The 57,671-nt window shown below is 52.3% G+C and carries 46 protein-coding genes and 8 tRNA genes (2 of these 54 running past the window's edge); 45 read left to right on the top strand and 9 right to left on the bottom strand.

Annotation, left to right across the window (positions count from 1 at the left end; translation table 11 throughout):
* From HMPREF1527_RS02585 to HMPREF1527_RS02560, 6 genes are all read left to right on the top strand, one after another.
* Positions 1-165, top strand: the end of a protein-coding gene (locus HMPREF1527_RS02585; protein WP_016477142.1) for an MBL fold metallo-hydrolase. The gene continues 621 nt to the left of window position 1, outside the view; 165 of the gene's 786 nt are visible here — the last part of the coding sequence; its start codon lies off the left edge, out of view; it ends in the stop codon at positions 163-165.
* Positions 166-249: 84 nt separating this feature from the next.
* Positions 250-336, top strand: a tRNA-Leu gene (locus HMPREF1527_RS02580).
* 299 nt (positions 337-635) lie between these two features.
* Positions 636-1,214 carry a translation initiation factor IF-3 gene (infC, locus tag HMPREF1527_RS02575; protein ID WP_035433643.1) on the top strand — a complete coding sequence of 193 codons (579 nt, stop codon included), beginning with the start codon at positions 636-638 and terminating at the stop codon, positions 1,212-1,214.
* Position 1,215: 1 nt separating this feature from the next.
* Entirely contained in the window at positions 1,216-1,416 is a 201-nt protein-coding gene (gene rpmI, locus HMPREF1527_RS02570; protein WP_016477140.1) for a 50S ribosomal protein L35, read from the top strand.
* 55 nt (positions 1,417-1,471) lie between these two features.
* Positions 1,472-1,831 carry a 50S ribosomal protein L20 gene (rplT, locus tag HMPREF1527_RS02565; RefSeq protein ID WP_016477139.1) on the top strand — a complete coding sequence of 120 codons (360 nt, stop codon included), beginning with the start codon at positions 1,472-1,474 and terminating at the stop codon, positions 1,829-1,831.
* Positions 1,832-2,106: 275 nt separating this feature from the next.
* Positions 2,107-2,355 carry a hypothetical protein gene (locus HMPREF1527_RS02560; protein ID WP_156825446.1) on the top strand — a complete coding sequence of 83 codons (249 nt, stop codon included), beginning with the start codon at positions 2,107-2,109 and terminating at the stop codon, positions 2,353-2,355.
* Between the two features lie 20 nt (positions 2,356-2,375).
* Here HMPREF1527_RS02560 and HMPREF1527_RS02555 read toward each other — a convergent pair whose 3' ends face one another.
* Entirely contained in the window at positions 2,376-3,632 is a 1,257-nt protein-coding gene (locus tag HMPREF1527_RS02555; RefSeq protein WP_016477137.1) for a glycosyltransferase family 4 protein, read from the bottom strand.
* 398 nt (positions 3,633-4,030) lie between these two features.
* Here HMPREF1527_RS02555 and HMPREF1527_RS02550 point away from each other — a divergent pair.
* The 13 genes from HMPREF1527_RS02550 (at position 4,031) to HMPREF1527_RS02490 (ending at position 18,950) form a co-directional block, all read left to right on the top strand.
* Positions 4,031-4,106, top strand: a tRNA-Ala gene (locus HMPREF1527_RS02550).
* A gap of 114 nt (positions 4,107-4,220) precedes the next feature.
* On the top strand, positions 4,221-5,264 hold the full coding sequence (locus HMPREF1527_RS02545) for a radical SAM protein (protein WP_016477136.1): 1,044 nt from the start codon (positions 4,221-4,223) through the stop codon (positions 5,262-5,264).
* 2 nt (positions 5,265-5,266) lie between these two features.
* On the top strand, positions 5,267-5,596 hold the full coding sequence (locus HMPREF1527_RS02540) for a hypothetical protein (protein WP_016477135.1): 330 nt from the start codon (positions 5,267-5,269) through the stop codon (positions 5,594-5,596).
* 52 nt (positions 5,597-5,648) lie between these two features.
* Positions 5,649-7,145: a nicotinate phosphoribosyltransferase gene (locus tag HMPREF1527_RS02535; protein ID WP_016477134.1), complete on the top strand. Its 1,497-nt coding sequence runs from the start codon at positions 5,649-5,651 to the stop codon at positions 7,143-7,145.
* Between the two features lie 108 nt (positions 7,146-7,253).
* Complete coding sequence (gene argS / locus HMPREF1527_RS02530) at positions 7,254-9,095, top strand: arginine--tRNA ligase (protein ID WP_016477133.1); 1,842 nt, start codon at positions 7,254-7,256, stop codon at positions 9,093-9,095.
* A gap of 258 nt (positions 9,096-9,353) precedes the next feature.
* Positions 9,354-10,034 (top strand): MarR family transcriptional regulator, encoded by a 681-nt coding sequence (locus tag HMPREF1527_RS02525; RefSeq protein ID WP_016477132.1) that lies wholly within the window; start codon positions 9,354-9,356, stop codon positions 10,032-10,034.
* A gap of 219 nt (positions 10,035-10,253) precedes the next feature.
* Positions 10,254-12,278 (top strand): transcription termination factor Rho, encoded by a 2,025-nt coding sequence (gene rho, locus HMPREF1527_RS02520; RefSeq protein ID WP_016477131.1) that lies wholly within the window; start codon positions 10,254-10,256, stop codon positions 12,276-12,278.
* A gap of 354 nt (positions 12,279-12,632) precedes the next feature.
* On the top strand, positions 12,633-13,943 hold the full coding sequence (locus HMPREF1527_RS02515; RefSeq protein ID WP_016477130.1) for a hypothetical protein: 1,311 nt from the start codon (positions 12,633-12,635) through the stop codon (positions 13,941-13,943).
* A 161-nt stretch (positions 13,944-14,104) separates the two neighbouring features.
* The gene (locus tag HMPREF1527_RS02510) at positions 14,105-15,286 is read left to right on the top strand and encodes an ABC transporter substrate-binding protein (RefSeq protein WP_016477129.1); all 1,182 of its coding nucleotides are present in this window, start codon (positions 14,105-14,107) and stop codon (positions 15,284-15,286) included.
* 12 nt (positions 15,287-15,298) lie between these two features.
* Positions 15,299-16,174: a branched-chain amino acid ABC transporter permease gene (locus HMPREF1527_RS02505; RefSeq protein ID WP_016477128.1), complete on the top strand. Its 876-nt coding sequence runs from the start codon at positions 15,299-15,301 to the stop codon at positions 16,172-16,174.
* A 9-nt stretch (positions 16,175-16,183) separates the two neighbouring features.
* The gene (locus HMPREF1527_RS02500; RefSeq protein ID WP_016477127.1) at positions 16,184-17,395 is read left to right on the top strand and encodes a branched-chain amino acid ABC transporter permease; all 1,212 of its coding nucleotides are present in this window, start codon (positions 16,184-16,186) and stop codon (positions 17,393-17,395) included.
* Position 17,396: 1 nt separating this feature from the next.
* Positions 17,397-18,227: an ABC transporter ATP-binding protein gene (locus HMPREF1527_RS02495; protein WP_016477126.1), complete on the top strand. Its 831-nt coding sequence runs from the start codon at positions 17,397-17,399 to the stop codon at positions 18,225-18,227.
* Positions 18,228-18,950: an ABC transporter ATP-binding protein gene (locus HMPREF1527_RS02490; RefSeq protein WP_016477125.1), complete on the top strand. Its 723-nt coding sequence runs from the start codon at positions 18,228-18,230 to the stop codon at positions 18,948-18,950.
* A gap of 21 nt (positions 18,951-18,971) precedes the next feature.
* Here the strand turns inward: HMPREF1527_RS02490 and thrB are convergent, their stop codons facing one another.
* Together thrB and thrC are read right to left on the bottom strand one after the other, a co-directional pair.
* A complete protein-coding gene (thrB, locus tag HMPREF1527_RS02485; RefSeq protein WP_016477124.1) occupies positions 18,972-19,901 on the bottom strand; it encodes a homoserine kinase in 930 nt (309 codons plus the stop codon).
* Between the two features lie 74 nt (positions 19,902-19,975).
* On the bottom strand, positions 19,976-21,472 hold the full coding sequence (gene thrC / locus HMPREF1527_RS02480; protein ID WP_016477123.1) for a threonine synthase: 1,497 nt from the start codon (positions 21,470-21,472) through the stop codon (positions 19,976-19,978).
* A gap of 191 nt (positions 21,473-21,663) precedes the next feature.
* Between thrC and HMPREF1527_RS02475 the strand changes: the two genes are divergently transcribed.
* From HMPREF1527_RS02475 to HMPREF1527_RS02465, 3 genes are read left to right on the top strand one after another with little or no spacing between them, the layout of a single operon-like run.
* Positions 21,664-22,842 carry a homoserine dehydrogenase gene (locus HMPREF1527_RS02475; protein WP_035433639.1) on the top strand — a complete coding sequence of 393 codons (1,179 nt, stop codon included), beginning with the start codon at positions 21,664-21,666 and terminating at the stop codon, positions 22,840-22,842.
* Positions 22,839-24,167, top strand: coding sequence for an aspartate kinase (locus HMPREF1527_RS02470; RefSeq protein WP_016477121.1), 1,329 nt, complete (start codon positions 22,839-22,841; stop codon positions 24,165-24,167). The genes HMPREF1527_RS02475 and HMPREF1527_RS02470 overlap by 4 nt, the downstream gene beginning before the upstream one ends.
* A gap of 14 nt (positions 24,168-24,181) precedes the next feature.
* Positions 24,182-25,303: an aspartate-semialdehyde dehydrogenase gene (locus HMPREF1527_RS02465; protein ID WP_016477120.1), complete on the top strand. Its 1,122-nt coding sequence runs from the start codon at positions 24,182-24,184 to the stop codon at positions 25,301-25,303.
* 66 nt (positions 25,304-25,369) lie between these two features.
* Here HMPREF1527_RS02465 and HMPREF1527_RS02460 read toward each other — a convergent pair.
* Positions 25,370-25,446: transfer RNA gene (locus tag HMPREF1527_RS02460), tRNA-Arg, on the bottom strand.
* A 260-nt stretch (positions 25,447-25,706) separates the two neighbouring features.
* Here HMPREF1527_RS02460 and HMPREF1527_RS02455 point away from each other — a divergent pair.
* The 5 genes from HMPREF1527_RS02455 to ptsP all read left to right on the top strand — a co-directional run bounded on the left by HMPREF1527_RS02455 (position 25,707) and on the right by ptsP (position 30,174).
* Positions 25,707-26,909 (top strand): MalY/PatB family protein, encoded by a 1,203-nt coding sequence (locus HMPREF1527_RS02455; protein ID WP_016477119.1) that lies wholly within the window; start codon positions 25,707-25,709, stop codon positions 26,907-26,909.
* Positions 26,910-27,028: 119 nt separating this feature from the next.
* A tRNA-His gene (locus HMPREF1527_RS02450) sits at positions 27,029-27,104 on the top strand.
* A gap of 13 nt (positions 27,105-27,117) precedes the next feature.
* Positions 27,118-27,193 (top strand) — tRNA-Lys (locus HMPREF1527_RS02445).
* A gap of 143 nt (positions 27,194-27,336) precedes the next feature.
* Positions 27,337-28,374, top strand: coding sequence for a 1-phosphofructokinase family hexose kinase (locus tag HMPREF1527_RS02440; RefSeq protein WP_016477118.1), 1,038 nt, complete (start codon positions 27,337-27,339; stop codon positions 28,372-28,374).
* Between the two features lie 96 nt (positions 28,375-28,470).
* Complete coding sequence (ptsP, locus tag HMPREF1527_RS02435) at positions 28,471-30,174, top strand: phosphoenolpyruvate--protein phosphotransferase (protein WP_016477117.1); 1,704 nt, start codon at positions 28,471-28,473, stop codon at positions 30,172-30,174.
* A gap of 123 nt (positions 30,175-30,297) precedes the next feature.
* Here ptsP and HMPREF1527_RS02430 read toward each other — a convergent pair whose 3' ends face one another.
* Positions 30,298-31,227: a diacylglycerol kinase family protein gene (locus HMPREF1527_RS02430; protein WP_016477116.1), complete on the bottom strand. Its 930-nt coding sequence runs from the start codon at positions 31,225-31,227 to the stop codon at positions 30,298-30,300.
* A gap of 106 nt (positions 31,228-31,333) precedes the next feature.
* On the opposite strand from HMPREF1527_RS02430, the gene HMPREF1527_RS02425 reads away from it, so the two are divergent.
* A complete protein-coding gene (locus HMPREF1527_RS02425) occupies positions 31,334-32,173 on the top strand; it encodes an ABC transporter permease (protein WP_016477115.1) in 840 nt (279 codons plus the stop codon).
* 122 nt (positions 32,174-32,295) lie between these two features.
* Here HMPREF1527_RS02425 and HMPREF1527_RS02420 read toward each other — a convergent pair.
* A tRNA-Gly gene (locus HMPREF1527_RS02420) sits at positions 32,296-32,371 on the bottom strand.
* Between the two features lie 22 nt (positions 32,372-32,393).
* Positions 32,394-32,470, bottom strand: a tRNA-Pro gene (locus HMPREF1527_RS02415).
* Between the two features lie 160 nt (positions 32,471-32,630).
* Here HMPREF1527_RS02415 and gdhA point away from each other — a divergent pair.
* Complete coding sequence (gene gdhA, locus HMPREF1527_RS02410) at positions 32,631-33,962, top strand: NADP-specific glutamate dehydrogenase (protein ID WP_035433866.1); 1,332 nt, start codon at positions 32,631-32,633, stop codon at positions 33,960-33,962.
* Between the two features lie 33 nt (positions 33,963-33,995).
* On the opposite strand, the gene HMPREF1527_RS02405 is transcribed toward gdhA, so the two are convergent.
* Positions 33,996-34,592 (bottom strand): DNA-3-methyladenine glycosylase, encoded by a 597-nt coding sequence (locus HMPREF1527_RS02405; RefSeq protein ID WP_016477113.1) that lies wholly within the window; start codon positions 34,590-34,592, stop codon positions 33,996-33,998.
* A 174-nt stretch (positions 34,593-34,766) separates the two neighbouring features.
* Between HMPREF1527_RS02405 and HMPREF1527_RS02400 the strand changes: the two genes are divergently transcribed.
* The 4 genes from HMPREF1527_RS02400 (at position 34,767) to clpX (ending at position 38,364) form a co-directional block, all read left to right on the top strand.
* Positions 34,767-34,852, top strand: a tRNA-Leu gene (locus HMPREF1527_RS02400).
* A gap of 62 nt (positions 34,853-34,914) precedes the next feature.
* Positions 34,915-36,333 (top strand): trigger factor, encoded by a 1,419-nt coding sequence (gene tig / locus HMPREF1527_RS02395; RefSeq protein WP_016477112.1) that lies wholly within the window; start codon positions 34,915-34,917, stop codon positions 36,331-36,333.
* Positions 36,334-36,426: 93 nt separating this feature from the next.
* Positions 36,427-37,047 carry an ATP-dependent Clp protease proteolytic subunit gene (locus HMPREF1527_RS02390; RefSeq protein ID WP_016477111.1) on the top strand — a complete coding sequence of 207 codons (621 nt, stop codon included), beginning with the start codon at positions 36,427-36,429 and terminating at the stop codon, positions 37,045-37,047.
* Between the two features lie 12 nt (positions 37,048-37,059).
* On the top strand, positions 37,060-38,364 hold the full coding sequence (gene clpX / locus HMPREF1527_RS02385) for an ATP-dependent Clp protease ATP-binding subunit ClpX (protein ID WP_016477110.1): 1,305 nt from the start codon (positions 37,060-37,062) through the stop codon (positions 38,362-38,364).
* A 220-nt stretch (positions 38,365-38,584) separates the two neighbouring features.
* Here clpX and ftsH read toward each other — a convergent pair whose 3' ends face one another.
* The gene (gene ftsH / locus HMPREF1527_RS02380) at positions 38,585-40,564 is read right to left on the bottom strand and encodes an ATP-dependent zinc metalloprotease FtsH (protein ID WP_016477109.1); all 1,980 of its coding nucleotides are present in this window, start codon (positions 40,562-40,564) and stop codon (positions 38,585-38,587) included.
* Positions 40,565-41,092: 528 nt separating this feature from the next.
* On the opposite strand from ftsH, the gene ileS reads away from it, so the two are divergent.
* From ileS to truB, 12 genes are all read left to right on the top strand, one after another.
* Positions 41,093-43,906: an isoleucine--tRNA ligase gene (ileS, locus tag HMPREF1527_RS02375; RefSeq protein WP_035433637.1), complete on the top strand. Its 2,814-nt coding sequence runs from the start codon at positions 41,093-41,095 to the stop codon at positions 43,904-43,906.
* Between the two features lie 8 nt (positions 43,907-43,914).
* The gene (gene lspA, locus HMPREF1527_RS02370; RefSeq protein ID WP_016477107.1) at positions 43,915-44,511 is read left to right on the top strand and encodes a signal peptidase II; all 597 of its coding nucleotides are present in this window, start codon (positions 43,915-43,917) and stop codon (positions 44,509-44,511) included.
* The gene (locus tag HMPREF1527_RS02365; RefSeq protein WP_016477106.1) at positions 44,504-45,520 is read left to right on the top strand and encodes an RluA family pseudouridine synthase; all 1,017 of its coding nucleotides are present in this window, start codon (positions 44,504-44,506) and stop codon (positions 45,518-45,520) included. Before lspA ends, HMPREF1527_RS02365 begins: the two co-directional genes overlap by 8 nt.
* Positions 45,521-45,808: 288 nt before the next feature.
* A complete protein-coding gene (locus HMPREF1527_RS02360; RefSeq protein ID WP_016477105.1) occupies positions 45,809-47,107 on the top strand; it encodes a glycosyltransferase family 2 protein in 1,299 nt (432 codons plus the stop codon).
* Positions 47,108-47,207: 100 nt separating this feature from the next.
* Entirely contained in the window at positions 47,208-48,731 is a 1,524-nt protein-coding gene (locus HMPREF1527_RS02355; protein WP_016477104.1) for an IMP dehydrogenase, read from the top strand.
* Positions 48,732-48,816: 85 nt separating this feature from the next.
* Complete coding sequence (gene leuS, locus HMPREF1527_RS02350) at positions 48,817-51,393, top strand: leucine--tRNA ligase (RefSeq protein ID WP_016477103.1); 2,577 nt, start codon at positions 48,817-48,819, stop codon at positions 51,391-51,393.
* Positions 51,394-51,515: 122 nt separating this feature from the next.
* Positions 51,516-52,010, top strand: a complete 495-nt coding sequence (gene rimP, locus HMPREF1527_RS02345) for a ribosome maturation factor RimP (protein WP_016477102.1) — start codon at positions 51,516-51,518, stop codon at positions 52,008-52,010.
* Between the two features lie 16 nt (positions 52,011-52,026).
* Positions 52,027-53,274: a transcription termination factor NusA gene (gene nusA, locus HMPREF1527_RS02340; protein WP_016477101.1), complete on the top strand. Its 1,248-nt coding sequence runs from the start codon at positions 52,027-52,029 to the stop codon at positions 53,272-53,274.
* Between the two features lie 41 nt (positions 53,275-53,315).
* Positions 53,316-55,961, top strand: a complete 2,646-nt coding sequence (gene infB, locus HMPREF1527_RS02335) for a translation initiation factor IF-2 (RefSeq protein WP_016477100.1) — start codon at positions 53,316-53,318, stop codon at positions 55,959-55,961.
* A gap of 11 nt (positions 55,962-55,972) precedes the next feature.
* Positions 55,973-56,374 (top strand): 30S ribosome-binding factor RbfA, encoded by a 402-nt coding sequence (rbfA, locus tag HMPREF1527_RS02330; RefSeq protein WP_016477099.1) that lies wholly within the window; start codon positions 55,973-55,975, stop codon positions 56,372-56,374.
* Between the two features lie 2 nt (positions 56,375-56,376).
* A complete protein-coding gene (locus HMPREF1527_RS02325; RefSeq protein WP_016477098.1) occupies positions 56,377-57,414 on the top strand; it encodes a bifunctional oligoribonuclease/PAP phosphatase NrnA in 1,038 nt (345 codons plus the stop codon).
* A protein-coding gene (gene truB / locus HMPREF1527_RS02320) for a tRNA pseudouridine(55) synthase TruB (protein ID WP_016477097.1) crosses the window boundary here: on the top strand, positions 57,415-57,671 show its 5' end (the start). Its footprint extends 724 nt past the window's final position; 257 of the gene's 981 nt are visible here — the first part of the coding sequence; it begins with the start codon at positions 57,415-57,417; its stop codon lies beyond the right edge, outside the window.

The raw sequence follows: 57,671 nt of genomic DNA, 5'->3' as shown, positions 1-57,671 counted from the left end.
GGTTCAGTTGGTCGGACAGATCTTGAAGGGGGAGACGCAACGATTCTGGCAGCATCTTTGTATCGCCTGACGCATGAGCTTGATCCTACGTCTCTTATTCTTCCGGGGCATGGTGCGCAGACCGAACTGGCTCAAGAGATTGAACAAAATCCGTTTCTCTCGTAAAAACGAGTGAAAACTCTTGCAAAAACGTTTCTTTCGCAAGACAAGCGCGCATGAGACTGGTATAGTACCCATGCGTAAGTTTTGGCCCGAGTGGCGGAATTGGCAGACGCGGGGGTCTCAAAAACCCCTAAGGGCAACCTTGTGTGGGTTCAAGTCCCACCTCGGGCACCATCTTACGAGAGGAAGAGCGCGCATTTGCATGCTCTTCTCAGCACCTTTTGTGAGATGTTTTCACAAGTCGTTTTATGGCTTGCATGGATGCCTGCGCAGAGGTATCCTGTTCAGGTGCTTTTTGAAGCGGGACTGAGCGTGAGTCCCCACCTACACGGCGCATGTTGCAGCTGTCTGGTCAGACAATTTAGATTTCAGCCGTCATTTGACTGTTGCCTTGTCTCCCAGATGCCTTTGTGCGCTGGGATTTTTTATTGCGGTAGCTTGAGCAGCTATCGCGCGAAGGGAAGGTGTAGAAGATAGCCAAGAACGATGGACCTCGCATTAATGAGGAAATTACCGGCCGCACGTGTCGTCTGATTGATGCTGACGGAAGCCAGCTCGGACTCTTTGGCGTACATGACGCGCTGAGGCGGGCACGTGAGCACGGAATGGATTTGGTAGAGATCGCTCCAAATGCCGAACCTCCCGTATGCAAGATTCTGGATTACAGCAAGTTCCGCTACGAGCAGGATCGAAAGGCCAAAGCCGCCCGTAAGAACCAGGTCAAAATTGAGGTCAAGGAAATGAAGTTCCGCCCCAAGATTGACGTCGGCGATTACGAGACCAAGAAGGGACACGTCCTTCGGTTCTTGAAGAAGGGCGCACGCGTTAAGATCACAATCATGTTCCGTGGTCGCGAGATGGCTCACCCCGAGCAGGGACGTCTGGTTCTTGATCGTCTTGCAGAAGATCTGAAGCCGTACGCTACTATCGAGCAAAAGCCGCTCATGGAAGGCCGTAATATGCACATGCTCGTCGCGCCGATTAAGGGCGCATTTGACGAGAAACCCAAAGGTGCCGCAGAGAGCACTGACGCCGCAACAAAGGAGAATTAGTATGCCTAAGATGAAAACACACAAAGGATCGGCCAAGCGTTTCCGCCGTACTGGTACGGGCAAGATTATGCGTGCCAAGGCCTTCAAGAGCCACATCCTTACCAAGAAGTCCCAGAAGCGCATTCGCGGTTTCCGCAAAGAAGCCGTCCTTTCCGCTGCCGATACGGCCGTGGTTTCTCAGCGCATTGGCGCCAAGAACTAACGCGTCGCACATACTGATAACATTACTGATACTGTCAACAAGGAGTTGATGAGATATGGCACGAGTTAAGCGCGCAATGGCCGGTCGCAAGAAGCGTCAGACGCTTGTCGAGCGTACTAAAGGTTACTATGGAGTTCGTTCCCGCACGTTCCGCGGCATGAAGGAGCAGGCGCAGCATTCCGGCCAGTATGCCTATCGTGATCGCCGTAATAAGAAACGTGATTTCCGTGCGCTGTGGATTCAGCGCATTAACGCCGCGGCGCGTCTGAATGATCTTTCATACAGCAAGTTTATGCATGGCCTGAAAGTGGCCGGCGTTGAGCTCGACCGTAAGGTCCTCGCTGAGATTGCCTACACTGATGATCAGGCGTTTACTGACCTTGCCGAAGTCGCGAAGAAGGCGCTTGCTGAGTAGTCAGCGATGCTGCACCGCGCTCGATAAGGCATGTTGCGACACACTACAACATACCAGAATATGCTAAGCATACATGTAAATCCCATCGGCCTTGCCGGTGGGATTTTCTTAGTGCATGCTATTATTCTGAAATCCTCATGCGCATCGGTGCGGGCCTAGGTGACACCAAGACACCTGTATTCGAGCAGGGGCGGGGGAAGTGTAGAGTAGGAAAGTATGACGGGTGGAGGAAGGCATGACGTACAGGAAAGCGAAAGCATGATGGGCAGGGAAGCATGACAAAGAGAAAAAGTCCCATGCGCTCACGCTTTGATGATATGCGCGACAGCGCTAAGCGCGCAATCCTGTATGGCATCGGCATCGTTTTAGCGATAGTCTTTGTGAGGCTGGCGTTTGCCTATGCGCTTATACTTCCTCGGCTTGTCATCGCCCGCTTTACGTCTGATTTGTTGGGAACAGGACTCATACTTGTCGTCATCGTACTTTTTGTCGTCCTAGCCTTGCTGCACAGACGTAAGAACTGAAGAAAGATTAGTCCTTTTTATCAGCTTTGCTTTTTTGGGGACTTATCACCATGATGAATGCCGGCGGCTTCTTCAAGCTCTTCAACACGCTCATGCTCGCGCTCATGGAGCTGTTCAATCTCAGTTTCGAAGTCGGGGTCAGCTGGAGTAATAAGTTCGTCTTTGCCGGTTCCGGGGTCGGTGTGATGAAGCAGCACCGGCTCAAAGAGGTGGAGATGCTTCGCGAATACGGCAGACATTGCAAGCAGCATTAAGAAAATAGCAATACGAGGCAGGGCATTTACCTGCGTCATTATGAGCGACCCAATGCAGAGAAGACCGGTCCAGCCGTATATGACACAGACAGCCTGGCGCTGGTTGTAGCCGGCGGCAATAAGCCTGTGGTGGATGTGGCCACGATCGGCGGTAGCAAAGCTTACATGAGCGCGGGTGCGTCTTACGATAGCGGAAAACGTATCAATGATGGGGATACCGGCGACCACAAGAGGCACGATGATGGTAGTAAGTCCCGCAATTCTCGTGACGGAAAGCAGCGATATGGTGCCAAGGGCAAAACCAAGCGTCAGCGCGCCTGAGTCTCCCATAAAGATAGTTGCCGGATAGAAATTATGTACCAGAAAGCCCAAGGTAGAGCCTGCAACGGCAAGGCTTAAGGCAGCGGCGTCAAAGCGCCCTGCCCACATGGAAAGTACAAACATAGTGCTTGAAGCGATGCAGGAAACACCGGCGGCCAGACCGTCGAGTCCATCGATGAGGTTGATGATGTTTGTCCATGCGACAAGATAAAGCACGGTGGCGGGATAGGTAAGCCAGCCCAATGAGATAAAGTTTCCGCTGCTCAGCGGATCAGCGACCTTACCGATAACAAGTCCGCCGGCGGCTGCGAGACAGGCCGCTAGTACCTGACCGGAAAGTTTTTGCAATGGTTTGAGAGAAATAATGTCGTCTACAAGACCGGTGGTAAAAATGATGACAAAAGCAAGGCCCAGAAGATATACATTGACATTTTTATCAAAGCGACCGTTTTTACCGAGCACTATGAGGTAGAGAGCTAGCGCCCCGATAAGACCAACGAACAAGGCGACGCCTCCCATGCGGGCTACAGGCTTTTTATTGACGCGGCGCCGATTTGGTTTGTCGATAATACCGAGATTCCAGGCAAGTTTTCGCACGAAAGGAGTAACAATGCAGGAGAGCAGCGTGGCAACGAGAAAGACCCCAAGCAGCAGCAACCAAAGGTCCACGCCAAGCCCCTTCCATTCCAACAAAAACAGCATTTAACTGCTAAAACTCACATCCTATTAATTTTCTCATGTAATAGAAACAAGTCAAGACTTTATTAAATCGTAGAATTTTATATAGTGAAGTTGTCCCTTCTCCGCAGCCAAAACTGGGTGAACCGACAAGTTTTACGAGGGAGCCTGATTCCCGTGCTAGTACAGGTATTCTCCGTTGTTGAGAAAGCTGGAAAAGACGGGTGCGGCACCCACCTTATGAAGGTGGGTTCATAATATGGCTGCGGGGAAGGTTTTTTGGGTTCTTTGAGCTTATTTTTAAGGTATGTCCGTATATGCGTTGACATGACTCCAAAGAATCGCCACAATACGATATGCACTTGCGTGCGGATTGCCGCGTGTTGGTTCTTGTGGCACGTATGCAATGTGCAGTATGAGTTGGGGATATAGCTCAGTTGGGAGAGCGCTGCCTTCGCAAGGCAGAGGCCGAGGGTTCGAATCCCTTTATCTCCACCAGGCAACGTTCACGCGCAGCGCTTCTCGCCTGCGCGTTTTTTGTACGACGAGAGCCCATCGGGTTCATGGGAGCTCATGGGTTTATTGGTGGTAAGGCAGGGTTTGTATTACACAATGGATGCAGCATCGCACAATGGACATATACGTCGGGCATTAGGGCAAGGTCTGCCTAGCGCTCACTACGCTGCCTATGATGCGTGTACGCTGTGTCCTCGTCGTTGTCGCGCCAAGCGCAATGAAGGTAAAGCGGGGTTTTGCGGCGCGTCGAGCACTATGCGCATTGCCCGCGCCGCCTTGCATTTCTGGGAGGAGCCCCCTCTGTCAGGAAACTCAGGGTCGGGGGCTGTGTTTTTTACGGGATGCCCGCTTCGGTGTGTGTTCTGTCAAAATCATCAAATCTCTCAAGAAGGATTTGGACTGGCGGTACCTGTGGAGCGGCTCGCGCAGATAATGCTCGAACTGCAAGACCAAGGGGCGCTTAATATCAACCTTGTTACGCCCTTGCATTTTGCGCCGCAGATTCGCGAAGCTGTTCTCGCTGCCAAACAAGCTGGACTCATGCTTCCTGTCGTATGTAATACTTCGGGATATGAACTTGCGCAGGTGGTGCGCGCTATGGCCGATGTCATTGATATCTGGCTTACCGATTTCAAATATGCTGACGCTGCTCTCGCGCAAGAGCTCTCATACGCTCGGGACTATCCTGAGGTGGCAGCCGCGGCGCTGGAAGAGATGTGTGCCCTTTTGCGCTCACGCGGAGGACGCAATGTGAATGCGGATGGCAGCATGCGACGGGGCATTATCGTGCGTCACCTCGTGCTTCCCGGGCATGCTGACGATTCGTGCAGGGTGCTTGACCGCGTATGGGATATCTGCGCTAATGAGGTTGATGTGTCTATCATGAATCAGTACACACCCAACGAGCGCTGTCGCAAAGCCAAGGGATCTCTTGCCCAAACGCTCTCTGATGAAGAGTATGAAATAGTTATCTGTCATGCTGATGACCTTGGCTTCGAGAAAATCTGGTGGCAGGAGGGAGGCACGGTGTCTGAAAGTTTTGTGCCAGCCTTTGACGCCACAGGCGTTGAGAGCCCGTCCCTTTTGGATTCTGGATGCCGTGCTGTCGATGCCGAGAAGCCCGATGTGAAAAAGGAGTAAGTATGTCCGGTGATATGAATCCTCTTTCCGAGGAGGAGCGCGCTGAGCTGGAGCGGCTCAGACAGGAGAAACGCGTCCGCGAAGAGGCCAGGCGTAACGCCGCTGAACGCGCGGAGCTGGAACAGCTTCGCGCCGAACGTACATATCGTGAGCATGAGGTTGGAAAAGCTCGCCAAAAAGATCAGCAGATTGCGCAGGCTCGCGCACGCGGAGCGCGCCTTATGCAGCCGGATGAGGATGATCTTAAGATGCCGCTTGGGCAGAAGATTGTCATACTCTCTGTAGTTCTTATCGCCATACTTTTCTTTATTGCGTCATACGTAGTACGATAACGGGCAACTTGCAGCGTTACTATGGAAGCCCACCTGAGGGGGACTGAGCGTTATGTCATTGACTGATCGCACCAAGCCGTCGGACGTGTGTCTGAACACGGATCTCTACGAAATTACCATGGCGCAAGGCTATTGGGAATCGGGTATGGTGGACAATGAAGCTTGCTTTACCGCGTTTTTCCGCGAGAACCCTTTCAACGGCGGGTACGCTATTGCCTGCGGCATCGGTCAAGTTGCAGAGCTTGTGGAAAACTTCGTGTTTGAAGATGACGATATCAACTATCTTTCCGAGGTTCCTTCTCCCGGAGGAGGCAAACTTTTTAAACCTGAGTTCCTTGAATTTCTGCGCAACCATCGCTTGAATCTCACCATTGATGCCGTTCCTGAGGGAGAAATTGTTTTTCCGCGCGAGCCCATGGTGCGTGTGATGGGTCCTATCATCGACTGTCAGCTCATTGAGACCGCCCTTTTGAATCTTGTGAATTTCCAAACGCTGGTTGCCACCAAGACCGCTCGCGTGATTCGAGCGGCTCAGGGCAATCCTGTTTCGGACTTTGGTCTTCGCCGAGCTCAAGGTCCTGACGGTGGCCTTGCCGTGGCGCGCGCATCCTACATCGCCGGCGCTTCAAGTACGTCAAACGTGCTTGCCGGAAAGATTTACGGTATTCCGGTGTTCGGCACACACGCTCACTCGTGGGTCATGTCGTTTCCTACCGAGCTCGACGCTTTTCGCGCCTTCGCCTGCTCATTTCCAAAGAACTGCGCGCTTCTTCTGGATACCTACGACGTTCATGAAGGCATCAAAAACGCTATTATTGTGGGCAAAGAAATGGAAGCGCGTGGCGAGAAGCTTGGCGCTATTCGTATCGATTCGGGAGACCTCGCAAAGCTGGCAAAGGAGACCCGCGCCGCCTTTGATGAGGCCGGCCTTCCTTATGTAAAAATTTCCGTATCCAACGATTTGGATGAATATACTATCCAATCGCTGTTCGCGCAGGGAGCTCCCATTGATTCGTTTGGCGTAGGTACCAAACTTGCTACCTGCGACCCGCAGCCCTCCTTAGGCGGCGTCTACAAACTGACTGCCGTCTGCGATGACAAAGAAGAGCACTGGAAGCCGGTCATCAAACTTTCCGAAATGGCGTACAAGCGCACTATCCCCGGTATCCAGCGCATCCGTCGCTATTACGACGCAAATGGCTGCCCTGCGGGCGATATGATTTATGACGAAGCGACGCTTACATCCCGCGACGCTCAGCCGTCCGTTGCTGTCGCCGATATTCTCGATCCCTACTCTACGCATAAGCTTGTCGGCACTTCTCGCGAACTTATGGCGCGCGTGGTGGAGGAGGGCGTGCGCTTTGGAGAGGCGGAAACCATTGAAGTGGCGCGCGACCGCTGCCATAACGCGCTCATGCACCTGGACGCCGCTTATACGCGTTTCTTAAATCCTCAGGTGTATCCTGTCGGTCTTGAGAGAGGTCTTGCAAACTTGCGTCATGAACTTGCGGTGGAGCATGTTCATGCCGCCACAGCTACCAGCGAATAAGTGGTACAATAACCGGCCGATTGCCAACAGAAAAACGCGTGGGCGATTGGATGCGATTCCATCTTCGGATCCGTATATGTTGAGGGCGTTTTGACACAAGGAGTTTTTATGCGCGAGAAGATCGAGCAACTGGTACGTGCAGCATTAGCAGATGCGCAGAAAGCAGGGGATTTACCTCAGTTTGAGGTGGAAGAACTCGGTCTTGAGCGACCGGCTGATGCCGCTCACGGCGATTGGACTTCTGCCGTTGCTATGCGTTCCGCTCGCCTTGCTCATAAATCTCCGCGTGATATCGCGGCGGCAATCGTGGCGCACATGCCAAAAGATTCTGAGATTGAGCGCGTAGAGATTGCCGGCCCGGGATTTGTGAACTTCTACCTTTCGACCGCCGCGGGCAATGAGATTTTCCGCACCATCCGCAATCAGGGTTCAGAGTTCGGCAAATCAGATTTTGGCAAGGGCACCAAGATTCAGGTGGAATACATTTCCGCTAATCCCGTCGGCCCGCTCCATGTTGGCCACGGCCGTTGGGCGGCTCTGGGCGATTCGCTATGCCGTGTGTTTGCGCACGCCGGTTATGACGTCGAGCGTGAGTACTACATCAACGACCACGGCTCTCAGATGGATGTCTTCGGCTCTTCCATCTCAAAGCGCTATCTTCAGTTGGATGAGATTGTCTCTCAGAAGGGCGTGGCGTTTCAGGAGGCCTATCAATTGCTCCTTGACGACCGCGAAGCGTTTATTGAGGACGAGGACGACTCTCGTCCTGAGACCCATCCGTATATGGACGCTTTCAACGAGTCGCTCGGCGGCAACGCCTATGGCGGCGACTACATTATTGACCTCGCAAAACATTTCTACGAAGAAGACGGAAACGCTTGGGCAGACGCTCCCGAAGAAGATCGCATGGCCGATTTCCGCGAGCGCGGCTACAAGCTGATGCTTGATTCTATTCGAGCAACGTGCCATAACGCCCGCTCCGACTTTGATGTATGGTTCTCTGAGCGCTCGCTGTATGCGCCCGATGAAAACGGCAAGTCCGCTGTTGACCGTGCCCTTGAGACCCTTGATACCATGGGATATCTCTATCACGAAGACAATGCTCTCTTTTTCCGCTCCACCAAGTTTGGTGACGATAAGGACCGCGTGCTCATAAAGTCTAACGGGGAGTATACGTATTTCGCCTCCGACGTGGCCTATCACTGGAATAAATTCCAGCGCGTCGATCATGTCATTGATATCTGGGGAGCCGATCACCATGGCTATATCCAGCGCGTTGACTCCGCCTGCACGGCGCTTGGCTATCCCGGACAGTTTGAGGTTCTTCTCGGCCAGTTTGTCAATTTGCTGCGCAATGGAACTCCCGTCAAGATGTCTAAGCGCAAGGGGACCGGTATTCCCTTTGACGAGCTGCTCAGTGAGGTAAGCGTAGACGCGACGCGCTATACGCTGATGTCAAAATCGTCCAACCAGATGATTGATTTCGATATCGAGCAGGTCAAGCGTCAAGACAGTTCAAATCCCGTGTATTACGTACAGTACGCCCATGCGCGCATTTGCTCCATTCTTCGTCGTGGCGCCGGTGTTTCTTTGGACGAGGCACGTGAGCTCGGTATGGATAAAGTTGCTGAACAAGCCATTGGTGACACGTACGACTTGAGTCTTCTTTCCGATCCCACTGAGCTGGCGCTTTCTCGCAAGCTCTCTGAATTCCCAACGCTTATTGAGAATTGCGCTCGGGATCGCGCGCCGTTCCGCATCACGCACTATATCGAGGAGCTTGCCTCTGATTTCCACGGATTCTATACGGTCTGTCAGGTGCTTCCTTCCGAAGGTCGTCCCATTGACGAGGAGCTTTCTCGCGCTCGTTTGGTGGCGTGCGACGCGACGCGTAGAGTGCTTGCGCTGGCGTTGAATCTCATCGGCGTGAGCGCCCCCGTGAGTATGTAGTGAGCGTGTAGTTACAATTTTCAACACGATAATTCGGCGAACGGTAAAAGAATAAAAAAGATAGTTACGTCATTTTTATTCACAATAGTTAAGAAACGGGCTTATGGCAAAAAACTTCATGCCATAAGCCCGTAATTATATGCATTGCAGAACTTGAAAACTATTGTTGTATTCCCATGTAATCTACTATGTTTTGGGAGTATACTAAGCATGTGAACATAAATAGCTAATCGTTCGGGCATAGAACGGAGGTCTAAGATGGAGCTTCGGGAGTACATGTCCATCCGCAGATCCTACAACCTGGTGAGAAGATCTGTTCCAGCAAACAGACGTTTAACATTTGAAGAATTTGCTATTTTATGTCGTTTGAATGTAAGAAATCTTTCAATCAAGACGTCCGAGATTGCTGAGTACCAAGGGGCGCTTCGCCCAACTATTACGCATCGCACCTCACACTTAGCGAAGCTTGGATATATTAACCGTAAAGAAGGCTCCGATGACAGGCGCAACGTGGTGTGCGAGCTTTCCGAAAGAGGCCGCACAGCCGTTTTTGACCTAGCTCGCCTTACCTGCGCCCGCATTGCTCCGGGGCAAGCTCTTTCGCGCACATCAGCAGAACGAATCTGCATGTATGTTGACGCTATGGGGTCTGTGTTTTGCCGTGCGGGAGATTTGGTTCTTTTGTGCCTGCAAGATGCTCCCAAAGGTACCCTTACGGTAAACGAACTCGTAGAAGAGCTTGGGTTGCTTCAGCCTACCGTGTCGATGTCAATTACATCTCTTGCCGGCGAAGGTCTTATTCAGAGATTGAGGAATCACGCTCTTTCGCGCCGCACTACTACTGTTACTCTTACCGAAGAGGGGAAGAAGGAGGCACGTGCACTTCGCCAGCAAATATCTCGGCTGGTAGTTAAAAGGAAGGCGCGCGTTAGCGTCTAGTGTACATTTCCCCCAGTGTATACAGAGCTAGCGTCTTACATGCCCGTTTTGTGTCCAAAATTTGTTTTTGGATGCAAGACGGGCACAATCGTGCTATAGTCACTCTGTTCGCAGAAATTTTTACGAACTTATCGCGCTTTATATGCGTTTTATTCTCTCGCATGTGAAAAAGAGATTAATGAGTATGTATTTTGGATTAAAAATAGAGAGGCATAGTGTATGACGGATGAAAATCCCGTTTCTGCCCCAGAGTCTGCTGATGAGCCGGTAGTTACTCCTAAGCGTCGTCGTGGCCGCCCTCGTAAATCGGAGGTTGCGGCACAAACCGAACCCACTTTGACAGAAGAAGTGAAGCCTCGTCGTGGCCGTCCGCGTAAGAGCAAAACTGAAGTTGCGGATTCTTCTGCCTCTACAGTTTCCGATACCCCTGCAGTACCTAAGCGTCGCCGCGGTCGTCCGCGTAAGAGCGAGACCGAAGCTGCCGCTCGTCTTAGCGAAGCAGACGCTTTGGAGCGTAGCGGCTCCGCTGAGACGGTATCTGCTGTAGAGACAGCTGATACGCCAACTGCTACAGAAGCACATGCATCCGCATCCGTAGCTTCGGAGCCTTCTGATAAGAGTGTCGTAAAGTCCGCTTTTGTGGCAGCAGCACCCAAGCGCCGCCGCGGCCGTCCACGCAAGAGCGAATCGGTTGAAGATGAAATGAACCGTCTTGTTTCTGAGGCAAGCGTTGCAAGTTCCGAGCCGACGGCTCAACCGGTGACAACGATTGCAGCAACAGAAACGGAAACCGGAGTAGACGAATCCGGCAGCCCTTCTGCAACGACTTCTATACGAGTGCATCGCCGTCACACCAGTGATAGCCGTGACAGTGGTGACAGTCAGCAACAGGGTAAGGATATTGCACGCGAGAATTACCGCGACCGTCGCCAAAATAACCAGCGGAATAACAAGCGCCGCCCTCAGACTCCTTCCGAACCGTCTCTTACCCGCGATATGCTCGAAGGAATGAAAGTTGCCGAGCTTCGCACAAAGGCTGCCGAGTATGGCCTTACATATCTAGGCGTTCGTAAACCCGATCTCATTGAAATGATATATAGCGCCGCTGCAGCTGCAGAGGGTTTCCGTACTGTCGAAGGAATTCTCCAGATTGGTCCTGAAGGATACGGCTGGGTGCGTACGGGCAATTACATGGAGGGAGACGATGATGCCTTCGTCCATCAGCAAATCATTCGCTATTTAGGGCTTCGTCAGGGAGATAAGATTACCGGTACGGTTGGCCCTGGCCGCTCCAATAGCAAATATCCGCCGCTGCACCGCGTTTTGTCGGTCAACGATGGACCGGTTGAGAACCTTAAGGCGCGTCCACGTTTTCGCGATTTGACGCCGATTTTCCCCGATGAACCACTGAAGCTTGAACATGGTAAGAATTCCATTACCGGACGAGCCATCGACCTCGTCGCTCCTATCGGCAAGGGTCAGCGTGGCCTTATTGTGTCGCCGCCAAAGGCAGGTAAAACAACTATCTTAAAGAAGATCTGCCAATCCATTTCGGAAAACAATCCTGAAGTTTATCTCTTCTGCCTTCTTGTGGACGAGCGTCCCGAAGAAGTAACCGATATGGAACGCTCTATCAAAGGAACGGTAGTTGCTTCAACCTTTGATATGCCTGCGGAGAATCACACGGCCGTTTCCGAGCTCGTGATTGAGCGGGCAAAGCGCCTTGTAGAACAGGGACAGGACGTCGTCGTTATTCTCGATTCCATTACGCGTCTTGCGCGTGCGTACAACCTTGCTATTCCTGCTTCCGGCCGCATTCTTTCAGGAGGTGTTGATTCTGCAGCGCTGTATCCGCCAAAGAAATTTTTGGGCGCGGCACGCAATATTGAAGGCGGAGGTTCGCTGACCATTATCGCATCGGCGCTCGTTGATACGGGATCAAAAATGGATGAGGTTATCTTTGAGGAGTTCAAGGGTACCGGCAACATGGAGCTTAAGCTTGATCGCGATCTTGCTGATCGCAGAATCTTCCCGGCAATCGATCCTGTCGCTTCCGGTACGCGCAATGAAGATTTGCTCATAAAGTCTGATTACCAGCCTCTTATTTGGGGCTTGCGCCGCTCGCTTGCCAACATGCCTACCACTGAGCGGGCTACCAGCGCGCTCATCAAGGGGCTTCAGCAGACCTCGGATAATGAGGACTTCCTTATCCGTTCGGCAAAAAGGGCCGCTGAGCTCGCGTAATTTCGTATTTTGGCGCATAGGTAGCGTATTTTCGGCAAAGAGAAGTTTATAGCGAGAAGTCTTTGGGCGTGTTTGCCTGAGGGCTTCTCGCATATACGTCTCATTTTTGCTCAGAAATGATGAGCCTTAGAGATTTTTGCTTTTCGTGATGATTTTTGTAAAAGATGGCGCACGACCGATAAAAGTACGCTATAGTGCAGATAGCATAAATGCTGCAACGGATACACGAAGATAAGACGAACCCCATGCCGTTGCATACATATGTGAGACCCAGGGATGCTTGGGTTGATTATTCTGTATGTATAAGGGTCATCGTCTTTCTTCCGCTTTATGTAGCGTGTAGGAGGAGCTTGTATGACAAAGCGTAGAAATCCAGCCGTTATAGCTGGCCTTTTAGGAGGATTGGCGCTGGCGGTAACGCCGGTCTCTGCGCATGCCGCCACGTTTGACTCCATTGATTCTCCGGCGCTTTTTATCGCTACCTGCGTGGTCGGCGGTCTTTCCTTTGTGGGGATGATTTCAGGGATTTCATGGCTTATTGCCAATCACAGGCAGCAAAAGCAGGAACAGAGAAGGCTTTCATGTGAGGGTGAGTCGGCTTCTCAGTACGAACGGCAGCATTCTCATACAATCAACGATAACAATAAGAGCAAGATAATCTTTGTTGATACCACTCATTCGTCGCTTGCGGAATACAAACCGCGCCACATGCGCGCTTTGGAGTGGAACGCGACGGGCGCTATTCGTGTTCAAAAGGTCGCAACTGCTCCGAAGCCGGCGCGTGCTCCCTTGCCGGTTCGTGCCAAGAGTCAGCCAACGGTCAAAGCTCATTGCAAAGCAGCGCATGCGGCAAAAGACTATGAGCAAGTTGCGGAAAATTACCTGAACCTCCTCTCGTTTCGAGAGCGTATGGCTTCTCGCGCACGCGGCGCCGCCGACGTGTTGCGGGAGCGTTTAAGCGGAGATCCGATGGAAGGGTTACCAGTTATTCCGCGCGCGGATGGTACGGTCGGTGATGTGGGGACAAGCTGGTGGACCGCGGGCGTGGGAGAACAAAACATTACCCATGACTTTGGCATCACAGCAATCGAAGCCGAAGCAATTCCTGACAGCTTTGCTGCAACAAAATTCGAGAATTCCATTTCAGCCGTGGGCACATCTTCGGATATCTCCGAGCGTATTGCCTTTGTTGACCAGGGAATATTCCCAGAAAAAAGGACGGTTTCGGAGCTGTCGCATAAAGATGATTGGGAACTTGCGCTCGAGGCGCTTGACAAGAAGCTTTCCGTCAATCCTGCAGGCGTTATCCGCGATCCCATTGAAGTGATTCCAAACAATCAGGTTTCGCATGTGAGCGCTCCCTCTCGAACAACAGGGTCTTTAAAAATTGAAGCAGCGACTCATGTTGATAAGCTTTTCGCTGATATCGAAGAAGAAATGCGTAAGGATGCCGCCAAGGAAGAGCAGCGTCCGACACGCGAGCTGTTCCGCCTGATTGATGGTGGCACTAACGCGCTGAAACGTATTCCTACGCCGGCGGAAAGCGCCGCTGAGGCCGCTGCAGCGAAAGCATCTGCGCAGGCAAGCGCATCCTTCTCGCAACAAGAAGGCTCGTATCGCCCAAGGCACTTCTCGCCGGCTCCGCTTCGCGCGATTGAAGCGTAGAGACAAGCTCTCAAAGGTTCGCAAGCAGAAAAGTTACAAAAAGAAAAACTTACCCGTGTTGTGTCCGGCTAGCGCGCGGCGCAGCCCTACACTTTCCCGATACAGTAAGTCGCCGTAGAGCGATGCGGCAGGTTACAGCAGATTGGGAAGGGGTTATAAGCATGGCGGACGCATATATGTCGCGACGGTATTTTTTGGGGACGGCGGCATCTCTTGCGGCCTCACTGGCGCTTGCCGGATGCGACGCGCAGCCGGTTGACGACAAGCATGTCCGCGTCGGTGTTATGGGCCCCTTCACGGGCGATGTTGCTCAATATGGAATTGCCGTTCGCAGCGGTATTTTGTTGTACTTCAAGCAGTTTAACGAGCAAGGAGGAGCCAACGGCAAATGCGTTGAGCCGATTGTCGAAGATGAGAAGGGCGACGCGACAGAAGCGATTCTTGTATACAACAAACTGCTTGACGAGGGTGTGAGTGCCATTATCGGCGACGTAACCTCAACGCCCACTATCGCGCTGGCTCAAAAGTCAGTTTTGGATACGATACCGTGTGTGAGTGCTTCAGCTACCGCGGGTGATGTAGTTGTTCATGGTAACAACATGTTTCGCGTCTGCATTACCGACCCTTTTCAGGGGCGTGTTATGGCGGAGTTTGCCCACAAGCAAGGCTATACGAATGTGGGAACTATCTTTAACTCCGGCGGTGATTATGAAACCGGCGTAAGTGAGGCATTTGTCAAGCATGCTGAAGAGCTTGGGATAGAAATTTCCTCGCAGCAGGGATATCCGCAGGGCGCGGTCGACTTTAATGCGCAGCTTACAACTATCATTTCCAAACATCCCGACGCTATTTTTTGTCCTAATTATTACCAAGATGACGGCAAAATCGTGACGCAGGCCCGGCAACTCGGGTATACCGGCGTTATGCTGGGGTCTGACGGCTGGCCCAATATCATCGGGGGAGAGCAGGACTATGCTTCTCCAGCGGATCTGAATAACTGTTTCTATAATTCGTCTTTTGTGGCGTCAAATAAAGACGAGAAGGTCACGAAGTTTGTTGACGCCTATCAAAAGGAATACGGCTCTGCTCCGACCAACTTCTGTGCGCTTGGCTATGATGCGGCCATGATTATGTGCCAGGCAATTTCTCGTGCTGAGCAATCGGGGCAAAAAACCGGATCAAAGCCATATCGAGAAGCGATTATCCACGCAATTGCCTCGGAGAAAGTTGACGGCGTTACAGGCACCATTTCGTATAACGGTACCGGCGACCCCGTAAAATCGACGCTCATTATTGCCTTTCAAGACGGCAATGAGGTTATTTACGACACCATCAATGGCTAGGGAGTGAGATTGGTGACATTCATAACGCAAGTTTTGAACGGCCTGCAGCTTGGCAGTATCTATGCCCTTGTGGCTTTGGGTTATACGATGGTCTATGGCATCATCTTGCTGTTGAACTTCGCCCACGGCGACATCATTATGGTGGGCGCGTACCTTTCATGGATTGCTATGGTACAGTTGCAGCTGCACCCCGCAATAGCGGCGCTTTTGGCAGTCGGCGGTTGTGTGGTGCTGGGTGTGGCCATTGACAAGATTGCCTACGCGCCGCTCAGGGAGGCGCCGCGCCTTTCTGTGCTGATTACCGCTATCGGCGTTTCATATTTTTTGGAGAGTGGCTCACAGCTGCTTTTTGGCGCTGACGCGAAGGTGGTTCCGAATTTTGTCAATCTTACGACAGTGACGGTTGGTGGAGTGACCCTGTCTTTGGGAGCTATCCTGACCGTTGGAGTAACGTGTCTCTCAACCGCAGTTCTTACGGCCCTTGTTCAAAAAACGCGTCTTGGCAAAGCGATGCGCGCCGTGTCTGAGGACATGGGAGCGGCGCGGCTTATGGGCGTCAATGTGAACAGCACTATTTCCTTTACTTTTGCTGTTGGCTCTGCGCTTGCCGGCATTGGCGCCATCCTCTACAGCATGGCCTATCATCAGGCGACTCCGACCATGGGAGTCATGTTGGGAACGAAGGCATTTGTCGCGGCGGTGCTTGGAGGCATCGGATCTATTCCGGGAGCCGTTATCGGCGGATTGGTGGTCGGCTTTGCTGAGGTCGCTGTTTCTGCTGTCGGCTTGTCCGTCTGGCAGGACGCCGTTGTTTTTTTGCTGCTTATTATCGTTCTTGTCGTCAAGCCAACCGGGCTTCTCGGCCATGCTGTGACCGAGAAAGTGTAGGAGGCTCCCATGACAAAAGAGTACTCTCAAAAGAGCAATCCGGTTATTACAGCCAGCTCAGGCGCTCACACAACGCGCCGCAGGCTTTCTATGGTGCAGCGCTACGTCATCAACACGTTGGTAGTCGCAGTCTTTATTTTTGGCGGCAATGCGCTGGTGGGAGGGGGCATAATCTCTCGCTATCAGACCGTCGTTCTTGAGCAGGTGGGCATTTATGTGCTTATGGCGGTGTCGCTCAACATTGTGACGGGATATCTGGGTCAGCTGCCGCTTGGTCATGCGGGCTTCATGTCCATTGGCGGCTACGCATGCGCCATCTTCATTATCCGCGTGATGCCGCTCTTTGGACTGACGGCTACTGATATGGCTTCGGGCTCTCTGCCTGCTGTCGGCCTCTTTAGTGCCGGCCTTTTGGTTGGCGGCGTCACAGCGGCGCTTGCGGGCGTTGTTATAGGCATCCCCGCTCTGCGCCTCAAAGGAGATTACCTTGCCATCATTACACTCGGCTTTGCTGAGATTATCCGCGTTGTTTTGGTCAACATTGATTCAACGCTGGGCTTCAAGCTTACGGGTGGCGCTTCCGGGCTGACGGGTATTCCCGCGTATACCGGATTTCTCAATACCGCTCTCGTTGTGACATGCTCAATCTTTGCAATCCACACCCTTATGAAGTCCCGTCACGGTCGTGCGATTCTCGCCATTCGGGATAACGAGATAGCCGCAGAGGCGTCAGGCGTCAACACTACCTACTATAAGACGCTCGCCTTCGTATTTTCTGCTTTTCTCGCGGGTATTGCGGGCGGTCTGTATGCCGGCTGCATCGGTGTTATGGCTCCGGCGAAGTTTGGCTTCATGAAGTCTGTCGAGATCCTGGTAATGGTTGTTTTGGGCGGTATGGGCTCAATGTTCGGCTCCGTTGTTTCTGCAGCCGTGCTGACCATTCTCCCCGAGGCGCTTCGCGCGTTTGCGGATTACCGCATGCTCGCCTACGCGGCTGTGCTTATCTTGGTGATGATGTTTCGTCCTAAGGGGCTGTTCGGCACTTATGATTTTTCACTCAGCCGGATTATTGAGCGCATACTGAACCGAGATTATCCGTGGAACAAGGACGCTGCCAGCGATTTTGACGCGGATGAAGACAGCGCCGCGACTGTTCAATCCTCTGGCGAGAAGCACGGGCGTACCTCAGGGATTCTTCCTTCCCATAAGGAGGTGAACTAGCATGTCAAAGTTGATTCGGCAGGAGTCGCCTAATCTTATTCCCGAGCGCGATCTCCATGCTATTCCGGTACTTCAGGCTGAACACCTTGGTATTGATTTCGGCGGTCTTAAGGCTGTTGAAGACTTTAACATCGCTCTTGGTCCTACGGAGATTTCAGGGATTATTGGGCCGAACGGAGCGGGAAAGACAACCGTTTTCAATCTGCTGACCAATGTGTATCGACCCACACGCGGCACGGTGCTGCTTGACGGCTATGACCTTGCCGGTAAAAGCGTTATTGAAACGAGCCATATGGGCATGGCGCGTACCTTTCAAAATATCCGTCTTTTTACCGAGATGACAGCACTCGACAACGTACTGGTTGGTCTGGGACAAACGCTCTCAAGCCATTTTTTGCAAGATTTGTTCCGCACTCCAAAACACTGGAGTGAAGAAAAAGAAGCGCGGGACCGTGCGATGGACCTTCTCGCGATTTTTGACATGCAGGCGCTGGCGCGCATGCAAGCGGGCAATCTTTCCTATGGAGATCAGCGCAAGCTTGAAATTCTGCGGGCGCTTGCAACCGATCCGAAAGTGCTGCTGCTTGACGAACCCGCGGCAGGTATGAACCCCAACGAAACGCATGAGCTCATGGAAAACGTGCTCAAGATTCGTGATGATTTTAGCATCGCCGTGTTGCTGATTGAGCATGATATGTCGTTTGTTATGGGTGTCTGCGAGGGCCTGGCGGTGCTCGACCACGGCTCAATCATCGCCAAAGGTACGCCCTCAGAGATTCAAAACAACCCGCGCGTTATCGAAGCATACCTGGGTACTCCGGAGGTACAGTAAATGGCAGCCGCGTTAAACATCCTGCTTTCCGTTACAGACCTGAACGTATCTTACGGTGCTATCCGCGCGGTCAGGGGCATCTCCTTTGAGATTTGCGAAGGGGAAATCGTGACCCTTATTGGTGCAAACGGTGCGGGCAAGTCCACGACGCTTAACACTCTTTCCAGTTTGATCAAGCCTGATGCGGGTTCCATTGAGTTTTCCGGCCATAGCATTGTGGGAATGAAGCCCCATAAAATTGTTGAAGCTGGTCTGGCGCTTTGTCCTGAAGGCCGCCGTGTCTTTTCGCGCATGAGCGTTGCTGAAAATCTTCAGATGGGCGGCTATACGCGTTCAGATGAGGAAAACGCGGAGGCGCTTGACCTTGTGTACGAACATTTCCCACGTCTTCGCGAACGCCGCCGTCAAATGGCTGGCACGCTTTCCGGTGGAGAGCAGCAGATGCTCGCTATGGGTCGCGCGTTGATGAGCCACCCCAAGCTGCTGATGCTTGATGAGCCTTCCATGGGCCTCGCGCCTATCCTGATTGAGGAAATATTTGCTATTATTCGGGCGCTCGGTTCTCATGGCACCACTATTTTGCTCGTTGAGCAAAACGCCAATATGGCGCTCAATGTTGCTGACCGTGCCTATGTGCTGGAGATTGGCAAGGTTGTTAAAACCGGCACGGGCGACGCGCTTCTGCACGATGACGACGTGCGCAAAGCATATCTTGGCGGTTGAGGGCGAGAAGTGCTTCTCGCCCTAAATCTCGTCAAAGGTATTGTGATGAATGGTGCCGTCGTCGCAGGTAATAGAGGTTCCCGCAAGTGACGGATTCAAGATTCGTATCCAGAGGTCGTTGCGGACCTTTTGAGCGTTTTCCACAACAGCTTGAGCAACAACGGGAGAGTCGCAGACGGCAATCATTGCGGCGCCCGATCCGGAAATAACAAAGGTGCTCGCGCGCGCCATCAGAGCCGCCTCACGAAGTGCCTCGTAGTCGGGAATTAGTTTCTTTCTGTAGGGTTCGTGTAACTTATCGACGCATGCGGTAGCGAGAAGACCCGCGTTGCCGGTTTCAAGAGCGGTGGTGACGGCCACTACGCGTCCCATTTGCCATACGGCGGTTTCCAGGGGAATCTCGGTAGGCATAATGTGGCGAGCGTCTTCGGTTTGAACTGAATAGGGAGGAGCGATTGCCACAAAAGAAAAGCCGCGCGCGATTTTAATGCGAGAGCAGACCGTGTGGCCGCCTTCGACAAAGGATGACGTCAGACCGCCGTAGATGGCGGGGGCAACGTTGTCAGGGTGTCCTTCGATGCGGCATGCCAAATCAAGCGCACGCTCCGGATCCCAACCGCCGTGAGACTCGCTGAGAGCGCAGGCGACACCTGCAATCACGCAGGCAGAACTCGAACCAAGCCCTCCTGAAAACGGGATGGGGGAGTCAATGGAGATATGCTTTGGCGTAGGATCGCTGCCGAGCTTATCGCATGCCTGCGTATACGCCTGCCATACGAGATTATCATCGTTTTGAAAGCGAAGCGGGCAGCCTGCAATCTCAAGGGTGTCGGCCTCTCTGAACTGAAACAGTGCTCGAAGATTGAAGGCAAGACCCAGGCAGTCAAACCCGACGCCTACGTTTGCCGAGGTAGCCGGTACCGAAACGGACAAAATGATATCTTTTTGCATAGTGCGCCTCAATTATTCTGACAGTTCTGCTTTCAGGTACCACAGACGGCGAAGCTCCAAGTAGCTTAAACGCGTCAACTGAATATCCTTGAGCAGGCTGTTGTCACAAACCTCTCCATTTGATTTTGATCACACACACCGGTATGAATAATAGCGTTATCACGAAGTCTCGAAAGCGTAATTGGGGGAACGGTGCCGGTGTATTCGGCGAGCGCGTCCATGCAGGCGAAGTCGTCAAGGTTCTCAGGCTTTCTCCCAAGCGCAGCTAAGACGTCAGACGAGAATTTATACGGGCTTGCGGTAGACAGGCATACCAGCGCTTTATTCCGCGTGGACAGGTGGGGGGCGACTCGCTCGAGCACGCACCTCGCCACCGCGGTATGCGGATCGATTAGCACATGCTCCTCTTCCCAGGTGGAACGAATGGTCGCAGCGGTTTCAGCATCGGTAGCAAAGCCACAGTCAAAAATCGCCCGAATGCGGTCGAGCAGCTGCGCCGAAACCGTATAGACGCCCTTCTCGCGAAGGTTTCGCATCAAAAAGGCGATAAGGTTGGTGTCTTTGTCCGAGGCGTAGTACAGAAGTCGTTCAAGGTTTGATGAAACGATAATGTCCATCGAGGGCGACATGGTCTTTTTAAAGGCGCGACGCCGATCATATGTGCCCGTTTGAATAAAATCCGTAAGAACCTTGTTCGCATTGGAGGCTACGATGAGTCTGTCTACGGGCAGTCCGAGTGTCTTGGCAAAGTATCCCGCAAGGACGTCGCCGAAGTTTCCTGTCGGCACGCAAAAGCTCACTCGGTCGCCCAGGGAAATGGCACCGCGGCGAACAAGCTGTGCGTAGGCGTCAAAGTAATAGGTGATTTGAGGAACAAGGCGACCTATATTGATAGAGTTTGCACTGGAGAGCGCCGTATTGGCGCTACGAAGGTGCTCAGCAAGCTCGCTATCGGCAAAAATGCGCTTCACCTCGGTCTGCGCATTGTCAAAGGTGCTCCGAACAGCGCATACGGCAACGTTTGACCCGGTTTGCGTGGTCATTTGAAGGCGCTGGATATCTGAGACCTTGCCTTCGGGATAAAAGACGCTCACTCCCAGTCCGGGAATATCCTTGAAACCCTCAAGCGCCGCCTTGCCGGTGTCTCCTGACGTTGCCGTGACAATCATGACATTGCGCTTCCTGCCGGCAAGCGCTTTTGTAAACAAACGGGGAAGCATTTGCAGCGCAATGTCCTTGAAGGCTGAAGTGGGTCCGTGAAAGAGCTCAAGCAGCCAGTGATTTCCTAGTGGTGTGACAGGCGTAATCGCAGGCGTATCCCATTGCGGCCCATAGGCGCCTTGGATACACTCATCAATCTCCTCCGAGGTGTAGTCTGCGAGAAGCGTCGAAAGAACGTCGTGGGCGGTGGCATGAAAATCCTGTCCTGAAATGCGGGTTAGATCCAGGGCTTTTGTGCCAAGCGCGTCGGAGACAAAGAGACCTCCATCGGGAGCGATGCCGCTTACAACGGCTTGTTTTGCGCTGACAGAAGAAAGGCTGCTGCGTGTGCTGTGGTACTGAACGTCCATGAATCCTCCGAAGATATGACTGCCATCATAGTTTCGTGTTTCAAGTATTTTAACGGTCTGTCAGACTCGGCGTCCCTCACGTATTATTGTTAACGGAATTTCAATGATAGGCGTTGACGCGGTCTGTGTACGCGGGCTGCACTGCTCAAACGGACGCACTGGTTTTCAAAGAAGGGAAGTGCCTCCTGGTAATGAAAACACATAGAACTACAAGGCCGCTTAAGGTTGCCCTTTTGGGGTACGGTACGGTCGGCAAATCCGTAGCGCGCATTCTCGATGAGCGCGTGGATGAGGTAACACTCGCCGCTATTTTGATGCGTCCCGGATACACTCCTTCTGATGTTCGCATGACCGATTCATACGAGACTATCGTCTGCGATCCTACCATTGATGTCGTAGTTGAATGCATGGGCGGTCTTGAGCCTGCTCATGAGTATCTGCTTCGTGCACTTTTAGCCGGAAAGCATGTTGTTACGTCAAACAAAGCGGTCGTCGCGGCATACTTTGCCGATTTCGTATCCGCGGGCGAGAAGAGCGGCGCCGCCCTTCGTATTGAAGCGTGCGTCGGCGGAGGCATTCCGTGGATTGCTGGCATTGAAAAGGCCAAGCGAATTGACGCTATTACCAGCTTTTACGGCATTATGAATGGCACCACAAACTATATTGTGTACTCAATGCAAAAAGACGGTACCGATTTTGCTGAGGCGCTTGGCAAAGCGCAGGAGTTAGGGTATGCCGAGCGCGAGCCCTCCGCGGATATCGACGGTTTTGACGTTTGCGCCAAGACGGTTATTTCCGCAACGGTTGCCTTTGATACGCTGTGTACGACTGCGGTTCCTACCTCGGGTATCCGCAATCTTACCCGTCGCGATCTTGCGTTTTTCAGCAACCATGGACGTACCGTGAAACTGTTTGGCCACGGCGTATGTGAGGATGGGCGGTATGCGGTAGCGGTTGAGCCCGTGGCTGTTCCAATCGAGTCCCTTGAATCGCATGTTGTTTCCAACTTCAATATGATTTCACTGACAGGCGCCACAATCGGTGAGCTGAAATTCTACGGACAAGGCGCCGGAGGTAATCCGACGGCGAACGCGGTTGTGCAGGACATTATCGATGTGGCGCGCGGAAATTATCCTGTATATCCATGTGCGCGCGCGGACGCACCGGCACTCAGGTACGATCCTGACCTTTTGCGCTCTTCGTATGTAATTCGCACCAACGCAGCCATTCCTGACAGTACGGTATATGAGCCGGGTGCCTATGTGGTACATGATATAACCGCCGTTCAAGCGCGAGAACTTCTCGAGGGCGCGCTCAAAACCGACTCTACATCGTTTATGGCGGCTCTGGGCGAGAGGGACCAATCATGATCAAAATTGTGAAATTCGGCGGGTCAAGCGTTGCGTCTTTCGAGCAATTCGAGAAGGTCAAGAATATTGTCGATGCCGATCCTGACCGCCGGTTTATCGTATCGTCAGCTGTCGGCAAGCGCTTTAGTGGCGATAATAAAATCACTGATCTTTTGCTGCTGGTGAACGCTCACATTGAATATCACGTTGACTGCACCTCTCTGCTTGCTGATATTCAGGCGCGCTTTCAAGAAATTGCTGACAGGTTGAGACTTTCGTGGCCTGTCGCTCAAAAATTTGATGAATTCGCCTCACATATCAAGAAGTATTCACCTGAGTTTGTCGTATCGCGTGGCGAATGGTTTACCTGCAACCTTTTGGCTGAGTATCTGGGGCTGCCGTTTGTCGACGCGGCTGATGTAATCGTATTTCACCACGATGGCACTGTGGATATGGAACGTACAGCCTCGCGTCTGCGGGATGTGGTTGCTCGCGAGGGTTCCTTTGTACTCCCCGGATTTTACGGCGCTACGGTTGACGGCGCCATCAAACTTTTTCAGCGCGGTGGTGGCGACATTACCGGTGCCGTTGTAGCGCGCTGCCTAGACGCGGGTCTCTATGAAAATTGGACAGACGTCTCAGGTTTTCTTTCCGCCGATCCGCATGTGGTTGAGCATCCGCGTGCTATCGGACGCATTACCTTTGACGAGATGCGCGAACTTTCCTACATGGGCGCTTCGGTCTTGCAGGAAGAAGCTATCTTTCCCGTTCGTGAAGCCAATATCCCCATTCAAATCAAAAATACCAACAGCCCTTTGGACAAGGGTACCGTCATCCGTGAAACTGCTGACGGCGATGTGAGCGAGCATCTGATTACCGGTATTGCTGGCCGTAAGGACTTTATGGCCATACATGTCAAAAAGGCTCATATGTCCAATGAGGTGGGTGTCATTTCCCGGGCGCTTCATATAGCCGAGAGGTACGGCGTTTCTGTAGAGCATGTTCCTACGGGTGTCGATTCATTTGGCATTGTGGTCAATGCCGCCGATGTGCGCGATACCGTCTATTCCATCATCGCCGACATCCGCCATGAGATAGAGCCTGACGACATTACGATGGTAGACCGCTTGGCGCTGGTTTCTGTAGTCGGTCGTAATATGTCAAAGCGCTCCGGTACCTCCGGCAAAATCTTCGGAGCTTTGGGCGAGGCCGACATCAACATTCGCATGATTACGCAAAGCTCCGAAGAAATCAGTATTATCGTGGGCGTTGACAATGCGGATTTTGATCGCACGATTCGCGTCATTTACGAGCGTTTTGTCCGCGATGAAATGGTTTCGAGATAGAGAGGCTCATACGTATGATTGAAAACTCCGCTGTCCGTGCGGATGAGGGTGCCACCATCCATAGATGTGAAGGTCCCGCTAGCTCTCTAAAAAAGAATTCTGACGTCGCCGCAAACGGAAAAGTCGTAGCGATTGTAGGCGCTACCGGCGTGGTAGGTACGCAAATGATGCGCTGTCTGGAGGAACGCGCGTTTCCCGTTTCCCGACTGGTTCTGTTGGCCTCCGCTCGCTCCGCCGGAAGTTTCGTTGATTTTTGTGGCGAGAAGATCCAAGTGCTGGAAGCTGAGCCCGATGCTTTTGAAAACGTTGACATTGTGCTTGGAGCGGCAGGAGATGCTCAGGCAAAAGAACTTCTGCCCGAGGCGGTCAGGCGCGGCTGCGTGTGCGTGGATAATTCCCACGCGTTTCGTTTAGATCAGAATGTTCCTTTGGTCATTCCTGAGATTAATGCGGAAGATATCAAGGGACACCACGGTATTATCGCCAACCCTAACTGCGCAACCATTATCGGCCTGGTGCCTCTCTGGCCGCTTCATCAGGCTGCGGGTGTAAAACGGCTGATTGTGTCTACCTATCAAGCCGCGTCGGGCGCCGGTCTGCCGGGACTCAAAGAGCTCGAACGTGAGATGGCATGTCTTGTCGCGAGCGAGCCAATAGAAAAGACTGCACCTTTCGCCTACCAACTGGCCGCCAATCTGATTCCGCAAATTGGCGGCTTTGACGAGGCAGGGTATACCTCTGAAGAAATGAAGATGCAAAACGAAGGTCGAAAGATTATGCACTTGCCTGACCTGCGTGTAAGCTGCACCTGTGTGCGTGTGCCGGTCATGCGCTCTCACTCTGAAGCCATTACCGTTGAGTTTGAACGCCCGATTACCGCTGACGAAGCTCGTTTCGTACTTGAGGGCGCCCCTGGCGTCAAGGTTGTTGATGATCCGGCAGCGCTTGCTTACCCTATGCCGCTTGAAACGTCTGATCAAGATCTTGTGTATGTAGGACGTATTCGCGAGGATCTTTCCGCACCGGAAGGCACGCACGCACTGACCTTCTTCTGCTGTGGCGATCAAATCCGAAAAGGCGCCGCTACCAACGCCGTTCAGATTGCCGAGTATTTGAGAGAGACTCTTTATGTTTAACTCTTGGAGCGAAGTGTTGCATTTACAATAAAAAGCCGCTCGACTTAGCCGAGCGGCTGAAATTTCTGGTGTCCCCTAGGCGATTCGAACGCCTGACCTGCGGTTTAGAAGACCGATGCTCTATCCAACTGAGCTAAGGGGACGTATGTGCGCATTTAATTATAGCAACGGCACTACAAAAATCGATTGATAAAAGTGCGCAGAATTATTTCATCATGCGTAATTGTCGAAACGTGCACAGACGCGTGCTGCGATTGTCTCTGTAAGCGCCGGCTACCTTTTATGGAATGCGAAAGTCGCCGGCGGAGCATGCGCTGCAAACTGTGCTATTCTTGCGGCGCTCGTTGTGAGTCCCATATTCTTTTTGGCATATAAAACCGGTACTCTTTGCTTTGGAGGCTTCATGACCTACGATTTTGAATCTCGTGTTGACCGCAGTCGGGAGGGTTCCCGCAAGTGGAACGCCATGCGCAGCGCTCACCCTGAGTTGCCGCCGCATATTGTTCCATTTTCCGTTGCCGACATGGAGTTTCATACTGCTCCGGAGATTGTTGACGGTCTGAAGCGTTTCATTGATACGGCGGTGCTCGGGTATTCAGAGCCAACGGACGAGATGAAAGAAGCGGTGGCCAGCTGGATGGCGCGGCGACACAACTGGCATATTGAACCGGAATGGATTTTGAATTCCGCTGGCGTGGTTCCATCTATTTTTTCAGCGGTAGAAGAATTTACCAAGCCTGATGAGGGCGTTATCATTTTTACGCCGGTCTACCATCCGTTCTATCTGGCTGTGGAACACTCCCATCGTACGCTTGTCGAGTGCCCACTGATTCTGAATGATGACCTCACATACGACATCGATTTTGATCTCTTTGAGAAGCTCGCGTCAGATGCCAGCAATACCTTGTTGATTTTTTGTTCGCCGCACAATCCCGCAGGGCGCGTGTGGACGGAAGAAGAACTTCTCCGCATTGCCAAGATTGCCGAAAAATATGAACTGCTCGTAGTCTCTGACGAGATACACCATGACCTCATCATGCCGGGTTCGCGCCACACGGTTTTTGAAACGGTTACACCCTCTATCGTTGCGCGGACGATTACCTGCACTTCGCCCTCAAAGAGTTTCAACCTCGCCGGTACCCAGTTTTCAAACATCATCGTAAGTAATCCTGAGCTGCGAGAGCGTCTTAACACGCGCATGAACGAAAACCATACGACCTCCTGCAATCCCATCAGCTTCAAAGCCTGCGAGCTTGCCTACAACTATGCCGAAAAATGGCTTGACGCCTGCATCGTGGCTGTTGACGCCAATCAACACCACGTTATCAACTTTTTTGCCGAGAAGCACCCTGAAGTCCGTCTTATCCCCGTCAAGGGAACGTATCTTCAATGGCTTGATTTTCGTGCGTTGGGCCTTACGCATGAGGAGCTCGACGATTTTCTCGAGAACAAAGCGCAGCTTTTCTTTACTGACGGCGTGTTTTTTGGCAAGGCGGCCGATGGTTTTAAGAGATGGAACCTGGCGGCTCCGCGTGTGGAGATTGACGAGGCGCTTGAGCGTCTTGACAAAGCGTTGCTGGAGCTCGTGGGAAAAGAAAGTCTCTGAGATAGTGTCTGCAATTCAATGACAGTTGAGAGAAGTCGCATGGAAAACTTGAAAATAGGGGTTGCATAATCGGCGAGTTCTGTAATAATGATTTAGCTGCTTCAAGAGGTGGCTAAACGGTGGGAGTAGCTCAGTTGGCAGAGCGACGGACCGTGGCTCCGTAGGTCGAGGGTTCGAGCCCCTTTTCCCACCCCATTTTGAAGCTTTTGGATCGTTAGCTCAGCTGGCAGAGCAGGGGACTCTTAATCCCAAGGTCCAGGGTTCGAACCCCTGACGATCCACCATTGCATTGACGCACCCCGGCACCTGTCGGGGTGCTTTGTTATAGCGATTCGCTAGAAAACTCCCATTCTTGTGTGCCTAAAACAGAAAAATGCGTCATACTAGACAGTACATGTTTAATGCCTTTCGTCATGGAGGAATTGTCGTGATTTACACAATGACATTGAACCCTGCGCTTGACTACGTAATGCAACCAAACACACTTGACATGGGCTTTACCAACCGCTCGCAAGCTGAGGAGCTGCATTGCGGCGGCAATGGCATTAACGTTTCCACGTTGCTGAACGAACTTGACGTGGTAACGGTCGCTATGGGCATCGTCGCGGGATTTACGGGCGATTATCTTCTGAGTGACCTTCAAAAGCAGGGCATTCCCAGTAACTTTGTAAAACTTGATTCCGGCTTTACGCGCATCAATGTCAAGCTGGATGGCATCGTTATGACCATGGTTAATGGCATGGGGCCTCGCATCCCCGAGAAAAAAGTCGATGAGCTTTTGAGGCGCATGGACGTAGTTGGCTCGGGAGACACGCTGGTACTAACCGGCTCGATTCCAAATTCGCTTCCTGAGGACATCTATACGCGTCTGATGCAGCAACTTGCCGGCCGCGGTATTCAGTTTGTTGTTGACGCTCCCGGCCAGCTTCTCATGGAGGCTATCAAGGGACGTCCGTTCCTCATTAAGCCGAACAATCATGAAATTGGGCGCATTTTTAACGCCGCTCCGGAAACTCCGGAGGAGTGCGTTCCGTTTGCCCAACAACTGCAGGAGGGCGGCGCGCGTAACGTAATCGTTTCTTGCGGCGGTTCGGGATCGCTTCTTTTGGACGAATACGGCGAGACTCATGTGGTGCCTTCGGTGAAAATCCATCTGGTCAACGCAACCGGCGCCGGCGATTCTATGGTCGGTGGCTTTTTGGCCAAGACCACTCAGGGCTTTGATTATGAAACCTCGCTTATCTACGCGTCTGCTTGCGGTACGGCAACGGCAGCAAGCAAAGGCATCGCCAAGCGCGCTACCATCGATCGCGTTGTCACAGCCCTGTATAAGAAAATGGGCCGCGAAATGCCTGCCGCAATCGCGGAAGAGATTAAGGCGAATCATGCAAAGGCTGATGCTCGCGAGAAAGACTGGCTTGGCATGCATCATTCGCACACAAAGAGTGATTCCGGAGCAAAATAGCGGACACCTTACTGTTACATAGTTGGTTTGCCGCCGTACGTAAGGCGGTTGGGGGATGTAGGTGTGCCGCGTTAGCGGCGTATGTAAGGAGTGGTTATGTACGAGGGAGTCAACGCGTCTAATGGTATTGGTATCGGAAATGCCCAAGTAGCTGTTGCGCCGGATCTTTCCTTTACGCCGCACCCTGTTGAGGATGCAGCCGCCGAGAAAGCCCGCTATGCTGAAGCTGTTGTCAAGTTTGTCGGACAGACAAACGCTCAGATTGAGCGCATGACCAAGACCGTCGGTCCAGAAGCCGCGGCAATTATGGGAGCTCACATTGAGTTTGCCGAAGACGAGGGCATTAAAGATATGGTTATAGGCGCGATTGACGGAGGAACCTGCGCGGAGCAGGCCGTCGTTGACGCCTATGATACGTACTACACCATGTTTTTAGGCATGGAGGACGAGCTCTTCCGTGAACGCGCAGCAGACGTAGCTGACGTCAAAACGGGGCTGCTCGCTGACCTTCTCGGCAAAGACGTTGTAGATCTTTCAACGCTGCCCGAGAACTCCGTCATCGTTTGCCATGAGCTGACGCCTTCCATGACCGCTGACATTGACAAAGAGCATGTCTGCGGCATCATTACCGAAACAGGTGGCCGTACTTCTCACTCGGCGATTATCGCGCGCGCTCTTGAGATTCCCGCGGTTCTGTCCGTTGCTGACATTACCAAAAAGGTAGCGACCGGTGCGACGATTATTGTTGACGGAACGCACGGTAAGGTCATCTATCATCCCTCCGACGCTGAACTTGCCGATTACACCGCTCAGGCAGAGGCATATGCTGCGGAAAAGGCCGCTCTTGAAGCATTTCGTGGTAAAGATACCGTAACGGCCGACGGTAAGAAGGTTCTCCTTGTTGCCAATATCGGTAATCCCGATGATGCGAACAGCGCTATTGAAGCTGACGCTGAAGGTGTAGGTCTCTTCCGTTCAGAGTTTCTGTTCATGGATGCCAAGGAGCTTCCGTCTGAAGAAGAGCAGTTCGTCGCCTACCAAAAGGTGGCTCTTCGTATGAAAGACAAGCCTGTCATCATCCGTACGCTTGATGTTGGTGGCGATAAGGACATCCCGTACCTCAATATGCAAAAGGAAGAGAACCCCTTTATGGGATTCCGCGCCATTCGCTACTGCCTTAACAATCCGGAGCAGTATAAGGTTCAGCTGACGGCGCTGCTGCGCGCTTCTGCGTTCGGTGATATTAAAATTATGTTGCCGCTTGTGACTACCGTCGAGGAAGTTCGACAGGCAAAGGCTCTCGTTGAGGAGTGCAAGCACGATCTTGATGAGCGTGGTATTGCATACAACAAGGATATCGAAGTCGGAACCATGATTGAGACCCCTGCTGCCTCTCTCATTGCTGACAAGCTGGCTCAAGAATGCGACTTTTTCTCTATCGGCACCAACGATCTTATCGGCTATACCATGTGCTCAGACCGAGGCAACGATCGCGTCGCCTATCTCTATGAGGTCTATCAGCCGGCAGTTCTTCGCTCGCTGAAGCGCGTTATTGAAGAGGGCAACAAAGCCGGTATTATGGTTGGTATGTGCGGTGAGGCCGCGGCCGATCCGTTGCTCATTCCGATTCTGATTTCCTTTGGCCTGGGTGAGTTCTCAGTGTCGGCTCCTTCCGTCCTCCGCACGCGCAAGACGCTTGCGGCGTGGAGCAAAGCAGAGGCTGATAATTTAACAAATCGTGCTCTTGAACTCGACACTTCGGCTGAAGTGCGCACGCTCCTTGAGGCTGAAGCTCGCTAGCTGCTGCCCGTATGCTTTATGTAAGCCTTGGCTGCTTTGCGGCAGTCAAGGCTTTTTGTTACAAAACGACGACTTTCTCGCGTAACACCTTTTTACGTACTTGTGACAGATTTGAGCCGCGACTTACGGCATGACAACGCGTAGCGCTCGCGGCAATACCTGTACCTCGTAGGTGTCGGCATAAGGGAGCTCTTCTCCATCGACCTGCACGGGAACAGGCTCCGCAAACGTTACTACAGCTCTGTCGATATGGCGCTGCTCAATGATGTTTGAATTGACGTGCCGCCCTTTTTTGGCCAACAGAAAAAGAGACAGCAGGCGGGGAATTCCGGGAACCTTTGAGTTGTAACAGACCGTCAATCTGCCATCGGTTGGCGAGGCCATCGGACATATCTTAAAGCCGCCGCCGTACGTCGGACCAACCTGAAACGCCAGTATAAGTTCTCGAAGTTCGAAGGGCTTCTCGCCATCAAACGAAACGGAGCATGCGTATCCTTTCGACCCTGCGGAAAGTATTTTGAGGCCGGAGGTAAAGAAGAGCGTTTCGCCTTCCTGGCTGGTGTCATGAGCGCGGCGGGCGGTCGTATCAAGCGCGATGGCTGCGTCCAGGCCAAACGAAAGCGTTTCTGTAAAATATTCCCCATTAACAAAACCCAGCTCAATGGGGAGTATGTGACCGCGTACGAGCTGTGCCAGAGCGGCTTCTACATCGTTGATTTTCATGCCGAGCGTGCGGGCGTAATCATTACCTGAACCCATGGGAATAATGCCGAGCGCCGGCCGCTTGTCGGGAGCAATCTTCATGAGGCCATTGACTACTTCGTGAATTACTCCGTCGCCTCCGAGCGCCAGTACGGTATCGAAATGCTCAGAGGAGGAAGCAAGAGGGACCGCGTCACCCATGTCAGCGGTGAAGCGGATTTCATAGCCGTTTGTCGCGGAGGCGTAACTCTCCAGGAAGTGGCGGGCAAATTCAGCGCCTGCTGCTCCTTTACCACTGTGAGCTGCAGGATTAGCAATGACCAGCGTGTGGCCAAGCGGGGAGTGTGCCATGAGACTCCTTGGATAGATTTCTCGCATACTCTCTTAGTTTAGCTGCATATGCTTTCCTGTGCTACGATTATTCGGCAAACAATCGGTTTGGGAAAGGGATGCCGCAGTGGCTGAATCTTCAAAAAGTGCCGAGAAGGACGTCAAAAGTAGCATTGATGGACGCAATGCCTGGTATCCGGCAAAGCAGCGCGATCAGTTCATTTTGCGTCAGCTTGTGAGCAAGGACTTCAAACTGAAATACCGCCGCAGTGTGCTGGGTGTGGTGTGGTCGGTTTTGAATCCGCTTTTGATGATGATTGTTATGGCGGTAGTCTTCTCTACATTTTTGGGTAATCGAGCGGCAGATGTGGTTAACTATCCGCTCTATCTTATTTTGGGAAATACGGCATTTCAGCTGATGAGTGATGCCACCACGATGGGCATGCGCTCAATCATCGACGCTTCCAGTCTTCTTAAAAAGGTGCGCATTAATCGCCTTGTCTTCCCCGTGCAAAAGGTGCTTTTTGCTGTGGTAAACTATGCGTTCTCGCTTATTGCCGTTGCGGTGGTTATGGTAGTCTTTCAAATACCGCTTACGGCGTATGCACTGCTTATGCCTGTGGCGCTGCTGCTTTTAGCGCTGTTTTGTGTGGGAGTTTCGCTTTTGCTCTCCGCGCTAGCAGTCTTTTTCCGCGACATTATTCACCTGTGGAGCGTAGTTGTGACCGCATGGATGTATGGCACACCGCTCTTTTACTCGGTAAATATCATGTCTCCCTGGATGTTGCAGGTCGAGCGCTTCAACCCTATGTATCATTATGTCACCTTCATCCGGGATTGCCTGTTGTTCCAGCAGCTGCCTTCCCGCGGCACCGTCATGGGTTGCGTGGTAGCCGCCTTTGCTGCGCTTATTGTGGGGTATGCGGTGTTTCGCCATCTCGAGAAGCGCTTCATATTGTTCATTTAAGGGCGTTTTGTGTAATGGTATCGGCTTATGTAGGGGCGCTAGTCGTTAGTAACGCTTCTTGCCATAAGCGTTGTGCCATAAGCGCTAACTACAGCTTAAAGCGTGTGATATGAAAGAAAAAATGGAGCGGCGGACGGGACTCGAACCCGCAACAGTCAGCTTGGAAGGCTGATGCTCTACCAATTGAACTACCGCCGCATAGAGCAAAACGTACAAAAGCTGGTCGGGGTGACTGGATTCGAACCAGCGACCCACTGCTCCCAAAGCAGTTGCGCTACCAAGCTGCGCTACACCCCGAGCCGAAAGAAAAGTATAGGGGAGTCTGTCGTTTGCAGCAATGCTCAATTTGAAATTTGACAGTGAAATTCATGTTTTCATTTTGTTTCAACTTGGTAAGAAGGGCAATCTTCTCGCCAAGCAGACGTATCCTGTTAAAGACACTAATGAAGGGAGCACTATGAGCTATTCCGAGAAGATTATTGCTGAGCTGGAGGAGCGCTATGCTGACCAGCCGGAATTCATTCAGGCGGCGCGCGAGGTCTTGACGACAATTCAACCCGCTCTTGACGCGCATCCCGAGTTTGAACGAGCGTCACTGCTTGAGCGTTTGGTTGAGCCCGAGCGTATCATCGTGTTCCGTGTTCCTTGGGTTGATGACGCTGGGACGGTTCAGGTCAACCGGGGGTATCGTATTGAATTCAATTCAGCAATCGGACCGTATAAGGGAGGGCTGCGCTTGCACCCCTCCGTCAACCTTTCAATCCTAAAATTCCTTGGGTTTGAGCAGATTTTCAAAAACTCTCTGACCACGCTTCCTATGGGCGGCGGTAAGGGAGGTTCTGACTTTGACCCCAAGGGTAAGTCCGATCGAGAAGTGATGGCGTTTTGTCAGTCGTTCATGACGGAACTCTGCCGCCATATTGGTCCTGACACCGATGTTCCCGCTGGTGATATTGGTACGGGCGCGCGCGAGATTGGCTATATGTTCGGCCAATATAAGCGCCTGCGCAACGAATGGTCCGGTGTACTGACCGGCAAAGGACTTTCGTTTGGAGGCTCTCTTGCGCGCACGGAGGCAACCGGATACGGTGCGGTTTATTTCCTTACACATATGCTTGCCGAGAAGAACGAGTCGCTTGACGGCAAGACGGTCTGCATTTCAGGTTCCGGAAACGTTGCCATTTATGCTGCTCAGAAGGCTCAACAGCTGGGCGCTCACGTCATTACCGTTTCCGATTCTTCCGGTTATGTGTACGATCCTGAAGGTATTGACATTGAGCTTTTGAAAGATGTTAAAGAAGTCCGCCGCGCCCGTATCAGGGAGTATGCAGAGGCTCGCGAGGGCGTTGTGTATCATGAAGGCGAGCGGCCATGGGGCGAGAAGTGCGATATCGCCATGCCTTGCGCCACGCAAAACGAGCTTGAGCTTACAGACGCTCAAAAACTGATTTCCGGCGGTACGCGTTTTGTGGTTGAAGGCGCCAACATGCCTACAACGCTTGAAGCTACCAACTGTCTGGTGGAACATGGCGTCTTTTTCGCGCCCGGAAAGGCGGCTAATGCTGGCGGCGTGTCCGTTTCCGGTCTTGAGATGTCCCAAAACGCCGAGCATCTTTCGTGGACCTTTGATGAGGTTGATTCTAAGCTTCAGGATATTATGGCAAATATTTACGCTGCCGCTTCTGAAGCTGCCGAGAAGTACGGACACCCCGGCAACCTTATCTTTGGCGCTAATATTGCGGGCTTCTTGAAAGTTGCTGACGCCATGATGGCGCAGGGCGTGTGTTAGACGTTCGTTGGTGTTCTGAAAGCGTGCGATGAATTATTTTGATACGTAAGGATTTCCTGCAATGGAAAACCTCCTGAGCGCATCGGCGTTTTTACTGATGCCGATGCGCGGCGTTGCGAGAATGTGCTCGTTGGCATAAAGGGGACCGACAGAGAGCACAAGGGGAGCGTTATGAAGATCATGACCGTAGAGTGCGCAATCAATGCTGAGAGCAGCGCAAACCTTGCCAGGACCATTGGTGAGATTGCGGTCACGTAAGAAATGTTTATGGACTTTCTTGCTTTCACGAAGTGCGCGCATTACATCAATTCCTGAGATCGGCTCAACAGCGCGGATAAGGACACCGGCACCGTGAGCGTTGTTGCCACAGACTACATTGCAGCAGAAATGCATGCCGTATGAAAGATAGACGTAGAGATGGCCGGCTGGTCCGTACATAGCGGCGTTACGCTCGGTTTTGCCGCCAAAGGCGTGGCTGGCGGGGTCACTCTCATCATAGGCTTCGGTTTCAACAATACGCGCGACCAGCACGTGTTTCTCGCCAGCATAGGTGACAGTGCGTGTAAATAGACAACCGAGCAATCTTTGCGCGACGTCATCAGCTGGGCCATCCAGAAAGTCGGGAAACATGAATACCGCCAAACAAGAGATGTATCGTTTGCTGACATTCTAGAGCGTTTTGCTTTTTTGATAAAACTGAGAAGCTTAGGGGCGTGCTGAGAATAGTGAAAAATCAAGCGGTTTTATACTTCTCGCGGGCAAGCTATCGGATGTTTGCTATTATTTCAAGGCTACGTGAATTTTGCGGGCGTGGCGGAATTGGCAGACGCGCTAGATTTAGGTTCTAGTGGACTGAGTCCATGGGGGTTCGATTCCCTCCGCCCGCACCATGGGCAGATTGGAAAACCGCTGGTATATCCAGCATGTATAAGTTCGAGACACTGGAGGAACGTTGAATATCACCGTTACCGCTGACAAGCCAAAAGATCAGAAGCTTGCCGTTAAGGTCACTATTCCTGCTGCAGACGTTGACGCTGCGGTCAAGCAGGCTTACAAAGACATCGCTTACAAATATTCCTTCCAGGGTTTCCGCAAGGGTAAGGCCCCGCGTCCCGTTATCGACAGCATCGTTGGTCGCGAGGCTGTCCTTGCGCAAGCAACCAATGATCTTCTTGGTACAGCAGAACCCCAAGTACTCGAAGAGCTCGATCTTGTCCCCATCGGACAGGGCGATTATGGCAAGGACGACAATCTTGCGAATGAAGGCAAAGATTACACCTACGAGGTGACGTTCAACGTGCGTCCCGATGCGCAGCTTGATTCATACGACGCGCCGGCTATCACCATGCCTCCCGAAGAGGCAACCGAAGCCGAAATTGACCGTCAGATCAAGACGCTTTTGAGCTATCAGACCACCTTTGAGAATACAAAGGAGAAACGCGCCGCTAAAGAGGGCGATGTCGTTTCCCTTGATATTGAAAATATTGAAGGCGCTGCTCACATGGCAGGCGAAGGCCGCACTATTACGCTTAACGGTACTCAGATCCCCGAGGAGTTCCAGAAGGAACTCATTGGCATGAAGCCGGGCGAAGAAAAGGAGATTAAGTGGACTCACAGCCACACGCATGGCGATGAGGTTCACTCTCATGATTACGACATCAAGGTTACGTTTGTCGCTCATAAGAAAGCGGTTACGCCAGAGCTGACCGATGAGTTCGCCAAGAAGAACTTTGGTTTTGACACCGTGGAAAAACTTCGCGACGCTGTCAAAGAGGAGATTGAAGCCGACAAGAAGAATTCTCTTCCGACGCTTAAGGAAGACCGTGTTGTTGAAGAGATGGGCAAGCGCCTGCAGCTTGATGAGGTTCCCGCCGAGTACAAAAACGAGATCTTCAATGAGATTGCTCAGGAGTTCCTCAATAACCTGCAGCGTCAGGGAGCAACCCTTGATATGTTCCTTGCTGCCCGCGGTATTAAGACCGATGACTTTATTAAAGACCTTCAGGAGCAGGCAGATGAGCGTGCTCGTCAATCCCTGGCTCTTGATGCGATTGCTCGCAATCAGGATATCAAGGCCACTAATGACGATGTTCGCGCCGAGTTCGAGAAGGCGGGCGTTAAGGATGTCGAGAAGACCATTGAGGAGTGGCGCAGCGCTGGCCGTCTTCCGGCAATTCGTGAGTCTATCCGTCGTTCCAAGGCGCTTGACTGGCTTCGCGACAACGCTCAGGTTACCGTAAAAGATGAGATTGCCGAGCAGGATGCCGAGGCTGCAAAGGGCAAGAAGGCCGAGAAGAAGACTACCGCAAAAAAGGAGAAGGCTGTCAAGAAAGATAAGGATGCCCAGGAGCCTGCGAAAGACGCTGAGTAACACGGCGTAAAACTTTAGTTGATTTCTATACCCCGGGATAGAACATACTATCTCGGGGTATCCTTGTAAAGACTGATATAACAAGGAGGATGTATGAACTTTCCAACTGATACCCCGCTCATTCCGTACGTTATTGAGCAGACTCCGCGCGGTGAGCGCAGCTACGACATTTACTCCCGCCTGCTGAACGACCGCATCGTGTTTCTTGGTGAGCCTGTGACACGCGATTCTGCAAACCTTGTGATTGCGCAGCTTTTGCATCTTGAGAGTCAAGATCCCGATAAGGACATCTCGCTCTACATTGACTCTCCTGGCGGAGACGTCTATGCGGGTCTTGGTATCCTTGATACGATGAATTTTATCAAGCCTGATGTTTCGACTATCTGCGTTGGTATGGCCGCTTCAATGGCCGCCGTTCTTCTTGCCGCTGGCGCGAAGGGCAAGCGTCTGGCGCTTCCGAATTCCATGGTCCTTATCCACCAGCCGTCAAGCGGTGTTCAGGGGCAGCAGACCGACATTCAGATTATCGCCGATGAGACAAAATGGATTCGCCAACATCTTAATGAGGTGCTCTCAGAGTATACCGGCCAGCCGCTTGAGAAGATTAACGTCGATACCGAGCGCGATAATTACATGCGTGCCCAGGAGGCGGCTGAATACGGTCTTGTAGACCGCGTTATTTCTTCCCGTAGCGATCAATCAAAGGCTGAGTAAGGGACTACGGTAATGTCTAAAAAGCAGAGTTTTCCCTTTGACGACCAAGAAATGCGCTGTACCTTCTGTGGCAAAAGTCGCAGCCAGGTCAATAAGCTCATTCAAGGTCCTGACGGCGTGTGCATCTGCGATGAATGCGTGCGTACCTGCAGTGATATGATCAACGACTCGTTTGAGCTCGAAATGGAAGAGGCTGAACTTGCCGATTCCACAGATGAGCCTCCTATCAAAAATCTTCCTACGCCGCATGAAATTTATAACGAGCTTTCGCAGTATGTTATGGGTCAGGAAGACGCTAAGCGCGCCATGTCCGTCGCGGTGTATAACCACTATCGCCGTATCCTTTCGGGCAATGATGAGCCCTCAGAGGACGATGAGGACGTAGAGATCGCGAAGTCTAACATTTTGCTGCTTGGTCCCACCGGTACCGGCAAGACCTTGCTCGCTCAGACGCTCGCTCGTTTTCTGGAAGTTCCTTTTGCCATTGCCGACGCTACTACGCTTACGGAAGCCGGCTATGTCGGCGAGGATGTTGAGAACATTCTTTTGAAGCTCATCACGGCGGCTGATGGAAACGTTGAACGTGCGCAGGTTGGTATCGTCTATATCGACGAGATCGACAAGATTGCCCGTAAGGCGGAAAACCTTTCCATTACGCGAGACGTCTCCGGTGAGGGAGTCCAGCAGGCTCTCTTGAAGATTCTGGAGGGAACTGAAGCAAGCGTGCCTCCAACAGGTGGCCGCAAGCATCCCCAACAGGAGCTTATTCACATTGATACTACGAATATTCTCTTTATCTGTGGCGGCGCCTTTGTCGGTCTAGATAAGATTATTGCGGATCGTATCGGCAAAAAGGGGATTGGCTTCAACTCCGATGTTGCAGACCGTTTTAAGCAGGGAGAGTCTGAGCTTATCGCTAAGGTGATGCCCCAGGATCTGCATAAGTTCGGCATGATTCCCGAGCTGCTGGGCCGCATTCCCGTCATCACATCTACACGCGAGCTCAATGAGGATGATCTTGTGAGCATTCTTACTGAGCCGAAAAACGCACTGGTCAAGCAGTATCGGCGCATGTTTGATCTTGAAGGCGTCGACCTTGAATTTACCGATGACGCTCTGCGCGAAATCGCCCGGAAGGCGCTCGAGCGCGGAACCGGCGCCCGCGGTTTGCGCGCTATCTGCGAATCAACGCTTCAGGAAACTATGTTTGATTTGCCGTCCGATTTGGATATTACGCGCGTTGTTGTGACGCCAGAAAGCGTTGGTGGCGAGAAGTCCCCTGAGCTGGTAAAAGGAAAAAAGGGGAGTCGAAACTAACAAGCCGTGAGTGAAATTGATGCCCGTCAGTGAAATCAGCGGGCATCAAAGTGAGTGACTCACCCTAAAAGTACATTCGAAGCTGAAAAGTACATTCAAAGTTGTTGTCGGCTTATCCTAAAAATGACCTTGGCTAAGATTGAAATGCAGTTTTCAAATCCTGCGAAAATCTCAGCCAAGGTCAAATGCGTATAGAACGATGTATCTTTTCTATAACTCTTTAGAAACGCTCACTTCCGGTGCCATGCTCGTTTTCGGTGCTATGGTGAGGCGCAGCGTCTGAGGCGTTTGCGCTGTCTTGCGAGGACGTGTCAAGCGTGGAGCCAAAACCGTTATCACGGTTTAAGATGTTCATAAACTCCTCACCGGTAATGGTTTCCTTTTTCTGCAGGTAATGAGCAATTTCATGGAGTTTAAAGCGATTTTCCTGCAGCGTTTTTAAGGCAGTCTGGTGGCACTCTTCAACAATGCGACGAACTTCCTCGTCGATCTCCTCGGCGGTTTTTTCAGAACAGGTAAGCGATGATCCGCCGCCAAGGTAGCGGCTTTGCTGCTGAGAAAGGGTGACCATACCGAGCTTATCTGACATGCCGTATTGCGTAACCATAGCGCGAGCAATGCCTGTGGCGCGCTCAATGTCATTTGATGCACCATTGGTCATTTCACCGAAGATCAGCTCCTCAGCGGCGCGGCCGCCACAAAGCACGGCGATTTCATTCATGGCCTCACTGCGGCTCATGAGGTGCTTCTCGTCATCATCAACCTGCATAGTAAAGCCTAAGGCGCCTGAGGTACGCGGGACGATTGTAATCTTGGTTACCGGCGCCGATCCCTTTTGCAGAGCTCCGACGATGGCATGACCGGTCTCGTGATAGGCGACCACATCTTTTTCATGCTCAGTGAGGACGGCGTTCTTTTTCTTAGCGCCGGCGATAACAACGTCAACAGACTCAGTAAGGTCTTCTGTGGTAACGCGGCGGCGTCCCATACGGACGGCGCGCAAGGCCGCTTCGTTGATGATATTCGCGAGGTCAGCGCCGGAAGCGCCGGGCGTTGATTTAGCTACAAGGGAAAGGTCTACGCCGGGCTCCATCTTGACGTCGTTGGCGTGAACCTTAAGGATGTCCTCGCGGCCGGCGAGGTCGGGAAGCTCCACAGGAATGCGCCGGTCAAAACGGCCAGGACGAAGCAGTGCCTGGTCCAGCGTCTCGGGACGGTTGGTTGCCGCTAAAACGACAATGCCTTTATGGTTGTCAAAGCCATCCATCTCAGAGAGCAGCTGATTTAAGGTTTGCTCGCGCTCATCGTTGGTGTTCAGTGAGGCGTCGCGACGCTTACCAACCGCGTCTATCTCGTCAATAAAGATAATGCAAGGAGCCTTTTCATTTGCCTGTTTGAAGAGGTCGCGGACTTTTGCAGCGCCGCGTCCGACAAACATTTCGACAAATTCAGAACCCGCGATCTGGAAGAAAGGAACTTCCGCTTCGCCGGCAACGGCCTTGGCGATGAGCGTTTTGCCGGTGCCCGGGGGCCCTACCAAAAGCGCGCCTCGCGGACTGCGCGCACCAATCTCGGTGTATTTGTCGGGAGTCTTCAAGAATCCGACAATCTCCTGCATGGATTCTTTGGCTTCTTCCTGGCCGGCAACGTCCTTGAACGTGACACCGGTATCTTCGCCCTTAATTTCCTTAGCGTTGGAGCGCCCCAGACCGCCGCCAAATCCGCCAAACGGGTTGCCGCCGCCGAAGTTCATGGACGGATTATCATCGCCCATGGCACGTTTTAACGCGCGGTTCACAAAGTATCCGGCAACCAGGAAGATGACAAGCGGTATGCCAAACTCAATCAAAATACTCATCCACAGGTTTGCCGTAGGATCAGGGATGGTGGCGGAGAAATCAACGCCCTTCTCTTGAAGGGTCTTTACCAGGTTAACGTCGTTGGGAAACGCCTTGGTAGTATAGATTTTCTCCGAGTCGCCTTCTCCTTCAGTGAAGCGGATAACCTTGGTGCTGTCATTAAGATCGACTTTCTTAACTTTGCCGTCATTGACGTCGCTCAGAAACTGACTATACGAAACGTCCTGCACCTGTGATTTTGTTACATTGGGCAAAAGACCTTGGTTTATCGCGAGATATACGACGATAGCAAGGAGTACATAAAGCAACATCGATCTGCGTCGCTTGTTGTCGTTGTCCATACACAGCCTTTCTTACCTTTGGGCTATATGGCTCTGCAGAATCTGACGCAGGGCCACACACATAGTGAAATAGTTCTACCCAATTTTGATGGCCTTAACCGCCAATACCAACATCTCCAAAGCAAGAGACTTCATAGCTGCCGAGAAGTTTTACAGAAAGTTTTGTACATGAACGAACTGTTAACAGGCAAATTGAGGGGTGGCATTCTATGGCAGGCGTGCTACTATGATGCACATCGGCTGTGAAGAGGAGAGTAGCCCGGGCAGCGCAAACTACAGAGAGTGGGAAAGCTGAGAGCCCGCGTTTGCGTCCGTGTGAAAATCACCTTGGAGCTGCAGTTCAAAAGCGTGGCGAGAAGATCTTCTCGTCCAAGCGTAAGTAGATGCTGCCGGATATGGTCGCCGTAACAGACCAACCGAGTATGCGATCATTCGCCGCTGGGTGGTTACAAGCGAAGTGTAGACGTAAGCGCTTCGTCCCAGCAACAGGGGACGGGCGCTTTTTTGTGCCCAGAAAGGTTGTTTTGGATGGCAAACGAGTATAAGAAGACCACAAACTTGCCACGTACAGGATTTCCCATGCGTGCATCGCTGGCGCAAAATGAGCCCAAGCGTTTGGCTTTGTGGAACCAAAATGCCCTCTATGAGCTGCTTATGAAGAAGAACGAGGGTCACGAGAAGTTCGTGCTCCACGATGGCCCTCCCTATGCCAATGGCCCCATTCACCTGGGCCATGCACAGAACAAAATTTCCAAAGACATCATCAACCGCTACAAGGCCATGCGCGGTTTTCAAACTCCCTATATCCCCGGCTGGGACTGCCACGGTCAGCCCATTGAGCATAAGGTTGAGGAAATGCTCGGCACCGAGAAGTTCAATGCACTGCCTACGGAAAAGATTCGTGAACTCTGCCGAAAGATGGCCGTTGAGCAGGTTGACACGCAGCGCCAGGGTTTTAAGCGTCTTGGCGTTTTGGCAAAGTGGGACGATCCGTATCTGACGTATGCGCCTGATTACGATGCAACCGATATTGAGATTTTTAAGGCCATCTTTGACAAGGGTTCGGTATATCGCGGGACCAAGCCGGTGCACTGGTGTACACACTGCCATACCGCTTTGGCTGAGGCAGAGATTGAATACCACGACGTCACCTCCATGGCCATTTTTGTTCGCTTTGAACTTACGAGCGTTCCTGAAGGCCTTGAGGCGTATGTAGGTAAAACATGGGTTGACATCTGGACTACGACGCCTTGGACATTGCCGGCAGATGAGGCGGTCATTCTGCATCCTGAAGCAACCTACGTGGCGCTTGAGCTTTCTGACGGTCATGTTGAGATCGTGGCAGAGGCGCTTGCACAAAAATGTGCCGATAAGTTTGGCTACGACAGCTATACTCTGGCAAAAGACCCAAGCGGCAATACCTGGCAAAAGACCGGCGCTGAGCTTGCGGGTAATACCTACAAGCAACCCATCTTTGGCGAGCAGGGCCGCGAAGGTACGTTTATCTATGCCGACTATGTAACCCTTGATGATGGTACCGGCGTTGTCCACTCAGCACCCGGCCACGGCGTTGACGACTACAATGCCGGCGTAAAGTTTGATATTCCCCAGACCATGCCGGTTGACGATGACGGCCATTTCTTTACCGGAGAAGGACCCGGTACGGGCGGTCCCTTCTCAGGCATGGAGGTCAATGAGGCAAATCCTGTCATTGTTGAGTGGTTGCGTGAGCGCGGCGTGCTTATTCTCGCAGAAGACATTACCCACAGCTATCCGCACTGTTGGCGCTGCAAGAATCCCGTTATCTTCCGTGCCACCAGTCAATGGTTTGTTTCTATGGATAAGACCAACCTCCGTCAGGAGGCGCTCGATGAGCTGTCTAAGGTAGCCTTCTATCCTGCAAATGCCGTAAAGCGTATTGGCTCGATGGTTGAGGGACGTCCCGACTGGTGTATTTCTCGCCAGCGCAACTGGGGTGTACCAATTCCTGCCTATACCTGCGAGGACTGCGGCGAGACAATCATCAACGATGATACGCTTGACGCGGTAATCAAGCTCTTTAGGGAGAAGGGCTCCGACGCTTGGTTTACCGACGATCCTGCAAGTTATTTAGGGGATGCGTGCACCTGCCCTCAATGTGGTGGGCACCATCTCAAAGCCAATAAGGACATCCTGGACGTGTGGTGGGATTCAGGCGTTTCCCATACGGCGGTGTGCAAGCATCGGCCTGAACTTCGTTTCCCGGCCGATATGTATTTGGAAGGCTCGGATCAGCACCGCGGATGGTTTATGAGCTCTCTCATGACGTCTGTGGGTGCGTATGACATGGCACCATATAAAGCCGTCGTCTCTCAGGGCTTCACCCTTGACGGTCAAGGCCGCAAGATGAGTAAGTCTTTGGGTAATGTTATTGACCCCAACGAGGTGTGCGCCGAGCGTGGTGCAGATGTTTTGCGCCTGTGGGTTGCCTCTGTTGATACTTCCAATGACGTTCCTTGCGATGATGCTATTTTGACTCAGGTTGGAGATGCCTATCGTCGTTTCCGCAATACCATTCGCTTCCTTTTAGGTGAGCTTGAAGGTCAATTTAATCCTGCAACTGATGCTGTTCCTGTTGCAAAACTTACTGCGTATGATCGTTTGGTACTGGCTCGCATGTGCGAGGTGCATGATGCTGTAACCGAGGCATATGAGGGATATCGTTTTAACAACGTTTTCCGCGTGCTCTACGACTACATCATTGAGCTTTCCAATGGATACCTCAATGCCACCAAAGACCGCATGTATTGTGATGCCGCTGATGCTGAGTCCCGCCGCTGTGCACAGACGGTGTGGGCGGAAATCCTCTCTATGCTTGTGCATGATTTGCAGCCCATTTTGGTATACACCACCGATGAGGCAATGGAGTTTTTACCTGAATCTCTGCGCGATGGTCAGAAATTTGCAGCACTTCTCGATTGGTACCAGGCACCCTTAACACGCTTAGAATATGAGTCGCTGCTTCCTGCCTACCAGGTACTCTCCGATGCTCGTGCGGCATACACCAAGGCATATGAGACGGCACTTGAGGCCGGGGAGATTACAGAAAAGACCACGCAGGCAACGCGCGCCGAGGTGGTGCTTCCCGCTGAGGCATTCCAATGCGTAAATGATGTTCATGTAGACTTTGCCGAGATATTTGTATGCTCTGCAGTAACTGTTTCGGAAGGCTCCGAGCTTGCCGTTAGTGTCTTTTTGGCGGACGGAGAGCGCTGTGATCGTTGCTGGAACTGGCGCAATCTTGGTGAGGATCATCTCTGCCACCGCTGTCATGAGGTGGTTGCGCAGAGCACGATTGAATAGGAGTACGTGTGACTGTTCGCACGCAACAAAGTCTTGGTATTCGCTTGGCAATTTTTTGCTGGGCGGGTGCCATTGCTTTTTCACTTGATCAGTTAACAAAGCGCTGGGTTCTTTCAAATATCCCTGCAGGTTCAAGGCGGTCGTTTATTCCGGGCGTGCTTGATCTCTTTCATGTCCAAAACGATGGCGCCGCCTTTTCTATTGGAAGCGGACAACCTCTGTTTTTTGCAGCCCTTACCGCTGTTGTGGTGCTTGGTATGATATATGTAGTCATACGTGAGAAAAACCTCCCGTATACGTTCGTTGCGATTTTAGGTCTTGTGGCCGGCGGTGGTGTCGGTAATGGTCTTGAGCGTGTGGCTCATGGAAGCGTAACTGATTTTTTAGCTACTACGTTTATGAACTTTGCAATTTTTAATGTGGCAGATATCTTTGTAACATGTGGCATTATTGCGGCGTGTATATATTGGTTTACATGGGATTCTAAAAAGCGTGCTGGTAAAAATGACGGTGAAGCCAGCGAGAAAGAGAGTGGAGCCAACAAAGAAAACGATGAGGATGGCGAGAAAGACGGCGAGAAGGACGGCGAAGTAGCGCGTGGCTGAACGCGTTTTTGACATACTGGTGGGACCGGAAGGTGATGGCACAAGGATTGATGCTTTTCTTTCTGCTCAAGATAACCTTCCTTCACGGAGTGCCTGTGCAAAGCTTGTTGAAGAAGGCAAGGTATTCATTAATGGGACGCCGGTGTCTTCTAAGTCTGAGAAAGTGGTGCTTGGCGATCGCCTTATGGTAGTGCTTCCAAAGGGAGAACCTGAGACGGGACTTCTTGTTCCAAACCCTGACATTCCACTTGACATCCGCTTTGAAGATCAATATCTTATCGTGCTTTCCAAACAGGCGGGGCTTGTGTGCCACCCTTCACCGGGACACACCGACGATACCCTTGCCAATGCCTTGGTAGCGCATTGTGGCTACGGACATTTGGGGCTTTTGCAGGGCGAGGATCGACCCGGTATCGTACATCGTTTAGATATGGATACTTCGGGTCTTATGGTGGCGGCCAAGTCTGATGAGGTGCAGAAAGCTCTTCAAGATCTTATTCGCCTTCGCGTGCTTGATCGCCGCTATGTGGTTTTAGTACAGGGCTATGTTGCCCCTGATGAGGGAACCATTGAAACGGGCATTGCTCGCTCCACACGTGATCGCTTAAAGATGACGGTAACGGATGCACCCGGTGCTCGAGAAGCCATTACTACTTTCAGAACGCTTGAACGCTTTGAGGCAGGTCGTAGAGGTGAGGGTTATTCGCTTTTGGAATGCCATCTTTACACAGGACGCACCCATCAGATTCGTATCCATATGCGCCATGTGGGTCATCCCGTGGTAGGAGATCAGCTGTACGGCCGCAAAGACGGGCGATTTAATTTAGGCCTCAAGCGTCAGTTTCTCCATTCTTGGCACATTCAGTTTGAACATCCGGTAACGGGAGAAATGATAGAACGCAGGGACTCTCTGCCGCCAGATCTTCTCGCGGTACTAGAATCGCAGGAGGAATTATCTATGGGTAGAACAAAAACGGGTGCAGATATCTGCCCGCAGTTGGCCGGCTAATATTTAGATGCACCAACAGCCCAGAGGCTTTGTAGATATCTCGCTAACCTCAAGGGTGGACGGACGGTTATGGTGATTATGCACTCCGATGAACTAGATCAAGAAGCAGACGTTCTTCTCGATATCCAAGATGGCCAATTGCGTGTGCGTTGATGTGGGAGAAAAAATGGATTCAAAGGCATGGGCGCTTTGCCCCTTCCATTGCGCTAAGATTATAAGGTAATTGTTTATCGAGAGATTTTGGCTGATAAAACATATTTGTCTTGGGTTTGGAGCGTAGGGATATACATGCCACTGCAATTGAACAGGCTTGGACTTACACCGATTGTCGTTTTTAACTTGGTCATATGGCTCTTTTTTACGCTGGCGTACTTTTATCAGATTATCTATATCATCCGCGTGATGTTTAAAGGTGAGGTGCATCTTCCGCCTGCTAGAAAACAGCACCGGTATGCGTTTTTCATCGCGGCTCACAATGAAGAGCCTGTGGTGGGAAATCTGGTTCGTTCAATCCTGGCGCAGGATTATCCGCGCGAGCTTATGGATGTTTTTGTGGTGGCTGATGCCTGTACCGACAAGACCGCAGAAGAGGCGCGCAAAGCGGGAGCTATTACGTGGGAGAGAAATGACCTTGCCCGTAAGGGAAAAAGCTGGGTTATGGATTATGGATTTAACCGCATCCTCAATGAGTACGGCGATGCTTATGAGGCATTCATTATTATGGATGCGGATAACTTAGTGGCTCCGAATTACCTTTCCATCATGAACCAGGCGTTTGATGCGGGATATCTGGTTTGCACAAGCTATCGAAACTCAAAGAACTTTGATTCCAGTTGGATAAGCTCGGCATATGCCACATGGTTTATGCGTGAGGCAAAGTTTTTGAACAACGCCCGAATGATGATGGGCACCAGCTGCGCTATTTCCGGTTCCGGCTGGATGGTCTCCGCCCGCATCGTTAAAGGCATGCATGGCTGGGATTTCCATACGCTTACTGAAGACATTCAGTTTTCAACGTTTTGCTGCGCTCACAATATCCAGATTGGCTATGCTCCCGCGGAATTTTTTGACGAGCAGCCGCTTACCTTCAAGGCCTCGTGGATTCAGCGCATGCGTTGGACAAAAGGTTTCTACCAGGTGTTCTTCTCGTATGGGACTGATTTGCTGAAAGGAATTGTAAAGGGTCAGTTTGCCTCGTATGACATGCTTATGACCATTGCTCCCGGTATGATTTTGACGTTGCTTTCAGCTTTCATCAACGGAACCTATCTGCTGGTAGGCTATTTGAGCCATGGATTTATCGCTACGGACGCAGAGCTTGCCATGTGCTCAGGATCTCTGGTAATGACAATATTCTCAATGTATATCGTATTTTTTATTCTCGCCGTCATTACGACAATCTCCGAACACAAGCATTTTCATGTAAAGAAGCGCTGGCGCATTGTTACCAACCTCTTTACTTTCCCGATTTTTATGATCTCCTACGTTCCCATTACCGTTGCCGCACTCTTCAAAAAGGTGGAGTGGGTGCCTACAAAGCACGACATCGCCGTCAACTTTGAGGACATTGTAGCCGGCCAAAGCTAATGTTTAATCCGGTTTTACGAGGATATGGGACGTTTATGGTGTTACAGTGTCAAAGCAAAAGAGTATGGGCGGCCGTCAGGCCGGAAAGGAGCCGCACGTAATGGCAAAGTTCTTCGAGGGTGAGTCGCATACCTTCTCTGAGTATCTGTTAGTTCCGGGCTATTCCTCCGCTGAGAACATTCCTGCAAACGTGTCGCTCAAAACCCCTCTGGTGAAATTTAAAAGGGGAGAAGAGCCTTCCTTAAGCCTCAATATCCCCATGGTTTCCGCGGTTATGCAGGCCGTTTCCGGTCCGCGTCTTGCTATTGCTCTGGCGCAGCAAGGTGGACTTTCCTTTATTTACGGTTCGCAGTCGGCCGAGGACGAGGCGCAGATGGTGCGCGAGGTTAAGAGTTACAAAGCGGGATTTGTTGTTTCCGATTCCACGCTGACGCCCGATATGACTCTGGCCGAGGTGCTTGACCTGAAAGAAAAGACCGGACACTCCACGATGCCTGTTACCACTGATGGAACGTCCTATGGCAAACTGGTAGGCATTGTGACCTCTCGGGATTATCGTCCTTCTCGCGATGAGGTGACTAAGAAGGTCGCGGAATTTATGACTCCGGTTGACGCGATTATTTCCGCTCCTGAGACCACGACGCTCAAAGAGGCGAACGACATCATTTGGGACAACAAGCTCAATGCGCTTCCCATTGTGGATACTAATGGATACTTGGTAAGCCTTGTATTCCGCAAAGATTACGATTCTCACAAATCCGCTCCGAATGAGCTGCTTGACGCGTCGAAGCGCTATCTGGTTGGCGCGGGTATCAATACGCGTGATTATGAGACGCGTGTCCCGCTTTTGGTAGAGGCCGGTGCGGATGTGCTCTGTATTGATTCTTCCGAGGGCTATTCCGAGTGGCAGGCTCGCACGCTCAAGTGGATTCGCCAGACCTATGGCGACGGCGTTAAGGTGGGAGCCGGCAATGTCGTTGACGCGGAAGGATTCAGATTCCTGGCAGACGCCGGCGCTGACTTCATCAAGATTGGCATTGGCGGAGGTTCCATCTGCATTACGCGCGAGCAGAAGGGCATTGGACGCGGTCAGGCTACCTCAGTCATTGACGTGGCTCGCGCGCGCGACGCCTACTTTGAAGAAACGGGAGTCTACATTCCTATCTGTTCTGATGGCGGCATTGTCTATGACTACCATATGACTCTTGCTCTGGCGATGGGCTCCGACTTCATGATGCTCGGCCGCTATTTTGCCCGCTTCGATGAGAGCCCTTCCAACCGCGTAAATGTCAACGGTTCCTATATGAAGGAATACTGGGGCGAAGGCTCTGCTCGCGCCCGCAACTGGCAGCGCTACGATCTTGGTGGCAATAAGCGGGGACTCTCGTTCGTTGAGGGCGTCGACTCGTATGTTCCTTATGCCGGATCGCTCAAGGACGGCGTCGAGGGTTCGCTGCTGAAAGTGAAGTCCACGATGTGCAACTGTGGCGCCCGGGATATTGTCGAGCTTCGCGAGAAGGCAAAGATTACGCTTGTGTCCGCTACGTCTATCGTTGAAGGCGGCGCTCACGATGTGCTGCTCAAAGACCAGAATCAGCAGGTTAGCTACAATTTCCGCTCATAGCGTACCGTCAAGATAATGCAAGCGATGGCCACAGGCGGCTCCCGTCGGACTTCCTCTGGATTCGCTTTTTGAAAGGAGTCGTCAGATGGCAGAAAGGCCTGATGTCGAGAAGAACGAACAGTACGATGATATCCCTGTTTATGACGCTGAGGCGATAGAGACAAAGTGGCAGCGCATTTGGGACGAGGAGGGCCTCTACAAGACCGAGGAGGATCCAAGCCGTCCCAAGAAGTATGTGCTTGAGATGTTTCCGTATCCTTCCGGTGACCTTCATATGGGGCACGCTCGCAATTACACTATCGGTGATGCCATGGCTCGCCAGGCCCGCATGAGAGGCTATGACGTTTTGCATCCCATGGGTTTTGACGCCTTTGGCCTTCCCGCGGAAAACGCCGCTATCAAGCACAATACGCAGCCCTCAATCTGGACGCACAAAAACATTGAGCAAGCCGTCAAGACCATGTTTCGCATGGGCTTTTCTTACGACAAAGAACGTATGTTCAACACGTGCGACCCTGAATACTACAAGTGGGGCCAGTGGATTTTCCTCAAGATGTACGAGAAGGGCCTGGTATACCGTGCAACCTCTCCGGTGAACTGGTGTCCCAACGACAAGACCGTTCTCGCGAATGAACAGGTGGTCAACGGCCGCTGCTGGAGGTGCGGCGCGATTCCCGAGAAGCGCGAGCTTTCCCAGTGGTACCTGCGCATTACCGATTATGCTCAAGAGCTTCTGGACGATCTTGATCAGCTTGACGGATGGCCGGAACGGGTACGCGCCATGCAGGCAAATTGGATCGGCCGCTCAGAGGGCGCGGAGATTGACTTTGCCTTGGCCGCCGCTGACGGCGTAACACCCACTGACACTACCATTACCGTCTTTACCACGCGCGCCGATACCATCTACGGCTGCACGTTTATGCTGCTGCCGCCTGAGTCGCCGCTTGCCGCTGAGCTTGTCGCTGGCTCCGCCTACGAAACCGCTTTCACGGAATTGAAAGAGGCTGCGGTAAAGGCTACTTCCATTGAACGACAGGGTACTGATCGCGAGAAGCACGGCGTGTTTACCGGCCGGTACGCGCTAAATCCAATCACCGGAGAATCTATCCCCATTTGGGTTTCGGATTATGTGCTTCTTGACTACGGAACCGGCGCCGTTATGGGCGTTCCTGCGGGCGACAGGCGCGACTTTGACTTCGCGAAAAAATATGACCTGCCAATCGTTCCTATTATCTGTGAAGAGGGGACCGATCTTTATGAAGAGCTCAAGGATGTTAAGGAGCGCCGCGTAACCTCAGTGGATTGGGACGGTCCCATGGATACCACGGGCATTTTGGTCCAATCCGGCGAGTTTACGGGCCTCCAGGGAGGCAAGCACTCTGAAGCGGAGGAGGCTGTGGTCGCATTTTTGACCGACCATGCTATTGGCCGCCGTACGGTGCAGTTCCGCCTGCGCGATTGGCTTATTTCTCGCCAGCGCTACTGGGGCAATCCTATTCCGATGATTCATTGCGACCACTGTGGAGATGTGCCGGTACCCTATGACGAGCTCCCGGTAACACTTCCTGACGACCTTGACCTTTCCGCAGGTGATACGCTTGCTGAATGCAAGGAATTCTATGAGACTGTCTGTCCGGTATGCGGTCGTCCTGCGCATCGCGTTACCGACACCATGGATACCTTCACCTGTTCCAGCTGGTATTATTTGCGCTACTGCGACCCTCATAATGAAGAGCTGCCATTTTCGAGGGAGTCTGTTGACCGCTGGATGCCGGTTGATAACTACATCGGCGGTATTGAACACGCTATTTTGCATCTGCTCTATTCACGATTCTTTACCAAAGTCCTGCGCGACCTCGGCATGATTGGTATTGACGAGCCGTTTAAGAACCTGCTTACCCAGGGAATGGTGAAAGACGAACACGGCGATACCATGTCAAAATCAAAGGGTAATGTAGTTCCGCCGAGCTCTGTCATTGAGCCATACGGCGCCGACACCATGCGGCTCGCCATTCTTTTTGTTGCCCCTCCCGAGAAGGACTTTGATTGGGACGAGAAGGCCGTCGCCGGAGCAAACCGCTTTATCAAGCGCGCCTGGCGTGTTGTCTGGGAGCTTACCAAGACCGCTGACGCGGCGGCAATCCTTGATCTTGCGACTCTTGACGAGCCATCGGCAAAACTTAATCGGGAACTGCACGCGTTGGGTATCCGCTGCACTCGCGAGTTTGACGAAGGTCAGTTCAATACAGCAATCTCGGCGGTGATGGAACTTATCAACGCGGCAAGCTCGTACCTTAACGAGGTGCCCGAAAGCGAGCGTTCTCGCGCCTTGTGTTATCGAGTCGCCTCCGATATTGTCGCCATGCTTGCTCCTATCATTCCGCATTGGGCTGATGAGCTTCAGCATGCCGCGCTTCACAAAAAGACGCCAGTCTATCATGAACCCTGGCCTGTTTTTGACGAAGCGCAGGCCAAGAGCAATACGGTGGAGATAGCCGTTCAGATCAAGGGCAAAGTACGTGCTCGCATTATGGTTGACGCCGAGGCGTCTGAAGAGGAACTGTCATGTCTTGCGCAGGAGGCGGTGAGCGCTCAGCTCGTGGGACACGTTATCCGCAAGGTTATTGTGGTTCCTGGTCGTCTTGTGAATATTGTTGCCTAGCTGGAAATATACTTGACGAGAAGGATGTTATCTCGTATAGTAGTACCGTTATGAAGTTGTACTTGTGGGAAGTGGGACGGAGTTTTCGTCCCGCTTCCTTTCTATATGCAGATAGGGGGCATATGCCAAAAGATGACGCCGTACAGCGTATCATCGAAGCGCTTGAAGCGGCCGCGACAAACCATGACATAGATATCGTTGATGTCGAAGTCGTGGGTTCCGTTAAAGCGCCGGTGGTGCGGGTGCGTATTGACCATGCAGACGAAAACGCCCAAACAATCTCGCTTGATGAGGTTGCCGCGGAGACCGGATGGATTTCTTTGGCCATAGATGAGCTCGATCCTTTTCCGAACTCGTTCACACTTGAAGTCTCTTCTCCCGGTATGAGTCGTCCGTTGAGGCGCGCGCATGATTTTGAGCGCTTTGCTGGAAACGAGGTCTCGCTGCAGACAACGGCTTCAGAAGGGCGTCGCAGGTTTACCGGCAAACTTTTGGGCATGCGCGAGAATACCGTTGTGCTTGAATCTGAGGGTCAGCGGTATGAGATTCCCTTAGATGAGGTAAAAAAGTGTACGCTTAAACCGTCTTTTGATTTCTCGGCTCAGGCCAAGAACTAGTGAGAAAGGAATTTACATGGCATCTGAGATGATGGAAGCTCTGATGACGCTTTGTCAGGAAAAGCATATCGATGAGCTTTACCTTCTTGACCGCCTTGAGCAGTCTTTGGCCAAGAGCTATGCGGATGTGCTGCATCTTACATATGGAGCGCGGGTGACTATCGACCGGACGACGGGCAAGGTATACGTATACCAGCTCATTCCAAAGGGGGAGCCCGATGAGGAAACAGGCGAGTATACCGAGTTTGACGAGGTAGACGTCACCCCGGAAGACACCAGCCGCTTTGCGGCGCAGCATGCGAAAAATGAAATTCGCTCTCTTGTGCGCGATGCTGCGCGGAAACAGATTTATGAAGAGTTCTCACAGCGTATTGGTGACATCATTACCGGAACAGTGCTTCAATCGACGCCTGACTTTACCATTATCAAGATTCGTGAAGGTGTTGAAGCGGAGCTTCCGCACTTTGATCTCAGGAGGTTTCCCGAGGAGCGCGATGAAAGGCCCTTTGGTGAGCGCTATGGGCATAACCAGCGCATCAAGGCGATTATCATTGATGTTCGCAATCCGGAGAACACACAGTCTGCTGTTCGCGGCGAGCGTCAGCGTCCGCCAATCGTTGTCTCCCGTACTCATCCGAATCTGATTCGCCGTTTGTTTGAGCTTGAAGTTCCCGAGGTGTATGAAGGCATTGTAAGCATTCGCTCTATTGCCCGCGAACCGGGAATCCGTTCAAAAATCGCTGTTGCGTCTTCCGATGACCGCATGGATCCCGTAGGCGCCTGCGTTGGCCCTAAGGGAAGTCGTGTGCGCACAGTCGTGGCCGAGCTTCGCGGAGAGCGCGTTGATGTGGTGCCTTGGTTTGACGATCCCTCGCGTTGCGTCGCCTCGGCCCTTTCTCCCGCTCGTGTTTCTCGCGTCATTATTGATGAAGAGACTCGCCACGCTACGGTCATTGTTCCTGACGATCAGCTTTCGCTTGCTATCGGTAAAGAGGGCCAGAATGCACGCCTGGCAGCCCGCCTGACCGGTCTTCACATTGACATCAAAAATGAGAGTTTGGCTGCAAAGATTTTGCGTGATCTTCCTGCGACTTCCGTGGATGCTCCTCAGCAGGCAAAGCGTGAGGAAGCTCATCGCTGCCTGTATGTGAGCCCTGATGGCGTGCCGTGCCGCAACATGGCTCGTCCAGGCTCCGATTACTGCGGAATTCACGAGAAAATGGCCAATGTGCGCATTTCTGACGATGAAGACTCGCTTATCTAAGGAACATCACCTCGCAACACTACTATCGGAGGGTTTCATATATGGCAAAAATGCGCGTACATGACCTTGCTAAAGAATATGGCATGCAAAGCAAAGAGATGCTTGAACATCTTGCCGCGATGAAGATTCCGGCTAAGTCCCCTTCATCAACGCTTGAAGATGCCTATGTGGCAATGGCCCGCAAAAAGCTCAAGCCTATCCTTGAGGCTCGTGCTGCGGAGATTAGAAAGAAACAGGCTGAGGCTAAAAAGAGGGAAGAGGAAGAAAAGAAGCGTGCTGCCGCAGAGGCTGAGGCAGAGCGTCTTGCTGCCGAGAAGCGTCGTGAGGCCGAGCGCGCTGAAGAGGAGAAAAAGCGCGCGGCAGAAGAGGCGGCGCGTAAGAAGGCTGAGGCTAAAGCGGCCGCTGAAGCCGAGGCTCAGCGAAAAGCAGCGGAGGAAGAGGAACGCAGGCGCGTAAAAGACACCGCTCCGAAGGCCGCACCTTCATTCCACAGCCTGCTTGATCAAATCGCTCAACAAGAAGAGGTTTTGAAGCAACAGGCGGCAGAGTCCGCCGCGCACAAGAAATCCGAGAAGGGCGGGCGCAACCACGCTCGAGCTAAGGTGGAAGAGAGCATCGGTAACGAGCGCCGCGGTGGCCGCTCCAATGCTCATGGTGATATCGCTCCTCAAGATGATCGTTCTTCAGGTCCTTCTCGCCGCAAGAAAAACCGTCGTGGCGGGGAAGAAGGCGAAGATCGCTACAGCCGTATGGCGCGTGAGGCGGAAGCGTACAACCGCAGTAAAGTGCTTGACGAAGCGCGCCGCGACATTGAAGAGGCGTCAAGAGAGTCGGCGGGTCGCCGTAAAAAGCGTAAAGAGCGTCGCCAAAAGCAGGCTGCTGAAGCTGCTATGGAGCAGCGTATCGAAGAGGCGCTTGCGAACGATCAAGATATTTCTCAGCTTGACACGGTCAAGGTTCCGCAGGGATCAACCGTTTCGGAACTCGCCGATTTGCTCGGCGTGCCGGCAAATGACATCATCAAACGTCTCTTTTTGCTGGGCAATCCCTTAACACTTACCGAAACTATGTCTGACGACCTTATCGATCTCGTTGCTGACGACCTCGGTCGTGAGATTAAGATTATGACGAAGGAAGAGGAAAATTCATTTACGTTCTACGATGATCCGAAAGATTTGAAGCCGCGCCCGCCCGTGGTTACCGTTATGGGCCACGTTGACCACGGCAAGACTTCGCTTTTGGATGCCATTCGTCATACGGGCGTTGCCGCTGGAGAAGCGGGCGGCATTACCCAGGCTATCGGCGCGTCTCAGGTTACTATCAACGGGCGGCAGATTACCTTTATCGACACGCCCGGTCACGAGACTTTTACGGCCATGCGCGCCCGCGGCGCCAAAGTGACCGATATCGTCATTTTGATTGTCGCCGCCGATGACGGCGTCATGCCCCAGACTATCGAGTCGATTAACCATGCCAAGGCCGCAAACGTTCCCGTTGTAGTTGCTGTCAATAAGATCGATAAACCCGGCGCCGATCCCACACGTGTTCGTCAGGAACTCACCGAGTACGGTGTTATTCCTGAGGAGTGGGGTGGCCAAAATATGTTTGTGGATATTTCCGCCAAACAAAACCAAGGTATTGATGAGCTGCTTGAAACCGTCCTGCTTCAGGCGGACGTTCTTGAACTCAAGGCTAATCCCGATACGTTCGCGTCCGGTAACGTCTTGGAGGCGAAGCTTGACCGCGGCCGCGGTTCCGTTGCAACAGTGCTGGTAACACGCGGTACGCTTCATATCGGCGACGCCCTTGTCGCTGGTATGGCGTTCGGACGCGTTCGTGCCATGCTTGATCCGAAGGGCAACGCGGTAACAGAGGCAGGTCCTTCGGACGCCGTCGAGATTCTCGGCCTTCAGACCGTTCCTATGGCAGGCGATGAATTCCGCGTCTTCCAGGAGGAGCGCGATGCTCGAGAACTTGCTGATCAGCGTGCTTTGAAAGCCCGTATCGAGGAGCAAAACCGCGTCAAGCATGTGACCCTTGAGAACCTCTTTGACACTATGGCCGACGCTGAAGTCAAGGAACTTAATCTCATCATCAAGGCGGATGTTCAGGGCTCCATTGAGGCGCTGCAGGATTCGCTCGATAAGATGGATCAGTCTGAAGTCCGTATCATGACTATCCACTCCGCGGTGGGCGCTATTACCGAGACGGATGTCGTTTTGGCTGATGCGTCCAATGCAATCATTATTGGCTTCGGTGTCAGACCCGACGCGAAGGCTCGCTCGGCCGCGGAACGCGATGGTGTTGAGATTCGCACCTACAGCGTTATCTATAAGGCGATTGAGGATATCGACGCGGCGCGTATTGGTATGCTCAAGCCTACGGAGCAGGAGATTCAGACAGGCGTTGCTGATGTCCGTGACACCTTTAAGGTGCCGAAGGTCGGTATTGCTGCAGGCTGCATGATTACGGAAGGCGAGATTTCCCGCGACAACCAGATTCGCTTGGTGCGCGACGGCATTGTCGTCTACGACGGTCATATCGCGTCGCTGCGTCGCTTCAAGGAAGATGTCAAAAGCGTTAAGTCCGGCTTTGAATGTGGCATTGGCCTTGAGAACTTCCAGGATATCAAGCCGGGAGATCAGCTTGAAGCGTACCGTATCGAGCAGGTGGCTCGAACCGAATAAAAGGGGAGACTATGAAGCAAAATCAGTATTCTCGCCGCAATAATGAGATTGCCCGCGAAAAGCTCTCAAGCATTCTCTTGTTTGAAATCGCCGATCCTGATCTTCAGTTTGTCACAGTTACCGGCTGCGAGGTCTCGGTTGATAAGTCTTTTATGAGAGTGTATGTGTCTTGTGAAGTCGAGCGCTATGAGGCGGTAACCGTGGCGCTGCGGCGGGCGAAAGGTCGCATACGCTCTCTTCTGGGACGTGCGCTCAACTGGCGCGTTACGCCTGATCTTGATTTCAGGATTGATACGACCACCGATGAGGCGGAGCGTATCGCCCGCGCTTTAGCAGACGTTCCACCAACGCTCAGTGTGGAAAAGGACGAATTCGGGTATCCGATTTCTTCGGAAGACGCGACAGAGGAGTAAGGGTGCTGGATCTTTCAGCAAAAATCAACAACGTTGAGTTTGACGAGGTTATAGCCTTGATTGAGCGGGCTTCGTCAATCGTTGTATGCGCCCATACCTCACCTGACGGGGACGCTATCGGATCGGGGCTGGCGCTTGCAAGCATCATCCGTCGCCAGTGGCCACTGAAGCGCGTTACCAATCTCTTGGCTGACGCCCACGGGGAAGTTCCGCGCATCTATCAGTTTTTGCCGGGTGTCAAACACTATGTTACGGCTGACGCCTACAAGGACACGCCGGATCTCTTTATCTGCGTCGATCTTTCGTCACCCTGTCGGCTGGCTGAGGCTGAAGCTATCTTAGTGCGCTCTTCAACCAAAGCGGTCTTCGACCATCACCCGGCGTCCGATTCGTTTTGGGATGCCGGCCTGGTGCGGACGAGCGCAGCGGCGGCAGGCGTTATCATTACGGAGTTCGCTTTGCATCTGGGAGTCCGCCTCACAAAGGATGAAGCGCAGTGTTTGTTCTGCGCCTTAGTGACCGATACTGGTCGCTTTCAGTATCAAAATGCCGATAATGAAGCTTTTGAAATCGCCGGTCTGCTTGTGGAGGCTGGAGCGAGTCCTGCCGAGGTAGCACTTCATGTCTATCAAAGCGATCGTCTGGCGTATATGCACCTTGCCGCAAAGGTTATGGGACGCATCCGCACCTTTGGAGGAGGGCGTGTCGCGTACAGCTATGTTACAACCGCCGATTTCGCGTCTTCTGGAGTACCTGTTTCAGAGATGGACGGCTTGGTTGATATTGTCCGCTGCGTAGACGGCGCTGAAGTGGCTCTTTTTCTGAAAGAAGTCAAAAGCGGAGTCGTCCGCGGTAACCTGCGCTCAAAGTCGGATCTTGACATCTCCGGCATTGCTCGTGCGATGGGAGGAGGCGGTCATAAGGCCGCCGCGGGCTTTACCGTTGAAGGTACCGTAGACGAAGCTTTTTCTGCCATTGAGCCAAAAATCGTAGCTCTGCTGGAATCCTCCGACAACGCGTCCTGTCCAAAGGCGCAATAAATGAAGAGGGGAAGCAGCGGCATCAACGCACTTCTCGCTGTTGACAAGCCTGTGGGCATGACAAGCCATGACGTTGTTTCCCGCGTCAGACGGGCGCTTGGCGAGAAGCGCGTAGGGCATGCGGGTACACTCGATCCGCTGGCAAGCGGCGTGTTGGTCGTGGGAATCGGCTCCGCTACCCGTCTTTTAGGGATGCTGACCTTGGCGGAGAAGCGCTATCAGGCCACCATCTCCTTTGGCACGGAGACCACGACCGA

This window comes from Atopobium sp. oral taxon 199 str. F0494 (assembly GCF_000411555.1).
Classification (GTDB): domain Bacteria; phylum Actinomycetota; class Coriobacteriia; order Coriobacteriales; family Atopobiaceae; genus Lancefieldella.
The sequence above is the reverse complement of the archived record's forward strand: the minus strand, read 5'-3'. Positions and strand labels throughout refer to the sequence as shown.

Coding starts and splice junctions, on each gene's coding strand:
- rpmI (WP_016477140.1), top strand. CDS start 1,216: ATGCCTAAGATGAAAACACACAAAGGATCGGCCAAGCGTTTCCGCCGT.
- rplT (WP_016477139.1), top strand. CDS start 1,472: ATGGCACGAGTTAAGCGCGCAATGGCCGGTCGCAAGAAGCGTCAGACG.
- HMPREF1527_RS02560 (WP_156825446.1), top strand. CDS start 2,107: ATGACAAAGAGAAAAAGTCCCATGCGCTCACGCTTTGATGATATGCGC.
- HMPREF1527_RS02555 (WP_016477137.1), bottom strand. CDS start 3,632: ATGCTGTTTTTGTTGGAATGGAAGGGGCTTGGCGTGGACCTTTGGTTG.
- HMPREF1527_RS02545 (WP_016477136.1), top strand. CDS start 4,221: ATGGATGCAGCATCGCACAATGGACATATACGTCGGGCATTAGGGCAA.
- HMPREF1527_RS02540 (WP_016477135.1), top strand. CDS start 5,267: ATGTCCGGTGATATGAATCCTCTTTCCGAGGAGGAGCGCGCTGAGCTG.
- HMPREF1527_RS02535 (WP_016477134.1), top strand. CDS start 5,649: ATGTCATTGACTGATCGCACCAAGCCGTCGGACGTGTGTCTGAACACG.
- argS (WP_016477133.1), top strand. CDS start 7,254: ATGCGCGAGAAGATCGAGCAACTGGTACGTGCAGCATTAGCAGATGCG.
- HMPREF1527_RS02525 (WP_016477132.1), top strand. CDS start 9,354: ATGGAGCTTCGGGAGTACATGTCCATCCGCAGATCCTACAACCTGGTG.
- rho (WP_016477131.1), top strand. CDS start 10,254: ATGACGGATGAAAATCCCGTTTCTGCCCCAGAGTCTGCTGATGAGCCG.
- HMPREF1527_RS02515 (WP_016477130.1), top strand. CDS start 12,633: ATGACAAAGCGTAGAAATCCAGCCGTTATAGCTGGCCTTTTAGGAGGA.
- HMPREF1527_RS02510 (WP_016477129.1), top strand. CDS start 14,105: ATGGCGGACGCATATATGTCGCGACGGTATTTTTTGGGGACGGCGGCA.
- HMPREF1527_RS02500 (WP_016477127.1), top strand. CDS start 16,184: ATGACAAAAGAGTACTCTCAAAAGAGCAATCCGGTTATTACAGCCAGC.
- HMPREF1527_RS02495 (WP_016477126.1), top strand. CDS start 17,397: ATGTCAAAGTTGATTCGGCAGGAGTCGCCTAATCTTATTCCCGAGCGC.
- HMPREF1527_RS02490 (WP_016477125.1), top strand. CDS start 18,228: ATGGCAGCCGCGTTAAACATCCTGCTTTCCGTTACAGACCTGAACGTA.
- thrB (WP_016477124.1), bottom strand. CDS start 19,901: ATGCAAAAAGATATCATTTTGTCCGTTTCGGTACCGGCTACCTCGGCA.
- thrC (WP_016477123.1), bottom strand. CDS start 21,472: ATGGACGTTCAGTACCACAGCACACGCAGCAGCCTTTCTTCTGTCAGC.
- HMPREF1527_RS02475 (WP_035433639.1), top strand. CDS start 21,664: ATGAAAACACATAGAACTACAAGGCCGCTTAAGGTTGCCCTTTTGGGG.
- HMPREF1527_RS02470 (WP_016477121.1), top strand. CDS start 22,839: ATGATCAAAATTGTGAAATTCGGCGGGTCAAGCGTTGCGTCTTTCGAG.
- HMPREF1527_RS02465 (WP_016477120.1), top strand. CDS start 24,182: ATGATTGAAAACTCCGCTGTCCGTGCGGATGAGGGTGCCACCATCCAT.
- HMPREF1527_RS02455 (WP_016477119.1), top strand. CDS start 25,707: ATGACCTACGATTTTGAATCTCGTGTTGACCGCAGTCGGGAGGGTTCC.
- ptsP (WP_016477117.1), top strand. CDS start 28,471: ATGTACGAGGGAGTCAACGCGTCTAATGGTATTGGTATCGGAAATGCC.
- HMPREF1527_RS02430 (WP_016477116.1), bottom strand. CDS start 31,227: ATGGCACACTCCCCGCTTGGCCACACGCTGGTCATTGCTAATCCTGCA.
- gdhA (WP_035433866.1), top strand. CDS start 32,631: ATGAGCTATTCCGAGAAGATTATTGCTGAGCTGGAGGAGCGCTATGCT.
- HMPREF1527_RS02405 (WP_016477113.1), bottom strand. CDS start 34,592: ATGTTTCCCGACTTTCTGGATGGCCCAGCTGATGACGTCGCGCAAAGA.
- HMPREF1527_RS02390 (WP_016477111.1), top strand. CDS start 36,427: ATGAACTTTCCAACTGATACCCCGCTCATTCCGTACGTTATTGAGCAG.
- clpX (WP_016477110.1), top strand. CDS start 37,060: ATGTCTAAAAAGCAGAGTTTTCCCTTTGACGACCAAGAAATGCGCTGT.
- ftsH (WP_016477109.1), bottom strand. CDS start 40,564: ATGGACAACGACAACAAGCGACGCAGATCGATGTTGCTTTATGTACTC.
- ileS (WP_035433637.1), top strand. CDS start 41,093: ATGGCAAACGAGTATAAGAAGACCACAAACTTGCCACGTACAGGATTT.
- HMPREF1527_RS02360 (WP_016477105.1), top strand. CDS start 45,809: ATGCCACTGCAATTGAACAGGCTTGGACTTACACCGATTGTCGTTTTT.
- HMPREF1527_RS02355 (WP_016477104.1), top strand. CDS start 47,208: ATGGCAAAGTTCTTCGAGGGTGAGTCGCATACCTTCTCTGAGTATCTG.
- leuS (WP_016477103.1), top strand. CDS start 48,817: ATGGCAGAAAGGCCTGATGTCGAGAAGAACGAACAGTACGATGATATC.
- rimP (WP_016477102.1), top strand. CDS start 51,516: ATGCCAAAAGATGACGCCGTACAGCGTATCATCGAAGCGCTTGAAGCG.
- nusA (WP_016477101.1), top strand. CDS start 52,027: ATGGCATCTGAGATGATGGAAGCTCTGATGACGCTTTGTCAGGAAAAG.
- infB (WP_016477100.1), top strand. CDS start 53,316: ATGGCAAAAATGCGCGTACATGACCTTGCTAAAGAATATGGCATGCAA.
- rbfA (WP_016477099.1), top strand. CDS start 55,973: ATGAAGCAAAATCAGTATTCTCGCCGCAATAATGAGATTGCCCGCGAA.